The organism is Streptomyces sp. NPDC049837, from assembly GCF_040674455.1.
Classification (GTDB): Bacteria; Actinomycetota; Actinomycetes; order Streptomycetales; family Streptomycetaceae; genus Streptomyces.
In genome coordinates this window covers 229,443-285,122 of record NZ_JBFAMP010000007.1, presented here as the reverse complement: position 1 = coordinate 285,122, position 55,680 = coordinate 229,443, and the positions used below count along the sequence as shown (strand labels likewise).

Sequence of the window (55,680 nt, the reverse complement as noted above, 5' to 3'; positions counted from 1 at the left end):
GGTGCTTAAGGTGCTGGCCGGCCATGGCGCTGCCTCCCTGGGTTCATCGAGGATCGTAAGGGATCAGAGGAGGAACCCCGCGGGGAAGGGGTCGGCCGGGTCCAGGAAGTACTGGGCGGTGCCGGTGATCCAGGCGCGGCCGGTGATGGCGGGTACGACGGCGGGCAGGCCGCCGACCGTCGTCTCGCCGGTGAGCCGGCCGGTGAACCGCGTACCGATGAACGACTCGTTGAGGAAGTCGCGGCCGAGCGGCAGTTCACCACGCGCGTGGAGCTGGGCCATGCGGGCCGAGGTGCCGGTGCCGCACGGCGAGCGGTCGAACCAGCCCGGGTGGATGGCCATGGCGTGCCGGGAGTGGACGGCGTCCGAGCCGGGGGCGGCGAGGTAGACGTGCTTGACGCCGCTGATGGACGGGTCCTCGGGGTGGACGGGCGGTTCGGTGGCGTTGATGGCGTCCATGACGGCGAGCCCGGCGGCGAGCAGGTCGTCCTTGCGGGCCCGGTCGAAAGGGAGCCCGAGTGCGTTTAGTTCCACGAAGGCGTAGAAGTTGCCGCCGTACGCGAGGTCATAGGTGACCGTGCCGAGGCCGGGCACCTTGACCTCGCGGCCGAGGGCGACGCAGAAGGCGGGGACGTTGGTGAGGGTGACGGACGTGGCGGCGCCGTCCTCGACCCGGACGTCGACGCCGACCAGCCCCGCCGGGGTGTCGAGGCGGACGGTGGTGATGGGTTCCGTGACGGGCACCATGCCGGTATCGACCAGGACGGTGGCGACGCCGATCGTGCCGTGTCCGCACATCGGCAGCAGCCCGGAGACCTCGATGAACAGGACGCCGTAGTCGGCGTCGGGCCGGGTCGGCGGCTGGAGGACGGCGCCGCTCATGGCGGCGTGGCCGCGCGGCTCGTACATCAGCAGGGTGCGTACGTGGTCGAGGTGGTCGATGAAGTACCGGCGCCGCTCGGCCATGGTGGCGCCCGGGAGGGTGCCGACCCCGCCGGTGATGACGCGGGTCGGCATCCCTTCGGTGTGGGAGTCGACGGCGTGGTAGACGTGCCGGGTGCGCATGGCTAGGCGAGTCCTTCCGCGAGCGCCTTCTCGGTGGCGGCTCGGACGACGGCGGCGTGCGCGTCGGTGAGGGGCGTACGGGGCGGCCGGCACGGTCCGCCGTGGTATCCGGCGACGTCCATGGACTGCTTGATCGCCTGGACGAACTCGGGCTTGGAGTCCCAGCGCAGCAGCGGGTGCAGGGCCCGGTAGAGGGGCAGGGCGGTGTCCAGGTCCCGGGCGACGGCGGCCCGGTAGAGGGCGACGGAGGAGGCGGGCAGCGCGTTGGGGTAGCCGGCGATCCAGCCCACGGCGCCGGCCAGGGCCAGCTCCAGCAGCACGTCGTCGGCGCCGATCAGCAGGTCCAGGTCCGGGGCGAGTTCGGCGATCTCGTACGCGCGGCGGACGTCGCCGCTGAACTCCTTGACGGCGACGATGCTGCCGTCGCCGTGGAGCTGCGCCAGCACCTCCGGGGTCAGGTCGACCTTGGTGTCGAAGGGGTTGTTGTACGCGACGACCGGCAGGCCGGCCCCGGCCACCTCGGCGTAGTGGGCGCGGACGGAAGCGGTGTCGGCGCGGTAGGCGTTGGGCGGCAGCAGCAGCACGGAGCCGCAGCCCGCCTCCGCCGCCTGCTCGGCCCACCGGCGGGCCTCGGCGCTGCCGTAGGCGGCGACGCCGGGCATCACCCGGGCCCCGTCGCCCGCCGCCTCGACGGCGACGCGCACGACACGTGCCCGTTCCTCGTCGGTGAGCGTCTGGTACTCGCCGAGCGAGCCGTTGGGGACGACGCCGTCGCAGCCGTTCTCGATCAGCCGGGCGACGTGCTCGGCGTACGCGTCGTAGTCCACGGACAGGTCCGCGCACAGGGGCAGGGCGGTGGCGACCATGACGCCGTGCCAGGGATGGGGACGCTGGTTCATCATTCGGCTCCTGGTGGTTGTGCCGGTCGGCTGAGCGGTACGGGGCAGGCCGGCGGGCGCCGGCCGGTGGCGGGGGCCGCGTCGGGGCCCACGACTGCGTGCAGGAGCCAGGTGTCACCGCCGGGCGCGACGGTCCGGACGTGGGCGGCCGCCAGGTGGCGCACGCCGGTCAGCTTGCGTACGAGCGGGCGCACCGCGAGGGCGGCCTCGTCGGATGCGACGAGACCGCCCTTGGGCTCGTACTCGGTCTCCGGTGGGAGCGTTTCGGCGAGTTCGCGCCACAGTCGGGTGGGCAGCAGCGCGAGGTCGAGCCCCGGGCCCGCCTCCTTGTCGGAGGCGGGCGGGTTGCCTGGTCCGGCACCGGTGGTCATGGTGTCCGGCACATGACTCACATGTCTCGTGGGCACGGCAGTAACATTTCACATGTTACTGCCGCTGTACAGACCGCAGACCGGGTTCAAGCCCCGTCCCGGCAGACCCGGTTCAGGTCCGCAGCGGCCCCTCGCACACATAGTCCGAGGTCCCTGCCTGCCGGTCGGCCCAGATCTCCACCTCGCCGAACGAGCAGTTCATGTCGGACAGGTTGGTGGAGGTGGTGGCCGTCCGGTCGAGGAGGAAGGTGTCCACCGTCAGGGACATGTCCTTGAAGACCCGGTCCGCGCTGCCGGCGTCACCGAGCCGGGCGGTGATCCGGCCGGTGCACAGGAACCGCCGCATGCCGGGATCGCCGTTGTCGGTACACCTGGGGGTGGCCCCGGTCGCCGCCGCGAAGGACGAGCGCACGGCCTCGGCGGTGGCGTCCCGCAGCCGGTCGTTGGGCGTGTAGCGGGTGTTGGGCACGAACAGCTCGTCGACCTTGGCGATCTGCGCGTCCAGGAAGGCGTCGTACGCCCGCTGGACCGCCGCGTCCCGCCCCAGCCCGGTGCGCCAGGCGTCGAAGGCCGCCGGGTCGTTGGCGCGCAGGTGCCGGTACATCTCCCGCAGCAGGGTGGGCCGCTCGGTCCACAGGTACGTGAAGAAGGTGCCCGCGTAGGAGTAGAACCGGAAGCCGTCGCCCTCGTAGGTGGCGTGCAGCAGTTGGTCCACGGTCATGCGCGGACGGCCGTTCGCGGTGTCGGCGATGATGGACTTGACCAGGGACTTGCGGACGGCGACGCCGTCGTCGCGGGTGGCGCCGTCGAAGAACTCGGCCGTCCCCTCGTCCATCGCCGTGGTGCGGTCGCCCTGGTACCAGGGGCCCTCGCCGAAGTAACCGGGCACGGCGAACCGCCCGTTGAGGTAGTGCGTGTACTCGTGCCGGAACAGCTCCTCCAGGGTGAGCGAGGAGTCCTGCGGCACGCGGCGCTGGTACGTGTAGAAGGTCGCGCCGCGCTCGATATAGATGCCGCCGTTGTCGGTGTCCATGCCGGTCAGGAGCGGGTGGTAGTTCTCGTAGTCCGCGCGGGAGGCGTACAGCACGATGTTCAGGGTGGTGTTGGTGTCACCCTTGAGCGGCTCCTCCGTGCCGAGCACCCGGTGGAACTGCGCCTTGACCTGCTTGCTCGCGTAGTAGAGCTGGTCCACGGTCGCGCGGTCGAGGCCGGTGCGGACCTTGATGGCCGCGTTGTCGTAGCGGTACGCGTGCGGGAAGATCTCCCGCTCGATGTCCTCCTTGCAGACCGCGTACGGCTTGCAGGCCTCGTAGAAGTTGAGCCAGGAGGCCAGCCGTGCCCAGGGCGCGCTGCCCCGGCCGAAGTCGCGGACGACGGGGGCCAGGAGCGCCCCGAGGTCGGGCACGATCGAGGACGTCAGCGCCGCGATCTGCCCGAAGCGGCCGTACTCGGCGAGGGCGTCCCGCACGACCCACTCGTTGGGCGTGCCCTTGAGGTGGGTGTACGTGGAGAACTTCCGGAAGGCGTCGCGGTAGGCGGCGTTGCGCGCGACGAGCGTGTGGAAGGCGGTGTCCTTGTTGCCCGGGTAGACGCCGAGGTAGTTGACGGACAGCGCGGCGAGGGCGGCGCCGCCCCAGGCGGGGTCCTTGTAGGTGGTGGTGTGGTACCGGTCCATGGTGGCCAGCACCTTGCGGATCAGGTCGAGTTGGGAGTGGCGCAGCCCCTGGGCGCTGCCCGCGTAGAGCGCCTCGCGCAGGGACTCGGCGTTGGTGCGCGTGGCGTCGAAGGACCGGCGCGCCGTACCGAAGGCGTGGATGGCGCGCCGCATGGCCTCGGTGGTGGGCGCGTCGGTGACGTCGATCTCGTCGCGCGAGAAGTCGTGGTACGCCACCGCGTGCAGGTAGGTGAGCATCTCCAGCAGGTGGCTGCCGTTCTTGCCGTCATGGGCGGCGGCGAGGGCGGATATCCGGCGCGAGACGGCCTGGACGTGCCCGTCGGACATCACGCGGACCAGCCGGGCGTCCCAGGTCCAGATGAGGTCGCGCAGGCAGCCGTCGGCGGTGACGGCGGGGTCGGCGAGGAAGTCGGCGAACTGCTCGGCTCCCAGGCGGGTGACGTCGTCCAGGGTGCAGGGGACGGCGGTGGCCGCCGCCGCGTGCGCCGGGTTCTGCGGGCCGGGGACGCGGGAGCCGGTCCGCCCGCCGGGGGCGGGGGCGGGTTTCGGTGTGGACTTGGGTGCGGTGGCGAGGCGTTCGACCTCGTCGTGGGGGTGGTCGCCGGCGGCGGGACTCGCGTGCCGGACGCTCGCCGCTTGGGCGGTGGGTGCGTTCCAGGCCCCGGCACCGATCAGCGTCGCGGTGGCGAGGGCTGCGGCGAGGAGGGCTCTGCGTACGGGACTGCGGGTCGATCGTGTGGATCGCTGGGACACCTGCGGCTCCTGTGTCGGAGGTGGGGAGTGGTCCGTTCAGCGGTGCGCACGGCGGGCTGTCCGCCTGGATTGATGGGTGCATGCCACTACCGTGTGACGTGCAACATAGTAATGTGACATTGCACTGCACAACCCCTTGGGCGCCCCGGAATCGGAGGGCGCCCGGCCGTGCGGCTCAGTCCAGGACCGCGAACCCGTCCAGTTCCACCAGCGCCTGCTCGTCCCAGAGCCGCGTGGTCCCGATCACCGCCATCGCCGGATACTCACGGCCCGCCAGGCGGCGCCAGACGCGGCCCAGTTCGGGGGCGCGGGCGCGGTAGTCGGCGACATCCGTGGCGTAGACCGTGACGCGGGCGAGGTCGGCGGGGGTGCCGCCCGCCGCCTTGAGGGCGGCCAGCAGGTTGCCGAGCGCGGTCTCGAACTGCTCCGGGAGGGTCTCCCCCACCACCCGCCCGGCCCCGTCGAGCGCGGTCTGCCCGGCGAGGAAGACCAGGCGGGAGCCAGTGGCGGTGACGGCGTGGGAGAAGCCGGTGGGCGGCGACAGTTCGGCGGGGTTGAGGCGTTCGAGGCTCATGAGGCGTACAGCTCCTTCGCGATGATCGTGCGCTGGACCTCGGTGGCGCCCTCGTAGATGCGCGGCGCGCGCACCTCCCGGTACAGGTGCTCCAGCAGGTGGCCGCGTTGCAGGGCGCGGGCGCCGTGGAGCTGGACGGCGGCGTCGACGACGTACTGCGCGGTCTCGGTGGCCAGCAGCTTCGCCATCGCGGCCCGCTTGGGCACGTCGGCGGCGCCCTCGTCGTACGCCGCCGCGGCCGCGTAGACGAGCAGGCGGGCGGCCTCGGTGCGGGTGGCCATCTCGGCGACCTGGTGGGAAACGGCCTGAAGGTCCTTCAGTACGCCGCCGAAGGCCTCCCTTTGCGCCGTGTGGGCGAGCGTCGCGTCCAGGGCGGCCTGGGCCATGCCGACGGCGAAGGCGCCGACGCTGGGCCGGAAGAGGTTGAGGGTGGTCATGGCGACGCGGAAGCCCCGGTCCACCTCTCCGAGGACGTCGTCGGGGCCGACCGGTACGCCGTCGAAGAGCAGGCTGCCGATGGGGTGCGGGGACAGCATGTCGAGCGGGCTGCCGGTGAGACCGGGCCGGTCGGCGGGGACCAGGAAGGCGGTCACGCCCCGCGCACCGGCGCCCGGCGTGGTGCGGGCGAAGACGGTGTAGAAGTCGGCTTCGGGGGCGTTGGAGATCCACCGCTTCTCGCCGGTCAGGCGCCAGCCCCCGCCGTCGGGCACCGCCTCCAGGGCGAGCGCCGCCGCGTCCGACCCCGCTTCGGGCTCGCTGAGCGCGAAGGCGGCGACCGCCCGGCCGGCGCTCACCTCCGGGAGCCAGCGCGCCCGTTGGCCGGGCGTACCGGAGGCGGCGACCGGGTGGGCGCCGAGACCCTGGAGGGCGAGGGCGGTCTCCGCCTCCGTGCAGGCCTGGGCGAGGGATTCGCGCATCAGGCACAGCTCCAGGGCGCCCGCGCCGAAGAGGCGGCCGAGCAGGCCCAGTTCACCGAGCGCGGCGACGAGGGGGCGGTTGACGTGGCCCGGTTCGCCCTTCTCGGCGAGCGGGCGCAGGCGTTCGGCGGCCATGGCGCGCAGCTCGGCACACCAGGCGGTTTGGGCCGGATCGAGCGAGAATACGGGCATTCATGCCCCCTCAAAGACATCTATCGCGGGCCGTTGACTGTCGTCACATGAACGATACGCTCGATGAGCGTTCCCACCACGCCAAGGGGGCGAACCATGGAGCTCACGCCATCGGCCCATCGAGACACCTTCGCCCGGGACCACCTGCCGCCGCGCGAGCAGTGGCCGGAACTGGTCTTCGACCTCCCCGAGCTGCACTACCCCGACCGGCTCAACTGCGGGGCGGAACTGCTGGACCGCACGGTGGAACGGTTCGGTGCGGACCGGCCGGTCTTCCGGGACGGCACGGGCCAGGTCTGGACGTACGGCGAACTGCGCGGCCGCGTCGACCGGATCGCCCACGCGCTCACCCACGACCTGGGCGTGGTGCCCGGCAACCGGGTGCTGCTGCGCGGCCCCACCACGCCGTGGCTCGCGGCCTGCTGGCTGGCCGTGATGAAGGCGGGCGCGGTCGCCGTCACCGTACTGGCGCAACAGCGCGCCCACGAGCTGGCCGTCATGTGCGAGATGGCCGAGGTGTCCCACGCCCTGTGCGACGTCCGGGCGGTGGACGACCTGGTGAAGGCGGAGGTGCCGGGGCTGCGGATCACGGCGTACGGCGGTGACGCGCCCGACGACCTGCTGCGCCTCGCGGCCCGGCACCCGGGCGCGTACGACGCGGTCGGCACGGCGGCCGACGACGTGGCCCTGATCGCCTTCACGTCCGGGACGACCGGACGGCCCAAGGGGTGCATGCATTTCCACCGGGATGTGCTCGCCGTCGCGGACACGTTCTCCGCGCACGTGCTGCGGCCGGAGCCGGACGACCTGTTCGCGGGCAGTCCGCCGCTCGGGTTCACCTTCGGGCTGGGCGGGCTGGTGATCTTCCCGATGCGGGCGGGCGCCTCGGCGCTGCTGCTGGAGCAGGCCGGGCCCAGGCAGCTCCTGCCCGCCGTCGCCGAGCACCGGGTGACGGTGCTGTTCACCGCGCCGACCGCCTACCGGGTGATGCTGGACGACGTGGACGCCCACGACACCTCCTCGCTGCGGCGCTGCGTCTCGGCGGGCGAGAACCTGCCGGCGGCCACCTGGCGGGCCTGGCACGAGCGGACCGGGCTGCGGCTGATCAACGGCATCGGCGCGACCGAGCTGCTGCACATCTTCGTCTCGGCGGCCGACGACGCGATCCGCCCCGGCACGACAGGGGTGCCCGTTCCCGGGTGGCACGCGCGCGTGGTGGACGGTTCCGGCGAGCCGGTCCCGGACGGACAGGAGGGGTTCCTGGCCGTGCGCGGCCCGGTGGGCTGCCGTTACCTGGCCGATCCGCGCCAGAGCGAGTACGTCCGGCACGGCTGGAACCTCACGGGTGACACGTACGTCCGCGAGCCGGACGGCTACCTGCGCTATGTCGCCCGCGCGGACGACATGATCATCTCGGCCGGGTACAACATCGCCGGCCCCCAGGTCGAGGAGGCCCTGCTGGCGCACCCGGACGTGCTGGAGGCGGCCGTGGTGGGCCGTCCGGACGAGGTGCGCGGCCAGGTCGTGGTGGCGTACGCGGTGCTGCGCGACGGCCTGCCGCGCGACGACTCCACGGCCCAGGCGCTGCGCGCCTTCGTGAAGGACCGCCTCGCCCCCTACAAGTGCCCGCGCCGGATCGTGTTCCTGGACGCGCTCCCCCGTACGGCCACCGGGAAGCTGCAACGCTTCCGGCTGCGCGCCGAGCACACGCCCGGGACACGCCCGTAAAGTGATCACGTGGCCGAGCAGCACACTCCTCGTTCCCTGATCGTCTCCCTGTACGGCGCGTACGGGCGGACGCCCGACAACGCCCCGCTGCCGGTGGCCGAGCTCATCCGGCTGCTGGCGGTGCTGGGCGTGGACGCGCCGTCGGTGCGCTCCTCCGTCTCGCGGCTCAAGCGCCGGGGGCTGCTGGAGCCGTGCCGTACACCGGACGGGGCAGCCGGGTACGCCCTTTCGGAGGACGCCCGCCAGCTCCTGGACGACGGCGACCGGCGGATCTACGCGGCGGGCGAGCCGCACGAGGACGACGGCTGGGTCCTCGCCGTCTTCTCGGTGCCCGAGGTGGAGCGGCACAAGCGGCACCTGCTGCGCTCCCGCCTGGGCCGCCTCGGCTTCGGCACGGCGGCGCCCGGCGTGTGGATCGCGCCCGCCGCGCTGTACGAGGAGACCCGGCACACCCTCCAGCGGCTCCAGCTCGACCCGTACGTCGACCTCTTCCGCGGCGAGCACCTGGGCTTCGCGCCGACCGCCGAGGCGGTGGGCCGCTGGTGGGACCTGGCCGCGATCGCCAAGCTGTACGAGGAGTTCCTGGACCTGCACGAACCGGTGCTGCGGGCCTGGTCGACCCGCGAACCGTCCCCGGAGGAGGCGTACCGGGACTACCTGCTCGCCCTCGACTCCTGGCGCCGCCTCCCCTACGCCGACCCCGGCCTCCCGGCCGCCCTCCTCCCGGCCGGCTGGCCGGGCGGCCGTGCGGCGGCGGTCTTCGGCGGCCTGCACGGGCTGCTGCGGGACGCGGGCGAGGAGTTCGTCAGGGGCGGGGAGCCGGCGTCGTCAGGCTGAGGCGCGGCTTGGGCGCGTCCGTGCGGCCCGTGGGGGGTTTGCGGCTGCCCGCGCGGTACGGGAGCGGCCAGGGGGCGGCGGGGCCTTCGTAGCCCTGGTCGGCGGCGGCGTGCAGGGTCCAGTGGGGGTCGTAGAGGTGGGGGCGGGCGAGCGCGCACAGGTCGGCGCGGCCGGCCAGCAGCAGGGAGTTGACGTCGTCCCAGGACGAGATCGCGCCGACCGCGATGACGGGGACCTTGAGGGCGTTGCGGATCTTGTCGGCGTACGGGGTCTGGTACGAGCGGCCGTACTCGGGGCGCTCGTCGGGCACGACCTGGCCGGTGGAGACGTCGATGGCGTCGGCGCCGTGCTCGGCGAAGGCGCGGGCGATCTCGACGGCCTCCTCGGCGGTGGTACCCCCGGGCGCCCAGTCGGTGGCGGAGATGCGCACCGTCATGGGCCGCTCGCCGGGCCAGGCGGCCCGTACCGCGTCGAAGACCTCCAGCGGGAAGCGGAGCCGGCCGGCCAGGGAGCCGCCGTAGGCGTCGGTGCGGCGGTTGGTGAGCGGGGACAGGAACCCGGACAGCAGGTAGCCGTGGGCGCAGTGCAGTTCGAGCAGGTCGAAGCCCGCGCGGGCGGCGCGCCGGGCGGCCGCCGCGAACTGTTCCCTTATGTCGGTGAGCGCGGCCCGGTGCAGCTCGTGCGGCACCTGGTTGACGCCGGGGCGGTACGGGATCGGGGAGGCGGCGACCAGGGGCCAGTTGCCCGAGTCGAGGGGCTGGTCGATGCCCTCCCACATGAGCTTGGTGGAGCCCTTGCGCCCCGAGTGGCCGAGCTGGACGCCGATGGCGGTGCCGGGTGACTGGTGGTGGACGAAGTCGGTGACACGGCGCCAGGCGGCGGCCTGGCCGGGGGTCCAGAGCCCGGCGCAGCCCGGGGTGATCCGGCCCTCGGGGCTGACGCACACCATCTCGGTCATCACGAGCCCGGCGCCGCCGAGGGCGCGGGCGCCCAGGTGGACGAGGTGGAAGTCGCCGGGCACGCCGTCCACGGCCGAGTACATGTCCATGGGCGAGACGACGACCCGGTTGCGCAGGGTCAGGCCGCGCAGCCGGAACGGGGTGAACATCGGCGGGGTGCCGGGCGGACAGCCGAAGTCCCGTTCGACGGCGTCGGTGAAGCGCGGGTCGCGCAGCCGCAGGTTGTCGTGCGTGACCCGGCGGCTGCGGGTGAGGAGGTTGAAGGCGAACTGCCGGGGCGGCTGGTCCAGGTAGCCGGCGAGGTCCTCGAACCAGCGGAGGCTGGCGGCGGCCGCGCGCTGGGTGGACTCGACGACGGGGCGGCGTTCGGCCTCGTACGCCGCCAGCGCCCGGTCGAGGCCGGGCTGTTCCTCGACGCAGGCGGCGAGCGCGAGGGCGTCCTCGACGGCGAGTTTGGTGCCCGAGCCGATGGAGAAGTGCGCGGTGTGCGCGGCGTCGCCGAGGAGCACGATGTTGCCGTGCGACCAGCGGTCGCTGACGACGGTGCGGAAGGCGGTCCACGAGGAGTTGTTGGAGGCGAGCGGCCGGCCCTGGAGGGCGTCGGCGAAGATCTTGGCGCAGCGGGCGATGGACTCCTCATCGTCCAGCTCGTCGAACCCCGCCGCCCGCCACACCTCCTCGCGCATTTCGACGATCACGGTGGAGGCGTCCGCCGAGAACGGGTAGCCGTGGAGCTGCATCACCCCGTGCTCGGTCTCGGCGATCTCGAAGCGGAACGCGTCGAAGGCGAAGTCGGCGGCGAGCCAGATGTAGCGGCAGCGGTGGGTGGTGAGGTGGGGCGCGAACACGTCGGCGTGCGCCTCGCGGGTCCGGCTGTGTACGCCGTCGGCGGCGACGACCAGGTCGTACTCGCAGGCCAGCTCGGCGGCGGGCGGGGCTTCCGTGCGGAAGCGGAGCCGTACGCCCAGGTCGGCGCAGCGCTCGTGGAGGATCTCCAGGAGCCGGCGGCGGCCGAGCGCGGCGAACCCGTGGCCGCCGGAGGTCAGGACGCGGCCCCGGTGGACGATGTCGATGTCGTCCCAGCGGACGAACTCCGCCTGGAGGGCGGCGTAGACGGCGGGGTCGGCGTGCTCGATGCCGCCCAGGGTCTCGTCGGACAGGACGACCCCGAAACCGAAGGTGTCGTCGGGGGCGTTGCGCTCCCAGACGGTGATGTCACGGGACGGGTCGAGCCGCTTGAGCAGGGCCGCGGCGTACAGCCCGCCCGGCCCGCCGCCGATGACGGCTACGCGCATGGCCGGTCACCGCCCCTGCCACTTGGGCGGCCGCTTCTCGGTGAAGGCGGCGTGGAACTCGGCGTAGTCCTCGCCGTTCATGAGGAGCGCCTGGGTGGCGGCGTCCAGTTCGACGGAGGCGGCGAGCGGCATGTCGAGCTCGGCCGTCAGGAGCGCCTTGGTCTGGGCGTACGCGAGCGCGGGGCCGTCGGCGAGGTGCCGGGCGAGCTCGGCGGCGCGGGTGTCGGCGGCGCCCTCCTCGGTCAGCTCGCTGATCAGGCCGATGCGCTCGGCCTCGGGGGCTCGGACGGGGTCGCCGAGCATCAGCAGCCGGGTGGCGTGCCCGAGGCCGACGACACGCGGGAGGAGGTACGCGGCGCCCATGTCGCCGCCGGAGAGGCCGACCCTGGTGAAGAGGAACGCGAACCGGGCCGAGGGGTCGGCGATGCGGAAGTCGGCGGCGAGCGCGAGGACGGCACCGGCCCCTGCGGCGACCCCGTGGAGGGCGGCGATCACCGGGAAGGGCGCCTCGCGCAGCGCCCGCACGACCTGGCCCGTCATCCGGTTGAAGTCGAGGAGCTGGGCGGTGTCCATGGCGAGGGTGGCGCCGATGATGTCGTCGACGTCACCGCCGGAGCAGAAGCCCCGGCCTTCGCCCGCGAGGACGAGGGCGCGCACGGCACGCTCCCGGGACAGCTCGGCGAGCAGGTCGCGCAGGTCGGCGTAGGCGCCGAAGGTGAGCGCGTTCAGTTTGGCGGGCCGGGCGAGGGTGACGGTGGCGACGCCGTCGTCGATGGCGAGCCGCACGTGCCGCCACTCCTCGGTGCGGGGCGCGGAGCTGGAAAAGGGGCTCATGAGGGTGCGGCCTCCCTGGCGGTCTGCCTGCGTGTGCCTGCGACTGCGCGTGTGCCGCGTCTGCCTGCGCAGATGCGTGCCCTTCGAAGCTATCACTTGTACGTGACTTCCGTCACGTAGGCGCGATACGCTGAGCGGTGACCTTGTAACAGCTATCCGTGACCGACCAAGGTCCTGTATCAGTCGCGGCACAGGTCCCCTGTTGGGTGGGCGGGGGCCTCTGGTTCGGCTGAGCCCGCTTCGTAAGGTGGACGGCAGACCTCACAGGTCTCGTCCGGCTCCTGCATCCCTTCCTTCACTCTCGGCTCTTCCCTGCTCCCGAACAGACCCAGCTCCACCGACCGGAACCCGCTCCACCGAACGGAACCAGCTCCACCGAACGGACCCCCGCCTTGCCCGACATCTCCGGCCCCTCCTCCTGGCGCATCGCCCTGCCGCACACGACGGCCGCGGTGCCCATCGCGCGTGCCCTGATACGGACGGCGCTCGCGGATCTGGACGCGTCGGCGTACCGGGACACGGCCGAGCTGCTGACGGCCGAGCTCGTGGCGAACGCGGTGGAGCACACCTCCGGCAAGGGCCCGATCGAGCTGGTGGTGCGGCTGCTGCCGAGCGGCTGCCGGGTCGAGGTGCACGACCGCGACCCCGAGCCGCCCGGGGACCTGGTGCCGGAGCACGACACCCCGCCCGATCCCTGGCAGGAGCACGGGCGGGGCCTGCTGCTGATACGCACGCTCAGCGCGGCGTGCGGTCACCGGCTCACCGACGGCGGCAAGGCCGTCTGGTTCACGCTCCCGGGGCTGGGGGCCCCGTAGCCGCGCCGGCGCCGACCGGACGCCCGCACAAGCGAAGTGGGGTCCGGGCGTACGAGCCCGAACCCCACCATGTGTCCCGAACCATGTGTCCCGACGGTGAGCACCGCACCGCATACCGCTATTCCGTGCCCCCCGGACCGCTCAGCGTGGCGACCATCACGGCCTTGATCGTGTGCATCCGGTTCTCGGCCTCGTCGAAGACCACCGAGTGCTCCGACTCGAAGACCTCGTCGGTGACCTCCAGCTCGGTCAGACCGTGGCGCTCGTGGATCTCCCGGCCGACGGCGGTGCCCAGGTCGTGGAAGGCGGGCAGGCAGTGCAGGAACCTGACCCGCGGGTTCCCGGTCGCCCGCAGCACGTCCATGGTCACCGCGTACGGGGCGAGGGCGGCGATGCGCTCGTCCCAGACCTCCTGGGGCTCACCCATGGAGACCCACACGTCGGTGGCGACGAAGTCGGCGCCCCGGACGCCCTCGGTGATGTCCTCGGTGAGCGTGACGCGCGCGCCGCTGGTCTCGGCGAGCTCCCGGGCGCGGGCGACGACGTCCTCGGCCGGCCAGTACGCCTTCGGCGCCACGATCCGGACGTCCATGCCCAGCAGGGCGCCGGTGACCAGGTAGGAGTTGCCCATGTTGTAGCGGCCGTCGCCGAGGTAGGCGAAGGCGACGCTCTCCAGGGGCTTGTCGGTGTGCTCGGTCATCGTGAGCACGTCGGCGAGCATCTGGGTGGGGTGCCAGTCGTCGGTGAGGCCGTTGTAGACGGGGACGCCCGCGTGGGCGGCGAGCTCCTCGACGGTGGCCTGGGAGTCGCCCCGGAACTCGATCGCGTCGAACATCCGGCCGAGCACCCGGGCCGTGTCCTTGGCGGTCTCCTTCTTGCCGATGTGGGAGCCGGCCGGGTCGATGTAGGTGGTGGAGGCCCCCTGGTCGGCCGCCGCGACCTCGAACGCGCAGCGCGTCCGGGTCGACGACTTCTCGAAGATCAGCGCGATGTTCCTGCCGCGCAGCCGCTGGACCTCGGTCCCCGCCCTCTTCGCCGCTTTGAGTTCGGCGGCCAGATCGAGCAGGCTGCGGAACTCCTCGGCGGTGAAGTCCAGCTCCTTGAGGAAGTGGCGGCCGGTGAGGTCGGTGGCCATGGGGCGCTCCTGGGGTTCCGAAGACGGGGACCATGGAAGTCTATACGAGGCTTCACATTTCTATACGGTTGGCGGGGGTCTGCGGCGGCTCGGCCCGCCGCCTAGCCGGGGTCCGCGTCCCGTTCGACCGGGCAGCTCATGCAGCGCGGGCCTCCCCTGCCCCGGCCCAGCTCGCTGCCGGGGATCTCGATCACCTCGATGCCCTCCTTGCGCAGATGCGTGTTGGTGGTGACGTTGCGCTCGTACGCCACGACGACGCCCGGCTCCACCGCCAGGACGTTGCACCCGTCGTCCCACTGCTCGCGCTCCGCCGCGTGCACGTCCTGCGTGGCGGTCAGCACCCGGATCGCGGGCAGGTCCAGCGCGGCGGCGATCGCGCTGTGCATGTGCTGGGGCGGGTGGTCGGTGACCTTCAGCGCGCGGTGGCCGTCGCCCGGCTCGATCGTGTACGAGCGGAGCATGCCGAGCCCGGCGTACTGCGTGAACGTGTCGTGCGCGACCATCGTCATGACCGTGTCCAGGTGCATGAACGCCCGGCTCTTCGGCATGTCCAGCGCCACGATCGTCCGGGCGGAGCCGGCCGCGAACATCCCGCGCGCCAGCATCTCCACCGCCTGCGGGGTGGTGCGCTCGCTCATCCCTATCAGCACGGCGCCGTTGCCGATCACCAGGACGTCACCGCCCTCGATGGTGGACGGGTAGTCGTCCTGCCCCTCCGACCAGTGGTGGAAGGAGCCCGCGTCGGGGCCGGTGAAGAGCGGGTGGTGCTTGTAGATCGCCTCGAAGTGCACCGTCTCGCGCTGCCGGGCGGGCCAGCGCATGGCGTTGATGGAGACGCCGTCGTAGATCCAGGCCGACGTGTCCCGGGTGAAGAGGTGGTTCGGCAGCGGCGGCAGCAGGAAGTCGTCCAGGTCCATCACATGGAAGCGGACGGACGTCGGCTCGGCGTGACCGGCCAGGAAGTCACGTTTCGTCATCCCGCCGATCAGCGCCTCGACGAGCGCGCCGGTCTCCATGCCGTCGAAGACGGCCCTTATGTGGTCCGTGGCGAGCGGACCGTACTCCTTCTCGTCGAAGACCCGGTCCAGGACGAGCTTCCTCGCCGCCGGGATCTCCAGCGCCTCGCGCAGCAGGTCCCCGACGAGGTGCACTTCCACGCCCCGGTCACGCAGCACGTCGGCGAACCCGTCGTGCTCCTGCCGCGCCCGCCGCACCCACAACACGTCGTCGAACAGCAGCGCGTCCTTGTTGCTGGGTGTCAGCCGCTTCAGCTCCAGATCCGGCCGGTGCAGGATGACGCGGCGAAGCCGCCCGGTCTCGGAATCGACATGGAATCCCATGCCTCCATCCTCACCGCGCGGACCCCACTTCACCCAGCTTCCCCGGGAAACCGCCCCACAACCCGGAGCCCCGCCCGTCCGGCTCGGGCGGACGGGGCGGCCGGGACCTCAGAGGCGGGGGTCGACCGGCTCCGACTCCAGGGCCAGGACGGCGAAGACCGCCTCGTGGACGCGCCACAGGGGTTCGCCGTCGGCCAGCCGGGCCAGGGCCTCCAGACCGAGGGCGTACTCGCGCAGCGCGAGGGACCGCTTGTGGCCGAGGTGGCGCTCACGCAGCCGCGCCAGGTTCTCCGGGCGGGTGTACTCCGGGCCGTAGATGATCCGCAGGTACTCCCGGCCGCGCACCTTGATGCCCGGCTGGACCAGCCGCCCCTTCCCGTCGCGTACGAACGCCTGGAGCGGCTTGACGACCATGCCCTCGCCGCCCGCGCCGGTCAGCTCCAGCCACCAGTCGGTACCCGCGCGGACCGACGCCTCGTCCCCGGTGTCGACGACGAGCCGGTGCGTGACCTGGAGCAGGCCCGTCGGATCGTGCTCCACCAGCCGGTCGAGCCACGCGAGCTGCTCGTCGTGCGGGACGCCCGCCAGCGAGCGCCCCTGCCCGGCCAGGATCTGGAACGGCGCGAACCGCACCCCGTCCAGCCCCTCCGTGTCCCAGCAGTAGCGCCGGTACGCCTCGGTGAACGCCGCCGCGTCCGCCGCCCGCTCCCGCTGCTTGCCCAGCAGCCCGGCCACGTCGACGCCCCGGCCCGCCGCCGCCTCCAGTGCCGTGACCGCGCCCGGGAACACCGCGCCCGAGGCGGCGCCGACCGCCGCGTACTGGGAGCGCAGCAGCCCCGACGCCTTGAGCGACCACGGCATGAGCTCGCCGTCCAGCAGCAGCCAGTCAGTGCCCAGCTCGTCCCACAGCCCGGCGGCGCCGACGGCCGTGCGCAGCCGGTCCAGGACCTGCTCCGTCATGGCCTCGCCGTTGAAGAACGGCCGCCCGGTACGCGTGTACAGCGCACCCGTCGGGCCCTCCACCCCGAACCGTTCACGTGCCGCGTCCGCGTCGCGGCACACCAGCGCCACCGCCCGCGAGCCCATGTGCTTCTCCTCGCACACGACCCGCCCGACGCCGTCGGAGCGGTACTGCGCGAACGCCTCCGCCGGGTGCTCCAGGTAGCCGTCCTGCTTGGACGTGGCCGTGGGTGCCATCGTCGGCGGCAGGTACGCCAGCAGGCGGGGGTCGACGGCGAACCGGCTCATGACCTCCAGCGCGGCCGCCGCGTTCTCCTCGCGTACGCCGACGTTGCCCGCGTACCGGGTCTCCACGACCCGCCGCCCGTGCACGTCCGCCAGGTCCAGCGGCCGGCCCTGGTGGCCGCCGGGTGCCTCGGTGGCGAGCGGCTTGACCGGCTCGTACCAGACCTTCTCGGCCGGTACGTCGACCAGTTCGCGCTCCGGCCAGCGCAGCGCGGTCATCTTCCCGCCGAACACCGCGCCCGTGTCGAGGCAGATGGTGTTGTTGATCCATGAGGTGCTGGGCACGGGTGTGTGCCCGTACACCACCGCCGCGCGGCCCCGGTACTCCTCGGCCCACGGGTAGCGCACGGGCAGCCCGAACTCGTCGGTCTCGCCCGTGGTGTCGCCGTACAGCGCGTGCGAGCGCACCCGGCCGGACGTGCGGCCGTGGTACTTCTCCGGCAGCCCGGCGTGGCAGACGACGAGCCTGCCCTCGTCGAGGACGTAGTGGCTGATGAGTCCGTCGATGAACTTCCGCACGTCGGTGCGGAACTCCTCGCTCTCCCCCTCCAACTGCGCGATCGTCTCGGCGAGTCCGTGCGTCTGCTGGACCTTCCGGCCCTTGAGCCAGCGTCCCAGCTTGTTCTCGTGGTTGCCAGGCACGCAGAGCGCGTTGCCCGACGCCACCATGCCCATGACGCGGCGCAGCACGCCGGGGCTGTCCGGGCCCCGGTCGACGAGGTCCCCGACGAAGACGGCGGTACGCCCGTCCGGGTGGACGCCGTCCTCGTACCCGAGCTTGGCGAGCAGGGTCTCCAGCTCCGAGCTGCACCCGTGGATGTCACCGATGATGTCGAAGGGCCCGGTGAGGTGACGGAGGTCGTTGAACCGCTTCTCCAGGACGACCTCGGCGGCCTCCGCCTCCTCCACGCTCTTCAGGACGTGCACCTTGCGGAACCCCTCGCGCTCCAGGCCGCGCAGCGAACGGCGCAGCTCGCGGCGGTGGCGCTGGATGACGTGGCGCGGCAGGTGCGCGCGGTCGGGCCGGGCGGCGTTGCGCTCGGCGCAGACGTCCTCGGGCATGTCGAGGACGATGGCGATGGGCAGCACGTCGTGCTCGCGGGCCAGCCGCACCAACTGCCTGCGGCTCTCCTGCTGCACGCTGGTCGCGTCGACCACCGTCAGCCGGCCGGCGGCCAGGCGCTTGCCGACGATGTAGTGCAGGACGTCGAAGGCGTCGCCGCTCGCGCTCTGGTCGTTCTCGTCATCGGCGACGAGCCCACGGCAGAAGTCGGAGGAGACGACCTCGGTGGGCTTGAAGTGCTTGCGGGCGAAGGTCGACTTGCCGGAGCCGGTGGCGCCGATGAGCACGACGAGGGACAGGTCGGTGACCGGCAGCCTGCGGGTGTCGCCGGTGGTCGTGGTCTCGGTCATGCGGCCTTCTCCTCCTTCGTGGTCGTCGTCTTCGTCGTCACGCTGAACACGGCCATCTGCGTGGGCGGCCCGACCTCCGGGTCGTCCGGCCCCACGGGTACGAACTCCACGCCGTACCCGTACCGTCCGGCCACGCCCCGCGCCCAGGTGCGGAACTCCTCGCGCGTCCACTCGAACCGGTGGTCGCCGTGGCGGACGTGTCCGGCGGGCAGCGTCTCCCAGCGGACGTTGTACTCGACGTTCGGCGTCGTCACGATCACGGTCGCCGGGCGCGCCGACCCGAACACCGCGTACTCCAGGGCCGGCAGCCTCGGCAGGTCGAGGTGCTCGATGACCTCGCTGAGGACGGCGGCGTCGTAGCCCACCAGCCGCTTGTCGGTGTACGTGAGCGAGCTCTGGAGCAGTTGCACGCGCCCGGCCTGCCGCTCCCCCATGCGCTCCAGCCGCAGCCGGCGCGCGGCGACGGTCAGCGCCCTGACGGACACGTCGACGCCCACGATGTCAGTGAACCGCACGTCCTTGAGCAGCGCCTGCACGAGCTGGCCCTGGCCGCAGCCCAGGTCGAGCACCTTGCTCGCACCGGCCGCGCGCAGCGCCGTGAGGATCGCGGCGCGGCGCTGCTCGGCGAGCGGCACCGGCTTCTCGTCCGTGTCGGTCGTCTCGTCGACGGCGTTGTCGACGTCCTCGACGTCGAGGTCGTCGGCCTCGGCCAGCCGTACCAGTTCCAGCCGCTCCATCGCCTGCCGGGTCAGCCCCCCGCGGCGCGAGAGGTACCGGCTGGCGATCAGTTTGTGCTCCGGGTGGTCGGCCAGCCAGCCCTCGCCGGCCCTCAGCAGCTTGTCGACCTCGTCGGGCGCCACCCAGTAGTGCTTGGCGTCGTCGAGGACCGGCAGCAGGACGTACAGGTGCCGCAGCGCGTCCGCGAGACGCAGCTCGCCCTCCAGCACGAGCCGTACGTAACGGGAGGCGCCCCACTGCGGGAACCGCTCGTCCAGCGCCACCGGTTCGGCGTCGACCGACGTCCAGCCCAGCGGGCCGAACAGCGCCCGTACCAGGTCGGCTCCGCCGCGCGCCGGCAGGGCCGGGATCTCGATCCGCAGCGGCAGCGGCCGGTCCGCCCGCTCGGGCAGCGCGGTGCACACGCCGCGCAGCGCGCTCCGGAAGACGGTGCTCAGGGCGACGGCCAGCAGCGACGAGGCCGCGTACGGCCGGTCGTTGACGTACTGGGCGAGCGCCGAGTCGGGCGCGCCGCTCCGGCCCTTGCCCCGGCCGCGCCGGACCAGCGCGATGGGGTCCACCTCCAGGAGCAGCGCCGCCGTGCAGCGCTCGGCGGACGCCTCGGGGTAGAAGACGTGCGCCGTGCCGTGCGAGGTGGAGAACGCCTGCGCCTTGTCGGGATGCTTGTGCAGCAGGAATCCGAGGTCGGTGGCGGGGCGCTCTGGGGTACCGGTCGTACTGATCGTCAGGAACACGTGTCCGAGTATCGCCCCGGGGCGCACCGCCCGACCACGGGTTTTCCCATCCGTCCGGGGCGGCCTCAGCTCAACTGGGACATGACCTGGGAGGAGATCAGTTCCAGGTGATCGAGGTCGTGCAGGTCCAGTACCTGGAGGTAGATCCGGGTGGAGCCGAGCGCCCCGTACCGGCCGATCTTGTCGACGACTTCGGCGGGCGACCCCGCCAGGCCGTTCGCCTTCAGCTCCTCCACCTGCCGTCCGATGGCCGCGGCGCGGCGGGCCACCTCGGCGTCGTCCTTGCCCACGCAGACCACCAGCGCGTTGGAGTACACCAGGTCGTCCGCGCTGCGCCCGGCCTCCTCCGCGGCGGCCCGGACCCGGCCGAACTGCCGCTCGCTGTCCTCCAGGGAGGCGAACGGGATGTTGAACTCGTCGGCGTACCGCGCGGCCAGCCGTGGTGTGCGGGTCGCCCCGTGCCCGCCGATCAGGATGGGCACCTTGGCCTGGGCGGGCTTGGGCAGCGCGGGCGAGTCGGTGAGCTGGTAGTACCTCCCCTCGTACGAGAACGTGCTGCCGGTCTCCGTACCCCACAGGCCCGTGACGATCGCGAGCTGCTCCTCCAGGCGGGCGAACTTCTCCTTGGGGAACGGGATGCCGTACGCCTTGTGCTCCTGCTCGAACCAGCCCGCGCCGAGTCCGAGTTCGACCCGGCCGCCGGACATCTGGTCGACCTGCGCGACCTGGATGGCCAGCACGCCCGGAAGCCGGAACGTCCCCGCGGTCATCAGGGTGCCAAGCCGGATGCGCCTGGTCTCCCGGGCGAGGCCGGCCAGCGTGATCCAGGCGTCCGTCGGACCCGGCAGGCCGTCGACCGCTCCCATGTGCAGATAGTGGTCGGACCGGAAGAAGGCGTCGAACCCGAGGTCCTCGGTGGCCTTCGCGACGGTGAGCAGCGTGTCGTAACCGGCGCCCTGCTGGGGCTCGGTGAAGATTCGAAGATCCATGCCTCCATCCTGCTCCATCCCGCACCGTCGAACGACCGTCAACCTCCCCCTCCCTGCCGGGTGAACCTGATCGAACTGGCGCGCCCGGGCGTCCCCGCCAGTGACCCCCGGCCCGTACGCGTCGTTGGCTCGGGCGGAGCCGGACCGCCCGGCCCGCGCGCCGGCGGCGGATGTCGGTGCGTCGTTCTCTCTTGCCGCCCTCCCCCGTCGGGGAGGGCCTGGGCCGAGGAGGCCGCCATGTCCCAGGAAGCCGTGCCCGAGCAGGCCGCGCCGGAGCAGCCGAAGGGTCTGCTGCAGCAGATGGAGGAGCTGATGGCCGCGCTGACCGCCGACCTGTCGCAACTCGACGCCGACCTCCAGTCCTCGGCCGACCGCCTCCCGTCCCCCGACGCCACCCCTCCCGCCCCGGACACCGACCCCACCACCCCCTGACCCCACCGCTCCGGCCCGGCTCCCGGGCCCCGTCACCCGCCCCGGCCCCCGGGATGGCCGACCACCCGCGCGGGGGGCCGGGCCAGGCGGGGCCAAGCAAGGAACCGCAACCGGCCGGACTCGCCGGGCCCTCCCGCTCGTCATCCGCGCCGGGCCCGCCCGTTGCCGAGCCGGGATCACGGCGGGCGTGGCGAGGGTCAGGGCGCGCCCCGCCGAGATCGGCAGGGACCGGGCCGCACCACACCAGCGCGCCCGTCATCCGCGCCGGGGGCCGGCCGGGACCGGGCCCTCGCACGGGCGGGCCGTTCAGGGCGGGGTCGCCCAGGAGTCGGCGGGGTCGGGGGGTCTTGCGCGCTCGCGGACGGCGAGGCGGCGGAGCATGACGCGGACGCGGTCGCCCGCCTCGTCCGCGGCGTCGATCGCCTCGATGCACTGCCAGTACAGCCCCTCCTCGTCGGTGGCGCAGGCGACGCCGACGAGCGCGATGCCCACCTCGCCCAGCAGCGCGCCCAGGCCCAGTAACGCCGCCCGGACGTTCCCTATCCCCGAGAGCCGCAGTGCCCGTGCCAGATGGTCCGGGCCCGCCCCGCCACGGCTGCCTATCTCGCTCAGGCCCCGCGCCTCGACCCTCAGCTCGGGCGGGCCCGACAGCGCCAGGTGGCTGCCGATCGCCTGCGCGAGCATTTGGGCCTGCCAGGCTTCCGCCACGATGTCCAGCGCCACCCGGCTGTCCGCCAGGGCGCGCCGGCCGGTCGCGATGAGCCGCTCCGCTTCCATGTACGCCGCCCCCGTTCGTACGACTGTCCGCCCATATACTCACTACCCAGAGTGAAGGCGAACGGACCCAAAAGCCAGGGGAATTCGGAAATCTGTGGACAGGAAGCTCAGTGTGAATAAGTTGATCACTCCGTAGAGTGACGATCCGGCTCTCGCGCCGCCCTCGCGGAGCGCCCCGGCGGCCGTCCGACGGGGAACCGCACCTCGTTGCGGTCGATCTTCGCCGACAGCGCGGCCAGCGGATCGACGCCCAGCACCCCGCAGAACTGGAGCAGGTAGGCCAGTACGTCGGCCACCTCGTCCGCCACCCGGTGCGCCGTCTCGGGGTCGTCCATGACCCGGTCGGCCTCCTCGGGGGTCAACCACTGGAAGATCTCCAGCAGTTCGGCCGCCTCGACGCTCAGCGCCGCCGCCAGGTTCTTCGGCGTGTGGTACGGCTGCCACTCCCGCGAGGCCGCGAACTCGGCGAGCCGGCGCTGCAATCCCTGCACATCCAGTTCTGTCACGGGTTCAGGTCTACCACCGTCACTCCGGCGCGCCCGCGCGCGGCCCTCGCCCCCGCCTCGCCGACCGTCCCCACCAGCCGGATGTGCCCCTCGGCGCAGATCTGCGCGGCCAGCCCCGCCAGTTCGCGCGTCTGGCGCCGGTCCAGGGCGCGGTCGAAGCCGTCGGCGAGCACGGTGAGCGTCTGCATCGCGTGGGGCACCTCCGCCGCCGGGTCCATGGCCAGCACGCCCGGCCCGGTGAGCAGCACCAGCGCGAGCGCCAGGTAGCGCAGTTCGCCCTCGCCGAGCCGCCCGACCGGCATACCGCCCTCCGCGCCTCGGCCCAGCACGGCCCGTACCGTTCCGTCGGCGAGCTCCTCGACGCCCAGGTCGCGTACGGGTCCGGCGCAGCCCGCCCGGGCGACCGCGGCGAGCCGGGCGTGCCTGCGCGGGCAGCCGGTGCGCGTGCGGTGGAGCACCTCCGCGAGGTTGTCGCAGCCGCGCCGCAGCCGTCCCTCGCCGGCCGGCACGGGGACCCGCATCCGCTGTGGCTGCGGGTCGCACGGGAAGACCGACCGGAGCGCCACGACGACCTGCTCGGCGGCGGCGAGCACCCGGCGCTGCCCCTCGGTCTTGCCCGCCACCCGCAGCGGCAGCAGCGCCGTACCCAGCCGGTCCCCGGGGAGCGGGGCCCGGGTGACCGGCACCGAGCCGGCGGTGTGCCACTCGGCCTGCACGGTGCGGCGGCCCGGGTCGCGCAGCGCCGTCGTGAGCAGCGTCCGCCCGTCGCCGCCCGTCAGCCGCTCGCCCACCACCCGCAGTTCCGGTTCCGCCTGGACGGCCAGGTCCAGGCGCACGGGCCCGGCCGGGCCGTCCACGGTGCAGCCGATCCGGAAGCCGCGCCGCCCCTCCGCGTCCGCCTCCGCCCGCTCGGGCACGCATCCGACGGGATCGGGGAAGGCGGCGGTGAGCGTGGCGCCCGCGCCCAGCAGCGCGAGCGCTTCGTACGCTTCTAACGCGCTCGTTTTGCCGGTGCCGCTCGCCCCCGCGAAGAGCGTCACCGGCGCGAGCCGGAAGGCGGCGCCGCGGTGCGATTTGAAGGCGGACAGCCGCAGCTCCGTGACGGCTGGGCGGGCGGGCGCGGCGGAGGACGACGAGGAGGGCGTGGGGCGGGTTGCGTGCATGCTCGGACCGTATGAGGGGCCCGTCATGCTGAACCGTTCCGGCCGAACAGCCTTCCTACGAACGAGGGAACCGCCCTAGGAATGCGGAACCGCCGCCGCGGCGACGCCCTCGACCTCCGTACCGGCGGGTGCCAGGAGGAAGACGTTCCGGTCGACGCGGTGCATCCCGCTGCCGAGACCGAAGACGACGCCGCTGCTGAAGTCGAGGATCCGCTTGGCGACGTCCGTGTCCGCCGCGGTCAGGTCCAGCAGGACGGGGACCTGCGCGATCAGGTACTCCGCGACCTCGCGCGCGTCGGCGAAGACCTGCACCCGCAGTACGACCATGCGGCGCTGTTCGACGGCCTCGTAGTCCTGCGGGATCGTGCTGTGGTCGACCCTGGACGGCCATTCGTTGCGCCCCCGCAGCGGGACGACCTGGGCCAAGCCCTCCCACTGTTCGTCGGTGACGTCGTACCTCTCGTACCTACTCATACGCCTATCCTCGCCTCCCTCACCCGTTCGGCCCAACTGCGACACGAGGGCACCTGTACCGGCCGGAAAATGACGTGTCGTCCGAACGAGTGGGTGGCTGTCCCCAGGGCCATCGCGGTGGCCTGCCGGGTGGCCACGTATGGCGCGGCCGCGCAGCATTGACAGTGCAAAACAGCCCAGCTACTTTCGGCCCAGGCCGAAACTGTCCAGGTTTTGACAGGCCTTCCGGAGGCCCAGCATGAAGACAGGGTTCAAGCGCGCCACCGTTCCTCTCGCAATCCTCACCCTCACCGCGCTCACCGCGGCCGGGTGCAACAGCGGTGACAGCGGCTCGGGGTCGAACAAGGTCACCGTCTGGATGTACCCGGTGATCATGGATCCGAAGGCCAACGCCGCGTACTGGGACGGCATCGAGAAGGGCTTCGAAGCCGCTCACAAGGACCTCGACCTCACCATCGAGCAACTGCCCTGGGAGAACCGCGACCAGAAGCTCGCCACCGCCTTCGGCAGCGGCAAGGGCCCCGACGTGGTGCTGCTCGGCCCCGACCAGATCCCCCAGTTCCAGGCGAACGGCGCGGTTCAGCCCGTGGACCGGGCCATCGAGAAGGCCCGGGACGCCTTCCGGCCGGCCGCCCTCGAAGCCATGACGCAGGACGGCAAGGTCTACGCGGCGCCGATCTACCACACCGTCACCAGCACGCTCTACAACAAGAAGCTGCTGGACAAGGCGGGGATAAAGGAACCTCCTCACACCTGGGACGCCCTCAAGGCCGCCGCGCCGAAGCTGAAGCAGGCCGGGGTCGCCACTCTCGACTACTCCGCCAGCAACGAGGCCTCGCTGAACATGAGCTTCTACCCGCTGCTGTGGCAGGCGGGCGGCAAGGTGTTCGACGAGAGCGGCAAGAAGACCGCGTTCAACAGCCCCGAGGGCGTCGAGGCGCTCACCTTCCTCGTCGACCTGTACAAGGGCGGTGCCGTGCCCCGGTCCGCGCTGACCAACGCCAACCTCTTCACCGACCAGGCGCTCGGCAAGGAGCAGGTGGCGATGGGCTACACCAACACCCCGTCCGACGCCGTCCTCGCCGAGAAGACCTGGGGGAAGGGGAACGCGATCGTCGGCCCGGCGCTCACCGGGCCCAAGAAGCAGGTCTGCTTCGGCATGCCGGGTGGCCTCGGCATCAACGCCAGGACGAAGAACCTGGCCGGGGCCGAGAAGTTCATCGCCTATATGACCGAGCCCGCGCAGATCGCGTCCATGGGCAAGGCCGGCGGGTTCTTCTCCCCGCGCACGGACGTCACCGTCCCCAACGACAGCCCCTTCGCCAAGGAGTACGAGGCGGCCCTGGCCAATACGTTCCCCGGCGAGCCGCATCCCGCCGCCCGCCAGCTCATGGCGCTCATCACGCCGGAGATCCAGGCCGCGCTCACCGGCAAGAAGACACCTGAGCAGGCGCTGGCGGCAGCGGCCAAGGAGGGCGACGACCTGCTGGCACGGCAGCGTTGAGCAGAGTCGAGCCCCGCGAGGCCTCCCCCGACGAGCCCGAGCCCCCCGAGCCCGGCGCACCCGCGAGGCGGGACGCGGCCACGCGCCCCGCCTCCCCGGGCGCCACGCCCGTGGACGGCGATCCCGTGAAGGGCGAGCCCGGGGACGGCGAGCCCGTGGACGGCACGCCCTTGGCGTCCTCGTCCGCCGGGGCCGGGGCGGGCGACGACGATCCCGCGCCGGGCGGCGGGGGCTCCGGCCCCCGGGCGGCCGGGGCGGTGCCTGTGGCCGTCGCGGGCGCCCCGCCGGGCACGGTGGCCGCCGCAACGCCGGAGGCCGCTCCGGGCGCGGGCGCGGCGACCCTGCCGGGTGGCGGCCCGGGTGGCGCGCCGGACGGTGGCCTGCCGCGTGGCCCGGGTGGCCCGCGTGGCCTGGGGAAGCCCGGGCCCGGCAGGGCGCCGGGCAGTGGGACGCGGCGACCGAGTCCGGTGCGGCGGCGGGAGGCGTGGATCGGGCTGGCGTTCGTGGCGCCGATGCTCGTGCTGTTCCTGGTCTTCCGGTTCGGGCCGACCCTCGGTGCCGCGTTCCTGTCGCTCACCGACTACCGGCTCAGCGGCGAGTGGGACTTCATCGGCGCCGCCAACTACACCCGGCTCCTCCAGGACGACCTCTTCTGGGAGAGCCTCGGCGTCACCGCGGTCTACACCGCGCTGTACGTCCCGATGACCGTGCTGCTCGCGCTCGGCACGGCCGTGCTGCTGCACCGCACGCTCTGGCTGCGCGGCTTCTTCCGGGGGCTGTTCTTCCTCCCCTACGTGACGAGCATCGTGCTGGCCGCGGTCATCTGGAAGTGGATCTACGAGGTGGAGGACGGGCTGCTCAACGCGGCTCTCGGCGTCCTCGGCACCGGCCCGGTCGACTTCCTCGGTGACGAGTCCCTCGTCCTGCCCTCCATCGCGGCCGCCTCCGCCTGGAAGGGCTTCGGCTACTCGATGCTGATCCTGCTCGCCGGGCTCCAGTCCATCCCGCGTGAGGTCTCCGAGGCGGCCACCATCGACGGCGCGAGCGCCTGGCAGCGCTTCCGCTGGGTGACGCTCCCCCTGCTGCGGCCCGTGCTGTTCTTCGTCCTCGTCATCGAGGCCATCCAGGCCTTCCAGGTCTTCGACGCGATGTACGTCATGACCGCCGGCGGCCCCGTGCGGGCCAGCTACTCGCTCGTGTACTTCCTCTACGACTCGGGCTTCAAGTTCTTCGACTTCGGCTATGCGAGCGCGGTCGGCCTGGTCCTCTTCCTCGTCGTTCTCGTCTTCTCGCTCATTCAGCGCCGGCTCATCGGAAGGGAGGAGGACTGATGGCGCGGCTGAGGCTGCCGGTCCTGCTGGTCCTGGTCGCGTTCGTGACCGTCACCCCCTTCGTCGTCATGGTGCTGGTGGCGTTCGCGCCGCCCGGCGGCCGCACCCTGCCGGGCGCCTTCGACGTCACCCGCGCCACCCTCCACAACTTCACCGAGGTGCTCCAGAGCGCCGACATCACCCGCTGGGCGCTCAACTCGCTGATCTACTCGCTGGTGTCGGTGCTACTCATCCTGCTGTTCGCGTCGATGGCCGGGTACGCGTTCGCCAAGAAGCGCTTCCCGGGGCGCGAGGTGCTGTTCTGGTCGTTCCTGGCGACGCTGATGGTGCCGTTCCAGGCGACCCTCATTCCGTACTACATCCTCGTCTCCGAGATGGGCGGCGTGGACACGTACTGGGGCCTGATCGTGCCGACCCTCGCCAACTCGCAGGCCGTGTTCCTGATGCGGCAGTTCATCGTGCAGTTGCCCGACGAGCTGTTCGAAGCGGCGAAGATCGACGGCGCCTCGGAGTGGCGGGTCTTCACGACCGTCGTGCTGCCGCTGATCCGGCCGGTCCTCGCCACCCTCGGCGTGTTCGTCTTCCTCTGGCACTGGAACGACTTCCTGTGGCCGCTGGTCATCGGCCAGTCGGAGGCCATGCGTACGCTCACGGTCGGCCTCGCCACGCTGGAGGGCGAGAACGTGACCATCAACCAGATCATGGCCGGAGCCACCATCACCGTCATCCCCTGCCTGCTGGTCTTCGGCCTCCTCCAGCGGTACCTCACCGACTCCATCGCCACCAGCGGCCTCAAGTCATGACCTCGGTCATGACCCCGGTCGTGGACATCAACCGCACCCTCGGCCCCCTCCCCCACGACGACGTCCCCAGCCGGGACGAGCCCGGCCTCGTCGCCGAGCTGGAGCGGCTGCGCATCGACACGGCGTGCGTCGTCCACGCGTACGCCGTCCACGGCGACCCGCGCGACGGCAACGACGAGCTGCGCCACGTCACCGACCCACGGCTGCGCCCCGTACCCGTCCTCGTGCCCGGGCCGCTCGGCACCGGACCGTGGACGGGTGGCGCCCCGCTGGTGCGTCTGTGCCCCCGGCAGCACGGCTGGTCCGTCACCGGCCCGCACGCCCGGGAGCTGGCCGCCGAGCTGGCGGCGAGCGGCACCACCGTGCTGCTCGCTTGGGACGAGGTGACGGCCGACGAGGTGCACCGGCTCGCCGCCACCGCGCCCGCCCCGCGCATCGTCCTCACCGGCACCGGATACCGCGCACTGCGCCGGCTCGCCGAGCTGCTGGACGCCCACCCCTCGCTGTACGTCGACACCGCCACGCTCTGCGGCCACCGCCAGGTCGAGTGGATCGCCGAACGGTACGGCGCCCGCCGGGTGCTGTTCGGGACGGGTGCCCCGGTCACGGACGATGCCGGACCCCGCTACCTGCTGGACACCCTCGACCTGCCGGCGCACGACGCCACGCTCATCGCGGGCGGCAACGCCCTCCGGTTGCTGAGCGGCGAGCCATGAGCATGGCCACGAGCCCGGCCATGGACGTCATCGACGCGCACGGGCACATCGGGCGGTGGCCGGCGTTCGCCATTCCGGACGGTTCGGCCGAGAGCCTGGTCGCCATGATGGACCGCTGCGGTGTCGCCACCGCGTGCGTGTCGCACCTGCTGGCGGTGGGCCCCGACGCCCGCGCCGGCAATGCCCTGCTGATCGAGGCCCTCCAGACGCACCCCGGCCGGCTGCTCGGCTGGGCCGTGTACCAGCCGCACGACCCGCAGGCCCCCGAGCGGCTGCGCGACCTGCTGGAGGTGCCCGGCGTCATCGGCGTCAAGCTCCACCCCGAGACGCACGAGACGGCGCTCGACGACCCCGCGTACACGCCCGCGTTCGAGGCGGCCGCCGAGCACAGGCGACTCGTCCTCGCGCACAGCCAGCACGGCAGCCCCTGGTCCGACGCCCGCCACTTCGCGGCCGTCTCGCCCCGCCATCCCGGCGTACCGCTGCTGATGGGCCACGCGGGCCTGTTCCCGCACGGCTTCCGCCCCGCCGTGGAGGCCGCCGCGCGCTGCCCCGACCTGGTGCTGGAGACCTGCGGGTCGCGGATGACGGCGCGTCACCTCACCCGGATGGTCGCCGAGGCAGGGGCGGACCGGGTGGCGTTCGGGTCGGACGCCGTCTTCCTGGACCTGCGCACCGGACTGGGCCGGGTGCTGTTCGCCGACCTGCCGGAGGCGGACCGGGAGCAGGTCCTGCACGGCACGATGGACCGGCTGCTCAAGGGCGCCGCATGAGAGCGCCGGAGTGGCCCGCCTGGCCGCCGCCCCCGACCGACGAGCAGCGCCGGGCCCTGCTGCGGGTGCTGGACAGCGGCCGGTGGGGGGCCACGAGCGGCACGGCGACGGAGGAGTTCGCGGCGGCGTTCGCCCGGCACGTCCAAGCGGCGCACGGGGTGTGCACCGTCAACGGCACGGTCGCGCTGTTCCTGGCGCTGCGCGCGCTCGGCGTCGGCCCCGGCGACGAGGTGATCGTCCCCGCGTACACGTTCGTGGCGAGCGCGACGGCCGTGGTGCTGGCCGGTGCGGTCCCGGTCGCCGCCGACGTCACCGAGGACACCCTGCACCTCGACCCGGCGGCCGTACGGGCGCTCATCGGGCCGCGTACGAAGGCGGTCATGGCGGTGCATCTGGCGGGGGCGCCCGCCTGCACGGAGTCGCTGCGCGCGCTGGGGCTCCCGGTGGTGGAGGACGCGGCGCAGGCGCACGGGGCGGCGCGCCACGGCCGGCCGGCGGGCACGCTCGGGGACGTGGCCTGCTTCAGTTTCCAGTCGAGCAAGGCGATGACGGCCGGTGAGGGCGGCATCGTCGTGACCGGCGACCGCGCCCTGTACGAGCGCGTGTGGTCGCTGCACAACGTGGGCCGCAGCCCGGACGGCGGCTGGTACGACCACCCCGAGCTGGGCTGGAACCTGCGGATGACCGAGTTCCAGGCGGCGCTCCTGCACCCGCAGCTCGGCCTCCTCGACGGCTGGATCGACCGTCGTGCGCGCGCTGCCGCCGCGCTCGCCGAGGCCCTCGACGGCGTCCCGGGCCTGGATCTCGTCCCTCCGCCGCCCGGGACCACGCGCCACACCTGGCACCTGGCGATGCTGCGGTACGGCTCCAGGGCCTTCGGGGGCCGCTCCAAGGCGGAGTTCCTGGCCGCGATGGCCGCCGAGGGGGTGCCGCTGGACGCCGGTTACCGGTCGCTGAGCCGTATGCCGTACGTATCGAAGAGGGCTCCGTGCCCCGTCGCGGAGGCGGCGGAGGAGGGTGTGGTGTGGGTGCGGCAGCCGATGCTGATGGCGGGTGAGGCGGCGGTGGCGTACATCGCCGACGCGGCCCTGGCGGTCCGGCGCGCCTTCAGGAGGTGAGCGCGCCGAACGCCTCGATCGCGCGCAGCGCGTCCGCCTGCGGCATGCCGGGCGGCTGGATGCGGAGGATGATCCCGTCGGCGCCCATCTCCTCGTACCGCCCGATCCGTTCGGCGCACTCGGCGGCCGAGCCGATGACCGACCGGGCGGCGATGTCCTCCCACGGCTGGGCGTAGCGGGCGGCGTCGGCGGAGGTGCGCTTCCAGTCGCCGTAGGCGTCGTAGAGCCCACGCAGCGGACCCTCCAGGGCGGTGCGGGCCTCGGAGCTCGTGCGGGCGGCGTACCCCTCGCGGCAGACGATGACCTCGGCGCCCAGCGAGCGCGGGCCGCGCGGGCAGGAGCGGTAGAGGGCGATCTTCTTCGGCAGTTCCTCGTCGGTCTCGTTGAAGGACGTCGTCCAGCCGTCGCACGACCAGGCGGTGCGTTCCAGGGCGGCGGGCACACGGCCGCCGTTCCAGATGCGGGGCCGCGGGGTCTGGACGGGCCGGGGCGACAGGAAGGCGTCCTCGACGCGGTACCGGCGGCCCTCGTGGGTGACCTTGTCCTCGGTCCACAGCCGTGTGACCAGCTCCAGGCACTCCTCGAAGCGCGACACGCGCTCCTGGGGCCGGGTGCCGTACAGCGCGAACTCCTCGGGGCGGTAGCCGAGGACGAAACCGGCGGTGAGCCGGCCGCCGGAGAGGACGTCGATGTGGGCGAGGGTCTCGGCCAGCATGACGGGGTGGTGGACGGGCGCGATGAGGCCGGCGGTCGCGAGGCCGATCCGGTCGGTGTGGGCGGCGAGGTACGCGAGCGAGGTGATGGCCTCGTGGTAGCCGGGCCGGTGCAGGTGCCGTTCGCCGAGGACGGCCCAGGCGAACCCGGCCTGTTCGGCGAGGCGTACCTGTTCGACGGCGTCGGCGAGGCGTGGCCGGTCGGCCCGGTCGGCGTAGAGGTTGACGTACAGGCCGAGTCGCATGGGAGCGCCGCCCCTTCCGTTACGGACTTCCTTTACGGTCCGGACCGTAAAGGCTAGCGTGTCGACGACCACCGCGACAGACGGGAGCGCACGCATGTCGGCTTCTGAGGACCTGGTACGGCGGTTGCGCGGCACCGTCCTTCCGGCGGTCGCAACCCCGATGGACGCGGCCGGGGTTGTGGACCTCCGCGCGCTGCGCGGGTACGCGGAGCGGATCGCGGCCGAGCGGATCGGCGGGGTCGCGGTGTGGGCCCATACGGGGCGCGGGCTGTACCTGTCGGAGGAGGACCGGCGCCGGGTTCTCGCCGTGTGGCGGGAGGCCGTCGACAGGCCGCTGGTGGCGGGGGTGGGCGTGCCGCGCGCGGCCGGGGCGGTGGGCCTCGGTGACGCGGTGGACGCGACGGTGGCGATGGCGGTGGCGGCCGCGGAGGGCGGCGCGGACGCGGTGATGGTGTATCCGCTGGCGCAATTGGACGGCGACGACGACGCGGCGGTGGAGCTGCACGAGCGGGTGGCGGGGGCGAGCGGTCTGCCGGTGGTCGGGTTCTTCCTGCACGGGGAGGCGGGCGGGTACCCGTATCCGCCGGGGCTGGTGGAGCGGCTGCTGGGGCTGCCGTCGGCGGTGGGCATCAAGCTGGCCACGCTGGACCGGGCGATGGCCTGTCAGGACGCCATCCGGGCGGCACAGGGCAGCGGCGCGCTTGTCATCACGGGTGAGGACCGGATGTTCGGGCCGTCGCTGATGTGGGGCGCGGATTCGGCGCTGGTGGGGATCGCGGCGGCCCGGGTGCCGTTGACGGTGGCCGTCCTGGAGGCGTGGCGGGCGGGGGATCACGGGCGGTTCGTGCGGGCCTCGGCACGGCTGGACCGGTTCGCGGAGGCGACGTTCCTCGCGCCCATCGAGGGCTATGTGCAGCGGATGCTGTGGGCGGCGGTGTGGGAGGGCCTGATCCCGGAGGAGGCCGCGCACGACCCGTACGGGCCCGGTCTGCCCGCGTCGGAGCGGCGGGCCGTCGTCGACTGCCTGGAGGCCCTCGCCAAGGAGGACGTCCGGGAGCGGGACGACGAGCCCGCCGGCCGGTGAGTCCGCGTCAGTTCGCGAGGAGACCCTTGAGGATGGCCTCGTACTGGGCGGTGATCTCCGACGGGGTGCCCGACGGGCACAGCGGGTCGAGCCGCAGCCGGGCCAGGGCGCGGGTGGCGACGCCCCAGGCGTGCCAGGTGGCGCGTTCCCAGGCCAACTGCGGCGGGTTGTACCAGCCGTCGCCGAGTCCGCCGAGGACGAGCTCGGCCTCGCCCTCCAGGGTTTCGAGCGGCCCGAGCCGGTAGACGGAGCCGCCGAACACCGAGGCGTACACCTGGCCGAAGTGCACGCTGATCTCGCCGTAGCTGGGGAGCTTGCCGGTCCGGAGGACGGTCCGGGACTCGATGTCCATGGCGAACCAGTTGCCCGACTGCCGCTTGTAGACGCCGTACAGGATGCCGTTGTGCACTTCGATGTGCTGGAGGCTGGCGTTGCCCGCGACGGGGGTGACCTCCCACAGCACGGTGCGGCGGCGCAGGTCGTAGGCGACGACGGTGGCGTTGGGCCGGGTCGGGGGGATGCTGCCGCCGCCCCAGGTGTCACCGGCGAGGTAGGCGGTGCGGTGGCCGACCCGGTCGTCGAGGGCGACGGACATCACGCTCTGGTCGGTGATGACGTCCTTGTGGACGGTGAGCCGGCCGCGTGAGCGCTCCACCAGGGTGAGGGCGCCCTTGAGGCCGCCGGCCGGGGGCGCGCTCGCCACCAGCAGGAGGTCCTGTTCGGGTACGTACGCCATGTCGGTGGGGCGCTGCTGGTCGTTCTCGATGAAGCCCATCGAGCGGACCTTGCCGCGGCGCGGGTCGATCTCCAGGAACTCGGTGCTCGGGTACATCGCCGCGTACACCTTGCCGCCGATGGCCCGGAGGGTCTTGGGCTCGCCGGGGATCCTGATGCGTTTCGACGTGCCGTGCGAGGGCCGGTGGGTGGTCAGGGAGTAGTGGCCGCCGACGTGTACGGTCCCGCCGTTCTCGTACGCGATGGACTGGACGGGGTCGGGGCCGGACAGGCCGATGTCGATGAGTTCGACGAGCTCGGACTTCCGGGTGGGCAGGTCGAGCCACCACAGCCGGCCGCTGCCCACGGCGCCCAGCATCTTGCCGCCCGGGAGGGGTACGAGGGCGCGGTGTTCGTCGCCGGTGGCGGGCGCGGCGACCGCGACGAGCTTGTCGCCGTCGCGCCGGTAGACGGTGCCGGTGGGACGGCCGACGCAGTAGAGGGTGCCGTCGGGGGTCACCGCCATGGCGTCGGCGATGCGCTCGGGCGCGGGGATGGGGATCACGTGGGCGTCGCTGCCGTCGGGGGCCAGGTCGACGATGGACTTGCCGAAGGAGCCGAGGACCCGGCCGCCGTGTGCGAGGAGCGCGGAAGCTCCCCCGTGGGGGGTCGGGGTGATGCTCCGTTTGACGCCGGTGGTCCGGTCGTAGGCGACGATGTAGCCGCGCGGCAGGGTGCCGGCGTAGACGTACCGGTCGTCGGCGGTGATGGCGCGGACGTACTGTTCGCCGGCCATGGCGTTGCCGAGGTTGCGCAGTGTGCCGGTCTGCGGCTTGTACTCCCACACCTCGCCGCGCGGGCTGGTGCCCGCGTACACCGTGCCGTCGGGGGCGGTGGTGAGGCACCAGACGAAGCCGCCGGCCGGGCCGATGGTGCCGATGCGGGTGACGGTGCCGGTGGCCGGGTCGATGCGGTGGATGTCGGGGAAGGGGTAGGTGCCGATGTACACCTGGCCCCCGGAGACGGTGGCCGCCCAGCCGCCGTCGCCGCGGTCGAGCCGGAAGGTTCTGGCGAGTTTTCTCGTCGTCAGGTCGATCTCGCCGACGAGCGTCGGGTTCTGGCCGCGGGCGACGACGTAGGCGTGGTTGCCCAGGACGGTCGTGCCGACGATGGCCGCCGTCAGGGAAGCGACGCCGAACGTGGAGACCGGGGTGCCGTCACAGCGGTGCCCGGCCGTCGTGGTCGCGCTGTCCGTGGGTGTGGTCGTGGCCGCTGGTGTCGTGGCGGCGTGCGCCGCGCCCGGGGTGATGGTCTGTCCCGCCACTGCCGCCAGGCTGAACCCGGCTCCGGCGTTGAGCAGTCGCCTGCGTTCCATGCGTCCCTCTCCTGTTCCGGTGGTGGTTCGGATCGCCTCACACGACAGGCGGCAGGGCCGTGCCGACCTTCAGGCCGAACAGCTCCGCCGCGTTGCGCCACAGCACTCGTTCCAGCTCTTCCTCCGTGAACCGCGCGTCCCGGATCACGCCCAGGGACACGCAGGGGTCGATCAGTGTCGCGTCGGTGCCGAACAGCATCCGTTCGACGGGGACCCCGGCCTCGCGGGCGTACGCGATCCGGCCCGCGTCCGTGGCCGTGCGGCAGTGCTCCAGGTAGAGGCGGTCGCAGGCGGCCGCGGCGTGCGCCGCCTCGCGCCAGGCGTCGCCGCCCGCGTGGCCCATGATCACGCGCAGCCCCGGCCGGGCCTCGACGAGTTCGGGGAGCAGGGTGACCTCACGCCCCCAGGTGTGCAGCAGCAGCGGTACGCCGGCCTCGGCGACCACGTCGAAGGCCTCGGCCATCTCCCGGCAGCCGGGCAGCCTTCCCGGGTAGTGGGTGTGGATCTTCGCGCCGACGAACCGGCCGGTGTCCAGGCAGCGGGCGAGGTCGGCGGCGCTCTCCTCGATGCGGTTGGGGTTGACGACGGCGTACCCGTACAGCCTGGGCCGGGTCTCCAGCGCCTCGCGGAGGGCGGCGTTGCCGGAGACCGCGTCGTACACGACCGCTTCCGAGGCCGACACGATCTGGAGGTCGATGCCGTAGCGGTCCATCTGGGCGAGGTTCATGTCGGCGTCGCCGGTCGTCAGGTGGAACTGCCAGCGGCCCACGTGGGCGTGCACATCGATGATCGGCATCAGGCGAGCAGCTCCTCGACGTTCTTGGTGGCGATGGCGGCACGGTCGTCGGGCGAGATGTCGGCGTAGCGCAGCTTCAGCGTCTGCGGGGAGATGTCCATGAAGGGCGTGCGGGAGCCGAAGACGAGGTGGCGGGGGCCGACGGCGTCGATGGCCCGTTCGATGGAGTCGGGGCCGGACAGCATGCGGGTGGTGGCCTTGAAGCCGGGTTCGTCGCGGGCCATGAGCAGAAAGTCGGCCAGCAGGTAGGCGTGCAGGTCGAGGAAGATCACGTCGGCGCCGCGCTCCATCAGGGGCGGTCCGAACCGGCGCGGGTCGCCGTCGTGGAGCAGGACCATGCCACGGTCGATGGCCAGTTTCACCACGCGCCGGTAGCCGGGGAAGCCCGGTTCGGCGGCCTGTTCGAGGGTGAACAGCCGGAGGAAGCGCACCCCGGCGGCGGCCAGTTCGTCGAGCCGGTCCTCGGCGGTCAGCGCGTCGCGTACGTCGACCGTGCCGACGGGGAGGAGTTCCGGGCAGTCGGCGAGGTCGCGGAGCGTCTCGGCGTTGCCGGCCTCGTCGTCGAAGAGGGGGCCGCGCGTGGACAGCGCGAGGGCGCCGGCGACGGGGGAACGGCCCAGGTGTTCTCGCACGGAAGCCAGGCCGGTGTCGCGGTGGTGGCGGGGCCAGGGCCCGTACATGACGTCGACGTCCCAGCCGACGTGCTCCTCCGGGGCGGGCCGGAGCCATTCGTAGGTCTTGTGCGGTGACTCGCTCATGATGCGGCGACCTTTCCCAGCGCCTGCGCGATCCGGTCCACGTCGTCCTCGCTGTAGGCCTCGTTCCACGGCAGAACCAGCAACGTACGGTCGATGAGCCGCTCGGCGCGAGGACACAGGCCCGGCGGGTACCCGGACAGTGCCGGATTGGCGTACAGCGGCCGCTCCAGATAGCCGGGCAGGGCGGGGATGCCGAGCTCGCCCAGGGCGGTGGCCCAGCGCGTGTTGTCGTCGACGAGCAGCGGGACGACCCACCAGGCGTGGCCGGCGGTCCGCCGAGGCATCGTCACCCCGGGGATGGCGGTGACCGCTTCGGCGAGGCGGGCGGCGCTCGCGCGGCGGCGGGCGACGACGTCGGCGACGCGGGTGAGCTGGACGCGGGCGACGGCGGCGACGAGCTCGGTCATGCGGTAGTTCAGGCCCATGGTGCGGTGGATGCGGCCCTCGCTTCGGTCCCAGCCCTTGTCCATGAACAGCTTCATCCGGGTGGCGAGAGCCGGGTCGTCGGTGATGGTCAGGCCACCGTCGCCGGCCGTGATGTGCTTGTACTGCTGGAGGCTGAAGCAGGCGATGTCGCCCACCGTGCCGAGCAGCCGGCCGTCGCCGTCCTCGCCGAGCCAGGCCTGGGCGCAGTCCTCGATGAGGGGCAGACCGTGCCGGTCGCAGATCTCCCGCAGCCGTACGGTGTCGGCGGCGCCGCCGAAGAGGTGAACGGCGATGACGGCCTTGGTGCGCGGGGTGAGCGCCGCCTCGACGGCGTCGGGGTCGAGGTTCCCGTCGTCCTCGCGCACGTCGGCGAAGACGACCCGCCCGCCCTGGGCGAGCACCGGGGCGACCGTGCCGAAGTCGGAGATCGGTGTGGTGACGACCTCGTCGCCGGGGCCGACTCCGGCGGCGGCGACGGCGAGGTGCAGCGCGGCGGTGCCGGAGCTGCACGAGACGGCTTCGGCGCGCCCGTAGAGCCGGGCCATCTCGGTCTCCAGCGCCCGTGCCTCCTGGCCGAAAGCCCCGCACAGGATGCCCGAGTCGAGGACCCGGAGCACCGCCGCGCGTTCCTCCTCGCCGAACGTCCTTCCCCGGGGATCCAGAACAGTGGGCAGCGGCATTTCCCGTTGCGGCATCGGGGGATTATCCTCTCGGCAGCACGCGATTATGGCCTGGGCCGAAAGTAGAACTCCCGTCGACGGCCGTCAATCAGGCGTCACCGGGCAAGTCGCACAGGCCAGTCCACCCGTACGTCCCACCCGCACCTCCCACCCCTACGTCCCCCGGCAGAACGGAGACCGACCATGCCGCTCACGGTCGGCGTGATAGGTCCCGAGGACCTGGTCCACAAAGTGGTCGCGGTCGGTGGCCGGGCCGGATCGGCCCGGCTGCTGCCGCTGCCGTACCGTCACGAGGACGAGACCACCGAGGTGGTGGCCCACGCGCGGTCGCGGGCGGACGCGCTGCTGTTCACCGGGGTCGTGCCGCACGCGCTGGCCGAGGCGGCGGGCGCGCTGGACCGGCCGGCGATGTACGTGCCGTACAACGGCGCCACGCTGCTGCGGGCGCTGGTGGAGCTGCTGCGGCTCGGGCACGACGTGTCGCGGGTGTCCATCGACACGCTGCGCCGTGACGAGGTGCTGGAGACGATGACCGAGGCCAAGCTGCCCACGGACCGGGTGCGGGTGCTGCCGTACCGGCCGGGGCTGACCTCCGAGGACATCGTCGACTTCCACCTGGAGGCGCGGGACGCGAAGAAGACCCGGGTGGCCATCACCTGTCTCGGCTCGGCGTTCCACGTGCTGGAGCAGCACACGCACGCGGTACGCCTGGCCCCCTCCCGGCACTCGATACTGGCGACCCTTCAGGCGCTGGTCCTGGCCACGGCCGGGCAGCACAGCGGGGACGCACAGGTGGCACTCGGCATCGTCGACCTGCCGGCCACGGGCACGGGCGCGGACGCGGACGCGCGGCTTTCGGAGGACATACGGGTGCTCGGCGGCAGCCTGGCCGAGCTGCCGGACGGGCGGCGGCTGGTGGTGACGACGCGCGGGGTGCTGGAGACGGTGACGGAGCAGTTCACCCGCATCCCGTTCCTGGAGGGCCTTGCGGCCCGCCACGGCACGGCGCACCTGGGCTTCGGTCTGGGGCGTACGGCGGCGGAGGCGGAGGCGCTCGCCCGACGGGCCGTCAACCGGGCCCGCTCGGTGGGTGCGGCGGCCGGCGTGGTGTCGATGGCGGACGACGTCGACATCGTCATCACCCCGGACCCGTCGGTGGAAACCGACCTCGCCGGGCCGCCGGAGAGCCCGGCGCTGCTGGCCCGCCGGGTCGGCCTGCACCCGCAGACCCTGGACCGGCTGCGGGAGCTGGCCGCGAAGGAGGGCGACGCGGGCATCACCGCCCATCGTGTCGCCGAGCACCTGTCCGTGCAGCAGCGCACGGCCCGCCGCATCCTCAAGCGTCTGGAGCGCGCGGGCATCGCCGTACCGACCGGCAGCCGTCAGGAAGGGCAGACCGGCCGCCCGCCCATCGTCTACCGCGTCCACCTGTAGCCCGGCCCTTACTGATTACGGCCCGGGCCGAAACCCCCCACTTGGCAGCCGCCGCGGCGGGAGCGCCGTCCGGCGGAGACGAAGGAGCTCGCGCGTGAAAATCGCCTCGTTCCACACCCGTGTCGTCCGTGCCCGTTACCGCCGCCCGTTCGCCATCAGCAGCGGCACCAGTCCCGATCTCGTCAGTCTCCTCGTGGAGGTGCGGACGACCGACGGGGCGTCGGGTTTCGGCGAGGCTTCGCCGATGACCGCGTACACCGGCGAGACGTTGGCCGGGCTGACCGCCGCTGTCGAGGAGCACGTCGGGCCGGCGCTCGTCGGGCGTGACCCGCGCGACCTGGCGGGTGCCCATACCGCGATGGACGCGGCCATCCGGGGCCAGCACCTGGCCAAGGCGGCGCTGGACCTGGCGCTGCACGACCTGGCGGCGCGGGCCGCCGGGTGGCCGGCGCACCTGCTGCTGGGCGGCGGGCGGGTGGCCGGGCCGGTGCCCACGACGTGGGTGGTGGGGCTGGGCACGCTCGACGAGATGGCGGAGGAGGCGGCCCGGTACGCGGCGGCCGGGTTCCGGCACATCAAGCTCAAGGGCGGGGAGGACCCGGCGCTCGACGTGGAGCTGGTGGCCGCCGTGCGCAAGGCGGTACCGGAGCCGGTGGAGCTGTCGCTGGACGCCAACGAGGGGTACGCGCCGGGTGAGGCCGCCCGTACGGTGGCCAAGCTGGCGGACGCCGGGCTGGACCTGGTGGAGCAGCCGCTGCCGCGCTGGGACCTGGAGGGACTGGCGGCGCTGCGGGCGCGGGGCGGCGTGCGGGTCATGGCGGACGAGTCGGTGCAGTCGGCGCACGACGCGCTGGAGGTGGTGCGCCGGGGCGCCGCCGACGTCCTCAACATCAAGATCCTGAAGGTGGGCGGGCTGTACCGGGCGCGGCAGGTGGCGGCGCTGGCGGAGACGGCGGGCCTCGCGGTGAAGGTGGGCACGATGCCCGAGCTGGGGGTGGCGACGCTGGCGGCCGCGCACCTGTCGGCGGCCCTGCCACACGCCACGGTTCCGCCGGATCTGGTGGGCCCGCTGCTGGTGGAGGAGGAGCCGCTGGCACCTGCGGCGTTCGCGGGGACGCCGGGGACGGGGCTGGTGGACCTGCCGGTCACGCCGGGGCTCGGGCACGGGCTGGGTGGGTGACGGGGCGCACGGGCAGTACCCCCGGCTGACGGCGCGCCTCCCCATGCGTATACAAATAAACCGACAATAGGACGAAGAGCACGGGGGCGGATCAGCACGGTGACGCACACATCCACGGCGAGCACGGCAAGCGGGGCGTCGACGGCCACTGCGGAAAGGGCGCCCCGGGCACGGCTGGTCAGCGTGGACGTGGCCCGCGCCATCGCGGTCTTCGCCATGTTCGCCGCGCACATCGGCCCGCCCGCGAAACCGGAGGGAGCGGGCCACCTGCTGGTGGCGTTCGACGGTCGAGCGCCCGCCATCTTCACGCTCATCGCGGGGCTCTCCCTGACCCTCTCGCGCGGCGGCACCCGGCCCCGGCCGCAGCCGGCCGGCGCACTGCGCTCGACTCTCGTCCGGTGCGTGGTGCTCGCGGCGCTCGGACTGGCGCTGACGGAGCTGCGGTCGGGGATCGCCGTCATCCTCACGTTCTTCGCGCTGTACTTCCTGGCCGCCGAGCCGCTCGCCAGGCTGGGCACCCGCGCCCTGACCGCGGTCGCGGCGGCGTCGGTGGTCCTCGGCCCGGTGCTGTCGTACGTGCTGGGGCCGTACTTCGGCTACCGGGTCACCGGCCGCGGGCGCTACCCCGGCTTCGAGGCCGTCACGAGCTGGTCCGGGTTCACCGACGCCCTGGACACGCTGCTGCTGTCCGGCGCGTACCCGTGGCTGACGTACTTCCCGTACGTCGTCGTCGGCATGGCCCTGGGGCGCCTGGTGGACCTGCGCCGAACCGGCGCCGCCCGCCGCCTCATCGGCTGGGGAGCGCTCACCACCCTCGCCGGGCACGGCCTGTCCGCGCTGGCCCTGGGACCGGGCGGCGGGCGCGAGGCGCTGCTGCGGGCGATCGCCGGGAGCCACGCGTACGCGGTCAACGCCCCCGACCCCGTCCAGGCCGTGCTCGCCCGGCAGGCGGGCGCCATCCCGAGCACCTCGTGGGCCTGGCTGCTGGTCGACGGGCCCTACAGCCAGACCCCGTTCGAGACCGTCGCCAACATCGGCGCGAGCCTGCTGCTGCTGGGCCTCGCCGTCGCCGCCTGCCGCAGCGGGGCGGTCGAAACGCTGCTGCGCCCGCTGGCCGTCGTCGGCACGATGGGCCTTTCGGTGTACGCCGTCCACGTCATCGCCCGCGCCGAACTGCACCCGCACCACGGCTGGCCGGCGCTGGGCGCCTTCTGCGGGGTCTCGCTCGTGGCCTGTGCCGTCTGGGCGTTCGTCTTCCGCGGCACGCCGCTGCGGCGCGGGCCGCTGGAGTGGGCCCTGCACGCGATGATGCCGAAGGCCAAGGCGTCTTAAGCCCGCTGGGCACAGCCGCCGATCGCCTCGTCCACCACGGTGGACGGGGCGATTTTCGTTTTTCCCGTCCCGCGAACCCTGTATCCACCGCGCCTCGACCGGGATCTGAGCTGGCAGTGCTGGAACGAAGGACGGAGGAGCCGGTGGCGACACGCATGGCCGTGGGAGTGGATCTCGTGTCGGTGTCCCGGGTGGACCGGCTGCTGGCCGACAACCCCGCGGCGGAGCAGGACATCTTCACCCCGCGCGAGGTCGGCTACTGCGCCGGCAAGCGCAACCGCACGGCCCATCTGGCGGCCCGGTTCGCGGCCAAGGAAGCCGTGCTGAAGGCGCTGGGAACCGGTCTCGGGCCGGGGATGCGGTGGACGGACGTGGAGGTGGTGAACACGCCCCTCGGAGCGCCCCGGGTGCGGCTGAGCGGCGGGGCCGCCGAGCGGGCGGCCCACGTGGGCGCCTCCTCCGCCGAGATCTCGCTGTCGCACAGCGGGGACTACGCCATCGCCCACGCCGTGATGTTCCTCCGGACCGCCACCGGCCCGGACGACGCGTCCGCCGACGACGCCTCCACGGACCACGCCTCCACGGACGAAGGATGACGATGCGTTTCCACCTGATCGACCGAATCGACGCCTGGGAGGCGGGGCGCACGATCAGCGCCCGCAAGCTGACCTCCCTGCTGGAGGACCACTGGCGGGACGAGGGCGCCGGACCGCAGATGCCCGCGCCCCTGGTGCTGGAGGCACTGTGCCAGGCCGGCACCTGGCTGATCATCGCCACCACCGGGGTGCGGCGGCGCGCCGCGCTGCTGTCCGTGGACGGCATCTCCTTCCACGGGCCGGTGCGCCCCGGGGACGTACTGAAGCTGGAGGGAACGGTCGAGTCCCTGAGCGAGGGGACCGCCGTCCTGTCCGGAGTCGCCTCGGTGGACGGCCGGACCGTGATGGAGGCCGAGGCCGTGATGTGCGCGCTGCTGCCGGCGGAGGACCTGGAGGAGCCCGGGGACACCCGGCGCATGCTCGACCGGCTCCTGCGGGTTCCGGTGACGGGCGGCCGCCGATGAGGAGGGTCGCGATCACCGGGGTCGGCGCGGTCACGCCGCTGGGCACCAACGCGGCGGACACCTGGCGGGGCCTGGCCGAGGGCCGCAGCGGGGTGAGCCGGCTGGAGACCTTCGACGCCTCCACCTTCCCGGTCCGTATCGCCGGTCAGGTCAAGGGCTTCGACCCGGCGTCGGCGGGCACGGCCCGACAGCGGCGCCACCTGTCCCGGGCGGCGCAGTTCGCCCTCGCCGCCGCCCGCGAGGCGCTCGCGGACGCGGGCGGCGGCTGGGAGGAGCTCGACCCCTACGACCGGGGCGCGGCCGTGGCCGGTACGGTCGGCAGGCCTCGGTTGCAGGAACTGGTCGACATGTCCCACCAGTTGAGCGTCAGCGACTTCCACGACCTGTACCGGCAGGCACCCGGTGACGTGCTGCTGCGCAACCAGAACGTCGGGGTCACCGCCGTGGCCCGGGCGGGCGGCTGCCAGGGCCCGGTGATCAGCGTCAGCACCGCGTGCGCGGGCGCGGCGCACGCCATCGGCGAGGCGTACCGGCGCATCCAGGACGGCGAGTGCGCCCTGATGCTCGCGGGCGGGTTCGACGCCCTGACGACCTGGATGGACGTCCTGGGCTTCTCGCTGCTCGGCGCGGTCACCGACCGCTGGAACGACGAACCCGAGCGGGCCTCCCGCCCGTTCGACGCGGAGCGTTCCGGGTTCGTGCTGGGCGAGGGCGCGGTGATCGCCGTGCTGGAGGACTGGGACTCCGCGGTGGCCCGGGGCGCCCGTATCCACGCCGAACTGGTGGGCTACGGCTCGACGTTGAACGCGTACCGGATCACCGATTCGCCGCCGGACGGCGGGGGCGCCATCTCCGCGATGCGTGACGCGCTGGCGGAGTCGGGGCTCGGGGCGGACGGCATCGACTACATCGCCGCGCACGGGACGGGGACGCCGGGCAACGACGCGAGCGAGACGGTCGCCATCAAGGAGGTCTTCGGCCCGCACGCCCGCACGCTGTGCACCAGCTCGCCCAAGTCCATGACGGGCCACCTCACCTCGGCCGCCGCGGGCGTCAACCTCATCGCCGCGCTGGGCGCGATCCGCGAGGGGCTCGTGCCGCCGACCATCAACCTCGACCACCCCGATCCGAAGCTCGACCTCGACTACGTACCGAACACGGCGGTGCGCCGGCCGGTGCGCGCGGCCATGGTCAACGCGTTCGCGTTCGGTGGTACCAACGCCTGCTTCGTCGTCCGGTCCGCGTCCGCTTCCACTTCCACGGACGCCGCCGACGACGCCGCCGAGAGAAGGGCCGCATGACCGCACTCGACAAGATCCTGCACCTGACGCCGGGCAAGCGTGCCGTGGCCGTCCGCAATGTCACCGGCACCCTGCCGGTGTTCGACACCCACTTCCCCCGGTTCCCGGTGCTGCCCGGCGTCCTGATCCTCGACGACATCGTCAGGACGGCCCGGCTCGCCGCTCCCGGCGCGCCTTCCGGCACCGTCTGGGCGCTGGCGGACGTGCGGCGCGTGCGCTACCGGCACTTCGCCGAGCCCGGCGACCAACTGGAGATCACCGTGGACGTCACGGAGGCCACCGAGACCTCCGTCACCGCCAAGGCCAGTGTCCGTGTGGCGGGGCGGGACATCACCACCGTGCGGCAACTGCGGCTGGAGCCGTCCGGCGGCGGCCGGGGGGCGTCATGAGGCGGGTCGCCGTCACCGGCATCGGTGTCCTGACCGCCTTGGGCGAGGGCCGGGACGAGACGTGGAAGGGGCTGCTGGAGGGGCGCACCGGCATCGGCCCGATCCGTGCGTACGACGCGTCCTCGCTGCGTACGCGGATCGCCGCCGAGCTGCCGGACTTCCGCGCCACGCGCTACGCGCACCGCAGGTCGCTGCGGATGACGACCCGTAACGACCAGCTCGCCATCGCGGGCGCCGCGCTGGCCGTCGAGGACGCCGGGCTGGACCTGGACGGCGCGGGCCAGGACCCGGAGCGCGCGGCGGTGTTCGTGGGCGGCAACAAGGAGATCTCCAACCCCGAACACCTGCTGACCGGCAGCCTGGCGGCCCGCCGCGAGGACGGCACCGCGGACGTCCGGCAGCTCGGCGAGCGGGCGTCCTCGGCGTTCTACCCGCTGTACTTCGTGGAGGGCCTCCAGTCCGGGTCGCTGTTCCACCTCAGCCACGCCCATGGGTTCAAGGGGGCCAACTCCTACTTCCACGGCACCGCCGACGCCGGTGCGACGGCGATCGCGCGCGGCTTCCGGTCGATCCGCTCCGGCGAGTCGGACGTGGTGATCGCCGGGGGCTTCGACGACGCCTCGTCGTGGTGGGTGATGTCGAAGATGGACGGCCTGGGGGTGCTCACCACCGACAACGACCGGGGTGCCGGGGCCTTCCGCCCGTACGACCGGGAGCGCGGCGGGTCCGTGCTCGGCGAGGGCGCCGCCTTCCTCGTCCTGGAGGAGTGGGAGTCGGCGCGGCGCCGGGGGGCGCGGGTGTACGCGGAGATCCGCGGCGCCGGCACGACCCAGGACCCCGACCTGGTCTCCCCCAGCGAGGACGGCGGGCCGCTGGCGGCCGCCGTGCGGCGGGCGCTGCGCGAGGCGTCCGTGGCGGCGGACGAGGTCGACTACGTGGCCACGCACGGCTGTGCCACGCGGCTCGGGGACCTGACCGAGGCGCGGGCGCTGACCTCGGTGTTCGGCCGGGAGTCGGGCGTGGTGGCGAGCAGCGTCAAGCCGGCGACCGGGCATCTGGTCGCGGGGGCGGGCGCGTTGAACGCGGCCGTGTGCGCGATGGCGATCGACGGTTCCGCCGTGCCGCCGACGCTGCACCTGGAGCGGACCGATCCCGGCTGCGCGGGCATCGACTGGGTCCCGCGTCAGGCACGGGAGTTGCGGGTGCGCACCAGTGTGGCGCTGGCCCGCGGGCTGGAGGGCCAGCAGGTGGCGCTGGTGCTGAGCGCGCCGGCGGTTGCGGCGCAGAGGGGGGCATGATCATGGACAGGGAACGAGGAACGGCCGAGGGCGTGACCGTGGTGGGCGTCGGCGCGATCACCGCGCTGGGCCCGACGGCCGGGCACCTCTGGGAGGGCGCGCGCGAGGGCCGGGTCGCCATCGAACCGGTGCAGGCGCTGTCGATGGAGGGGCTCTCCACCAAGCTGGGCGGCGAGGTCACGGACCCGGTGGAGCCGAGGCGTGCGTACCGCAGGCCGGAGGGCTTCCGGGAGCGGGCGATCGACCTGGCCCTGGTGGCGGCCGAGGAGGCGATGGCGGCCCTGCCCGGGGGGCTGGTGGCGGCGGAACGGTTCGGCGTGGTGCTGGGCACGTGCAACGCCGGTCTGCTCTCGGGCCGGGAGTGGCTGCGGGCCGGGGAGGCCGGTCAGGCCCCGGCGCCCGAACTGGCGTCGCTGGTCACACCGCAGGCGCTGGCCGAGTCGGTGGGCGCGGCGTTCCGGTTGCGCGGCCCGGTGCTCGCGGTCAACACGGCGTGCGCGTCGGGTGCCAACGCGATCGGGCTCGCCGCCGACCTGCTGCGCCGGGGGCGGGTGGACGCGGTGCTGGCCGGTGGCAGCGACGCCTTCTCCGACGTCGTCTTCGCCGGCTTCCACGCCTTGCAGTCACTGTCGCCGGAGCCGGCGGCGCCCTACTGCGCGACGCGGCAGGGCCTGTCGCTGGGCGAGGGCAGCGGCATGGTGGTGCTGGTACGCGCCGGGTTCGCGCGGGAGCACGGGCTGACGGGGCTCGCCGACATCGCGGGCTACGGGCTGTCCGCCGACGGGTTCCACGCCACGGCACCGCACCCGGAGGGCAAGGGCGCCGCCCGGGCCATCGAGGCGGCGCTGCGGCACTCGGGCGTGGCCGCCGAACGGATCGGGTACGTCAACGGGCACGGTACGGGAACGCCGAAGAACGACCCGGCCGAGTCCCGGGCGATCACCCTGGCGCTGGGCGCGGAGCAGGCCGCCCGTACGTCGGTCTCCAGCACCAAGTCGATGGTCGGCCACCTGCTGGGCGCCGCCGGGGCCGCGGAGGCCATCGTGACGGCGTACGCGCTGGCCGAGCGGACGGCGCCGCCCACCGCGTCCTTCACCACGCCCGACCCGGACTGCCCGCTGGACTACGTCCCGGGCGTGGCACGGCCGCTGTCCACGGGCGCGGCCCTGTCCAACAACTTCGCCTTCGGCGGGGCCAACGCCGCGCTCGTGCTGACCCGGAGCGAGGACGGTCACCGTCCGCCGCTGCCGGACACCGACCGCGTGGTGGTCACCGGTATCGGGCTGCTCAGCCCGGCGGGCGGGTCGGCGGCCGAGGCGTGGTCGGCGTACGAGCGTGGCGAGAGCCCCGTCGAGTGGACGGGCGGGATGCCGCTGGGCCGGATCGACTTCGACCCCGAGCCGTACCTGACGAAGCGACAGCGACGGCGGATGGACCGGCTCGGGCAGCTCGGCGTGGCCGCCACCGTGAAGGCGCTGACGGACGCGGGCATCGCGCCGGGCAGCGCGGAGGCGGAAGCGGTCGGCATCGTCTTCGGCACCGGGACCGGGCCCATGGAGGCCATGGAGCGGTTCACCGTCCCGCTGCTCGCCGAGGGGCCGGCCGCCGCCGACCCGGCGGTGTTCCCCAACACGGTCTACAACCAGGCGGCCGGCCAGATCGCCATCCACCTGGGCCTGCGCGGCCCCACGTCCACCCTTTCGGTGGGCCACGCCACCGGCGCGGCCGCGCTCGCCTACACCGCCGACCTGCTGGCGGCCGGGCACGCCGACACCCTGGTGTGCACCGTCACGGACGCCCTCACCGAGCAGGTGGCCCGGGCGTACGCCACCGTGGGCGCCGCCTCGACCCGGGCGCCGGGCGAGCCGGCCGACAGCAGGTTCACCCTCGCCGAGGGCAGCGTGGCCGTCGTACTGGAACGGCGGTCCCACGCGGTGGCGCGCGGTGCCCGCATCCTGGGCGAGGTCCTGGGGCACGGCATGGCGTCGGACGCGAGCCGCGCCCGGCTGTGGGACCCGCGCGGCCGGGGCCTGGAGCGCGCGATGCGGGCGGCCCTGGACGACGCGGGCCTGGCCCCGGAGGGTCTCGGCGCGGTCTGGCTCGCCTCGGCCGGGCTGCGGGCGGCCGACGCCGCCGAGGCGGAGGCGGTACGGCGGCTGTTCGGCGCCTGCCCGGTGCCGCCCGCCCTGCACGCGCCGAAGACCGTGCTCGGTGAGCCCATGGGCACGGGCGGGGCGCTGAGCCTGGCGCTGGCCCTGCACCACGGCGGTGCCGGGGACCACGGCGGCTCCGGTGACCTCGGCGGTGCCGGGGACCGGCCGGTCCTGCTCAACAGCTCCTCCCTGGGCGGCAGTCACGTGTCGCTGGCGGTGCGCCGCGCCGCCGAGGAGGGCTCTCGTACATCCCACGTCACCCCGACAGGAGAGACCCGATGACGCTCGAAGGACAGGTAGCCCTGGTGACCGGCGGTTCCCGGGGCATCGGTGCCGCCGTGTGCCGCCGCCTGGCCGCCGACGGTGCCGCCGTCGCCATCAACTACCGCAGCTCGGAAGGGGCGGCCAAGGAGCTGGCCCACGAGATCGAGGCGGCCGGCGGCCGGGCCCTGGCCGTGCCCGGCGACGTCGCCGACGCGGCACAGGCGGAGCAGATGGTGCGCCTGGTCACCGAGGGCCTCGGAGGGCTGGACATCCTGGTCAACAACGCCGGGGTCGCCCAGGACGCGCTGATCTACAACATGGGCATGGACGACTGGCTGGACGTCATGCGGGTCAACTTCGGCGGGGTGTTCCACTGCACCAAGGCCGTCATGCCCCACTTCATGGCCAAGGGCAGCGGTGTCATCGTCAACGTCTCGTCGGTGATGGGCGAACGCGGCTGGATCGGCGAGTCCAACTACGCCGCCTCCAAGGGCGCCGTCAACGCCTTCACCCGCTGCTGCGCCATGGAGTCGGCGCGGTTCGGCATCCGGGTCAACGCCGTCCTGCCGGGCTTCGCGCCCACCGACCTGGTGGCGGGCCTGACGGAGGGCGAGACGGGCCGCTCGATCAAGAAGCAGATCCCCATGCGGCGGTTCGGGGAGGTCGGCCAGATCGCCGAGGTGGTGCGCTTCCTGAGCGGGCCCGAGTCCTCGTACATGACCGGCTCCCTGGTCAATGTGGACGGCGGCGCGATGACCGCGCTGGGGCTCGGCCGCCCGTGAGCGACCGCCCCGGCGCGGGGTGTATCCACGGCCCCGCCCGGCGGATCTCAACCATGACAGCGGGCCGGCGCCGCCCGCACTCCCCCACAGCACTTCCCTTTCAACCGGCTTCGTTTCAACCGGCTCTGTGCCCGGCTCAATCTGGAGGACATTTCATGGACCGCACCACCATCGTCGACGCCGTGAACGACGCCGTCATCGACGCCCTCGGCGTGGAGCAGGAGGAGGTCACGCCGGACGCCACCCTGCTGGACGACCTGGGGGCCGAGTCGATCGACCTGCTCGACATCCTCTTCCGCCTGGAGCGCTCGCTCGGCATCAAGATCCAGGCGGCGGAGCTGGCCGCGTACGTCCAGGGCGGCATCCCGGACGAGGAGTTCGGCGACGAGAACGAGATCGTGTCGGCCGTGGGCCTCGCCCAGCTCAAGAAGGTCATGCCGCAGATCGACGTCGACGCCCTGACCGGCACGCTGCGGGCGACGAAGGTCATGGGCCTGTTCACGGTGGACAACCTGGTCGCCCTCGTCGCGCACCGCGCGGGTCTCGGTGCCGCCGAGACCGCCGGCGCGGCCGCGTGAGGACGACGCCCGTGACCGCGATACACATCATCGGCACCGGTGGCTACCAGCCCGGTGAGCCCATCTCCACCGAGGAGATCGCGCGCCTCGTCGGCCCGCTGCCCGACGAGGTGCGCGAGGGCCTCTCCATCGAGCGCCGCTTCTGGATGATCGACCCCGCGACGGGCGAACACCGCGAGAACAACTCGGACATGGCCTACAAGGCGGCCGTGCGCGCCCTGGACTCGGCGGGGCTGGAGCCGGGCGACGTGGACCTGCTCGTCCTGGCCACCGGCACCCCGGACTTCCCGCTGCCGCCGCTGGTGAACCTGGTCCAGGAGCGGCTCGGCCTGGTGCGGTGCGCCACGCTGGAGCTGCGCTCCGGTGGGGCGGGCGTCGTCCAGGGCATGGACATCGCCCGGATGTACCTGGCGTCGGGCGTCTACCGGACTGCCCTGGTGATCGGCAGCGAGGCCATCTCGCCCGTGCTGGCACCGGTGTTCCTCGGCAAGGACCCGGACAAGATCCGGATGCGGGACCGTATGCCGGTGTACATGTTCGGCGACGGCGCCGGGGCGATCGTGCTGCGGGCCGAGGAGGGCGCCACGTCGGGCGGGCTGCTGGGCGCCTCGATGGAGGCGATCGGCGGGGACCGCAAGCCGGGCATCCACTCGGTGGGCGGCGGTACGCACGCGCCGATCCACGAGCAGCTCAAGGCCAAGCGGCTGGTCGACCTCAAGGTCGACGTGGTCGGGGCGGGCGACTTCACCCCGGTGATGGTCACCGAGGCGATCAGCAGCACGCTGCGGCGCAGCGGCGTGGCCGTCGACACCGTCGACCTGTGCCTGGTCCCGGAGGGGAACGTGGGCTGGATGCTGGACTCCCTCCAGGAGCTGGGCCTGGACACCGCCGACTGGAAGGCCCTGGACGGCAAGATCATCGACAGCCTCTCCACCATGGGCGCCGTCGGCTGCGCCGCGGTTCCGCTGTTCCTCGACGACGCCTGGCGCAGCGGCCGCGTCCGGCCGGGCGACCGGCTGATGCTGGTGGGCGTCGAGTCCACCAAGTGGATCTACGCCGGTGCGGTCGTGGACTGGACCGCGCCCACTCCGGCCAAGGGGTAAGGAGCCGGTCATGACGTCCCATCAGCCGGCTCCGGTCGCGGAAGTCGGTACCGGGCGGTTCCGGCAGGCCATGGGGCGCTTCCTCACCGGCGTCGCGGTGGTCACCTCGGCGGGCCCGCACGGACCGCACGGCACCACGGTCAGCTCGCTGGCCTCCGTCTCGCTCGACCCGCCCATGCTGCTGGTGTGCCTGAGCCGGCACTCGTACGGGGCCGAAGTGATCCGCGCCGCCGGGACGTTCACGGTGAACGTCCTGGGGCGGGACCAGTCGGAGCTGGCGGGCTGGTTCGCCACGCCGGGCAGGCCGCGCGGCGCCGCGGGCTTCGCGGGGGTCGCGCACCGGACGGGCAGCACGGGAGCGCCGGTGCTCGCCGGGGCGGTGTCGCACCTGGACTGCCGGGTGGCCCAGCGGGTACCGGCGGGCGATCACACCATCTTCATCGGCGAGGTGGCGGAGGTCGGCCTCGCCGACAGCGCGGACCCCCTCGCCTACCACCAAGGGCAGTTCCTGCACCTGCCGTGAGCTCCTCCGGGGCGCGCGAGGGGCCGGCGCGGAGTTCGCGCCGGCCCCTCGCGCCACCTCGGCGGCCCTCGACGACACCTCGACGACACCTCGACGATGACGATCCTTCAGGGGAGTGACCATGAACGACATCGCCTTTCTCTTTCCCGGCCAGGGCTCCCAGCGGCCCGGCATGGGCCGGGATCTGGTGGCGCGCCACCCGGAACTGCTCGACAGGTACTACCGGCCCGCCGACGACCTGCTGGGCTTCGAGCTGTCGAAACTCTGCTTCGAGGGCTCGGCCGAGGAGCTGCTGCCCACCGAGATCACCCAGCCCGCGGTGTTCCTCACCAGCATCGCCGTGCTGGACGTACTGCGCGGCCACGGCGTCACCCCGTCGGTCGCCGCGGGCCACAGCCTGGGCGAGTACACCGCGCTGGTCTGCGCCGGGGTGCTGGAATGGACGGACGCCCTGCGGCTGGTACGCAGGCGGGGCGAGCTGATGGCGCGGGTCAACGAGCGTACGCCCGGCGCCATGGCCGCCGTGATCGGCCTGTCGGCCGCCCAGGTGGAGGACCTCTGCGCACGGACGCGGGAGCGCACCGGCGCCGTGGTGGAGATCGCCAACTACAACGATCCGTCGCAGCAGGTGGTCTCCGGGGAGCGGGACGCGGTACGCGAGGTGGCCTCGGCCGCCAAGCTGCTCGGTGCCGAGCGGACCGTCACTCTGAACGTGGGGGCGCCCTTCCACTGCCGCCTGATGGCCGAGCTGGAGGAGGCGTTCACCGCCGAGCTGGACACGGTCGGCTTCCGGGACCCGAGGCTTCCGGTGATGGCCAACGTGACGGCGTCCGCCGTGCGTACCGGCGCGGAGGCCCGGGACTGCCTGCGCCGCCAGCTCGCCGGGGCGGTCCGCTGGGAGGAGACGCTGCGCGCCATCGCGGACCTCGGTGTGACGACCTTCGTCGAGGCCGGCCCCGGGCGCGTACTGGGCGGGTTCTGCCGCAACACGCTTCCCGACGCCGCGTGTCACCCCGCCGGTGAGGCGCGGCGCATCGACCGGTTCCTCAATTCCCGGCGGGGGCCGGGCAGTACACCGGCCGAATGACAATCTCCGCAGCCGCAGAAGAAAGCCGCGTCCCGCGAACGGGCCTACTCATCGGTATTGCCGTTCGCGGGACTTTCACTTACGCTGCGTCTAGTTAAGCGGCGAACTATGTGATGGGGGTGCGGAAAAAGTGGAAGAGAGCGACATGGAAGCCCTGACCAAGCTTGCCGATGCCGTCGGACAGCCTTCCCCCGCAGCGGTCGAGAAGGCCAAGGCACTCTTTCCGTTTATCGCCCAGGAATCCGAGCTGCGGGAAGCCGGGACGGACGACCGGGAACCGGTCGCCGTTTCGGAGTGCGGAAAGCCGGAATCACACGGCTGACCGAATCACATGCCGACCGGTCAACCGATCACACCGGCTGACCGGCTCGCACGGCTGCCCGGATCATTCGGCCGACGGGATCACACGGCCGAGGAGCGCAGCCCGGCGCTGCTCTCCAGGGCGTACGCCCGCAGTCCCATCTTCTTGATGGCTTCGAACAGCACCCTGGCCTGTTCCGAGCGGTCCGCCTCACGCTCCAGGGCCCGCTCCAGGTGCTTGAGGCAGCGGGCGCGGATCGGCCCGATGGAGCCGCGCGCCATGCCCAGCGTGGCGCTCACCTCGTCGTACGACATCGGCGGGTCGGCCACCAGCAGGCCCAGCAGCGCCTGGCATTTGGGCGAGAGCGAGCAGAAGGCGTGCAGTACCTCGTCACGCCGCTCCTTCGCGAGCGCCGACTCCTCCGGCTGGTTCGCCGACGGCTCGGGCCGGTCGAACACCTCGGGGTCCTCGATCGGTGTGCTGCGGCCGCCCTTCTGGATGTGCTTGAGGCTCTCGCGGCGGGCCGCCACCGAGATCCAGTGGGCGAGCTTCTCCGGGTCCCGCAGTTGCCCCAGGTGCTGGATGACCCTGAGCCAGGTGACCTGGCTGACGTCCTCGCAGTCCGCCGGGCCGAGCCGGTGGCCGCGCGCTATCGCCCATATCAGCGGGGTATAGCGGTCGACGATCCTGTTCCAGCTCTCCTGATTGCCGGCCAGGCACTCGTCGACAAGCCTATGCAAAGGTACAGCTTCCACGTACATCCCCCGATAGTTATGTGGAACGTGTGCTTCCTTGTTCTTCTCGCCTGCGGTGACTCCCCGTTCTGTCACCTTTGATCGCAAGGCCCCCTGAGAAGCGCTTGACGGTGGCTCAATAACCACTGTCCTGACTGCTACAGGTGTTAACTATACGGTGCTGCTCCGGCGTTGTGTCAACGGCCGAAATGGCTCCTTACAACTGCCTATGCCGGAGGTCCGGTTGCGCCGTCGCGCAACCGGACCTCCGGCGGTTTCGCATTTCTAGAAGGCGGCCGCGCCTCCGGATTCCGCCGTGGCTCGGCTGTAGGGACACCCGGCGGCCGGTTCCGGTTCCACCGCGGGCACCGGGGGCGCCGGCGGTGGCGGAACCTCGCCACGGGCCGTCACCGGCCGCAGCGTCATCCTCATGCCGTACTTGGCCCGCAGGGAGATGTCCGGCTGCATGACCACCGGATGGCCGGGGACCATGTCCAGGTGGAAGCGCTGGAGGATCGACGCCACCACGATCGTCAGCTCCATGGTGGCGAAGGCCAGCCCCACGCAGTTGCGCGGCCCGGCGACGTAGGGGACGTAGGCGTACCGGGGCCGTCCGGCCGAGCGCTCGCGCGTGAACCGCTCCGGGTCGAAGCCCTCGGGGTTGTCCCAGAAGGCCGGGTTGCGGTGCGTGATGTACGTGCTCAGCAGCAGGAAGGAGCCGGCCGGGATGTCGTAACCGCCGAGCACGTCGTCCTCCAGCGGCATGCGCGCCACCTGCCAGAGCGGCGGGTAGAGCCGCAGCGCCTCCTGGATGAACATCTTGAGGTACTTGAGCTGCGGCAGGTCCTCCTTGGCCGGTGGCCGGTCCCCCAGCACGGCGAGGACCTCCGCGCGGGCGCGTTCCGTCTCGGCGGGGTGGGTGGACAGCAGGTGGCAGATCCACGACAGGGTGGCCGCCACCGTCTCGTGCCCGGCGATGAACAGCGTCATCACCTGGTCGCGGAGCTGCTCGTCCGTCATCAGGTGACCCGTCTCCGGGTCCGGGGTGCGCATCAGCGTGGACAGCAGGTCCTCGTCGTCCACCGCCTCCGCGCCCTCCGCCGGGCGCCGGCGGCGTTCGGCGATCAGCCGGTACACCGTGTCGTCCAGCAGCTCGCGCGCCTGCCGGAAGCGGCGGTTGCGCGGGGTCGGCACCCGTTCCGGGATGTCGGCGACGGCGATGAGCTTGCTGTTGAGGTGCTCGAGCTGGGCCCCCACCGCCCGGCCCAGTTCGAGCGCGTCCCGGGACCAGTCGGCCCGGAACAGGCAGCGGGCCAGGATCTCCAGGGTGAGGCTCTGCATCTCGGTCCGGGCGTCGATCACCTCCCCGTACCGCGCGACCCGCTCCCACCGGTCCAGCATCCGCGCCGCGCTGTCCACCATGACGCCGGCGAACCGCTCCAGCGGCTCCTTGCGGAAGGTTGGCGCGACGGTGCGCCGCTGCGCCTGCCACACCTCGCCCTCCGTGGTGACCAGCCCCTGGCCGACCGAGACGCTCACCTTGCGGTTGAAGTCGTCGGGGTGGGGGTAGTTGGCGAAGTTGTCCACCAGGATGTGCTTGAGGTCGTCGGGGTGGGTGACCAGCACCACCGGCACCGGGCCACGGAAGCGCACCAGGTCGCCGTGGTCCCGCCACGCCTTGACGAACGTCCGCAGCGGGTCGCGGCGGAAGTCGAGCGCCGAGCCCAGCAGGGGCAGCCCGCGCGGCCCCGGCGGCTGCCGCCTCCCGGCGGCGCGACGGCCCCGCATCACCGGGCTCCTTCCGCCACGCCCTTGACGTGCTCCAGACGCATCGGCATGCCCCCGCGCGGGTAGAGGAAGACGTTCGACGTCGGCTCGCACACGTGACCGCCCGCCAGCGTCAGCCGGTACGCCTGGAGGATCCTGGCGATCACCAGGGGGGCCTCCAGGACGGCCACCGAGGAGCCGGGGCACAGCCGGGGACCGCGCGAGAAGGGGACGTACGCGTAGAGCGGCGCGCCACCGGTGGCGCTCTTCTCGAACCGTTCGGGCCTGAAGCCCTCCGGGTTCTCCCAGAACTTCGGGTGGCGGTGCATCAGGTAAGGGCTGATGAAGACCTGGGAGCCGGCCGGGATGTGGTAGCCGCCGATCTCGTCGTCCTCCAGCGGGCTGCGCGACATCGTCCACACGGACGGGTAGAGGCGCAGCACCTCCGAGTAGAAGGCCTTGAGGTAGCGCAGCTTGGGCAGGTCCGCCGCGACCGGCTCCCGGTCCCCGCACACCTCGGCGATCTCCGCCCGGGCCCGGCGCTCGGACTCCGGGTGCCGGGACATCAGGGAGAACGCCCACACCAGGGACAGCGCCGTGGTCTCGTAGCCGCCGAGGAACATGGTGACGACCTCGTCCCGCAACTGCTTGTCGGACATCCGCTCGCCGGTCTGCTCGTCCTGGGCGTGCAGGAAGCGGGTCAGCAGGTCGTCCGGGGCGTCCTTGTCCCGGCGCCGCTCCTCGATGAGCCCGTACACGAAGGAGTCCAGGGTGTCCCGGGCCCTCAGGAAGCGGGTGCGGGCCCGGCTGGGCAGCGACTGGGGCAGTTCGACGAACCGCTGGAGGCGCACATTGGTGTACGCGTTGCAGATCCGCACGGCGCGGGCCAGCTCCCCCGCCCGGTCGCTCACGTCGGTGCTGAACAGCGTCCGCATGACGATGGTGAGCGCGAGCCGGAACATCTCGGGGGTGATGTCGAAGGTCTCCTCGCGGGTGGCCTTCGGGCGCCAGTCCCGTACGAGGTCGTTGGTGGCGTCGACCATCGCGGGCGCGAAGCCGGAGATCCGCGACCCCTTGAAGGCGGGCTGGGCGAGCCTGCGCTGACGGAAGTGGAAGTCGCCGTTGCTGGTGAACAGGCCCTGGCCGACCCAGGGTTCGAACTTGCCGACCGACAGCGGGTCCTTCGGGTAGTTGGACTGCCGGACGTCGAGGACGTGCTTGATGTGGTCGGGGTGGACGATCAGGAACAGGGTGCGCTTGCCGGGCAGGCGGAAGCGGACGATGTCGCCGTACTCGCGCCAGGCCCGGGTGAAGGTGCCGACCAGGTCGCGGACGAGGTCGGGGCCGCAGCCGACCACCGGATAGCCCTGTGGGCCCGGGGCCTGGCGGACGCGGCCGCTCATGGTGAGACTCATGGTGGTGCCTCGCTCTGCTGGTGGCCGGCCGTCAGCGGTTGCGGATTTTGTGCCTGGCGACGTGGAGGATGTTGCCGAAGGTG

At 72.8% G+C, this 55,680-nt stretch carries 52 protein-coding genes and 1 pseudogene (2 of these 53 running past the window's edge); 26 read left to right on the top strand and 27 right to left on the bottom strand.

Annotation, left to right across the window (positions count from 1 at the left end; translation table 11 throughout):
- From AB0J57_RS21395 to AB0J57_RS21365, 7 genes and pseudogenes are all read right to left on the bottom strand, one after another.
- Positions 1–25: the beginning of a GntR family transcriptional regulator gene (locus AB0J57_RS21395; RefSeq protein ID WP_366129830.1), read on the bottom strand. It extends 644 nt beyond the left edge of the window; only the first 25 of its 669 coding nucleotides appear in the window; its start codon is at positions 23–25; the stop codon falls past the left edge of the window.
- Between the two features lie 38 nt (positions 26–63).
- A complete protein-coding gene (locus AB0J57_RS21390) occupies positions 64–1,065 on the bottom strand; it encodes a proline racemase family protein (RefSeq protein WP_366129829.1) in 1,002 nt (333 codons plus the stop codon).
- Between the two features lie 2 nt (positions 1,066–1,067).
- Positions 1,068–1,964 (bottom strand): dihydrodipicolinate synthase family protein, encoded by an 897-nt coding sequence (locus tag AB0J57_RS21385; protein WP_366129828.1) that lies wholly within the window; start codon positions 1,962–1,964, stop codon positions 1,068–1,070.
- A 197-nt stretch (positions 1,965–2,161) separates the two neighbouring features.
- A pseudogene (locus tag AB0J57_RS21380) lies at positions 2,162–2,332 on the bottom strand (FAD-dependent oxidoreductase); the annotation flags it as partial.
- A 115-nt stretch (positions 2,333–2,447) separates the two neighbouring features.
- Positions 2,448–4,763, bottom strand: coding sequence for a collagenase (locus AB0J57_RS21375; protein ID WP_366129827.1), 2,316 nt, complete (start codon positions 4,761–4,763; stop codon positions 2,448–2,450).
- A gap of 175 nt (positions 4,764–4,938) precedes the next feature.
- Positions 4,939–5,337 carry a RidA family protein gene (locus AB0J57_RS21370; protein ID WP_366129826.1) on the bottom strand — a complete coding sequence of 133 codons (399 nt, stop codon included), beginning with the start codon at positions 5,335–5,337 and terminating at the stop codon, positions 4,939–4,941.
- Complete coding sequence (locus AB0J57_RS21365; protein ID WP_366129825.1) at positions 5,334–6,446, bottom strand: acyl-CoA dehydrogenase; 1,113 nt, start codon at positions 6,444–6,446, stop codon at positions 5,334–5,336. Before AB0J57_RS21365 ends, AB0J57_RS21370 begins: the two co-directional genes overlap by 4 nt.
- Positions 6,447–6,542: 96 nt before the next feature.
- Between AB0J57_RS21365 and AB0J57_RS21360 the strand changes: the two genes are divergently transcribed.
- Positions 6,543–8,174 carry an AMP-binding protein gene (locus AB0J57_RS21360; protein ID WP_366129824.1) on the top strand — a complete coding sequence of 544 codons (1,632 nt, stop codon included), beginning with the start codon at positions 6,543–6,545 and terminating at the stop codon, positions 8,172–8,174.
- Between the two features lie 9 nt (positions 8,175–8,183).
- The gene (locus tag AB0J57_RS21355) at positions 8,184–9,011 is read left to right on the top strand and encodes a PaaX family transcriptional regulator C-terminal domain-containing protein (RefSeq protein WP_366129823.1); all 828 of its coding nucleotides are present in this window, start codon (positions 8,184–8,186) and stop codon (positions 9,009–9,011) included.
- On the opposite strand, the gene AB0J57_RS21350 is transcribed toward AB0J57_RS21355, so the two are convergent.
- Entirely contained in the window at positions 8,980–11,265 is a 2,286-nt protein-coding gene (locus AB0J57_RS21350) for a bifunctional salicylyl-CoA 5-hydroxylase/oxidoreductase (RefSeq protein ID WP_366129822.1), read from the bottom strand. The two genes, AB0J57_RS21355 and AB0J57_RS21350, sit on opposite strands and share 32 nt — an antisense overlap.
- Positions 11,266–11,271: 6 nt before the next feature.
- Positions 11,272–12,099 carry an enoyl-CoA hydratase family protein gene (locus AB0J57_RS21345; RefSeq protein ID WP_366129821.1) on the bottom strand — a complete coding sequence of 276 codons (828 nt, stop codon included), beginning with the start codon at positions 12,097–12,099 and terminating at the stop codon, positions 11,272–11,274.
- Positions 12,100–12,491: 392 nt separating this feature from the next.
- Between AB0J57_RS21345 and AB0J57_RS21340 the strand changes: the two genes are divergently transcribed.
- A complete protein-coding gene (locus AB0J57_RS21340; protein WP_366129820.1) occupies positions 12,492–12,914 on the top strand; it encodes an ATP-binding protein in 423 nt (140 codons plus the stop codon).
- 118 nt (positions 12,915–13,032) lie between these two features.
- Here AB0J57_RS21340 and argF read toward each other — a convergent pair whose 3' ends face one another.
- The 5 genes from argF to AB0J57_RS21315 form a co-directional block, all read right to left on the bottom strand.
- Entirely contained in the window at positions 13,033–14,049 is a 1,017-nt protein-coding gene (gene argF, locus AB0J57_RS21335) for an ornithine carbamoyltransferase (protein ID WP_366129819.1), read from the bottom strand.
- A 101-nt stretch (positions 14,050–14,150) separates the two neighbouring features.
- A complete protein-coding gene (locus AB0J57_RS21330) occupies positions 14,151–15,389 on the bottom strand; it encodes an arginine deiminase (protein WP_366129818.1) in 1,239 nt (412 codons plus the stop codon).
- A gap of 108 nt (positions 15,390–15,497) precedes the next feature.
- Positions 15,498–18,047: a polynucleotide kinase-phosphatase gene (locus AB0J57_RS21325; RefSeq protein WP_366129817.1), complete on the bottom strand. Its 2,550-nt coding sequence runs from the start codon at positions 18,045–18,047 to the stop codon at positions 15,498–15,500.
- Entirely contained in the window at positions 18,044–19,519 is a 1,476-nt protein-coding gene (locus tag AB0J57_RS21320; RefSeq protein WP_366129816.1) for a 3' terminal RNA ribose 2'-O-methyltransferase Hen1, read from the bottom strand. The genes AB0J57_RS21325 and AB0J57_RS21320 overlap by 4 nt, the downstream gene beginning before the upstream one ends.
- Before the next feature lie 65 nt (positions 19,520–19,584).
- On the bottom strand, positions 19,585–20,508 hold the full coding sequence (locus AB0J57_RS21315) for an LLM class F420-dependent oxidoreductase (protein WP_366129815.1): 924 nt from the start codon (positions 20,506–20,508) through the stop codon (positions 19,585–19,587).
- Positions 20,509–20,745: 237 nt separating this feature from the next.
- Here AB0J57_RS21315 and AB0J57_RS21310 point away from each other — a divergent pair, with 237 nt between their 5' ends.
- Entirely contained in the window at positions 20,746–20,940 is a 195-nt protein-coding gene (locus tag AB0J57_RS21310; protein WP_366129814.1) for a hypothetical protein, read from the top strand.
- A 306-nt stretch (positions 20,941–21,246) separates the two neighbouring features.
- On the opposite strand, the gene AB0J57_RS21305 is transcribed toward AB0J57_RS21310, so the two are convergent.
- The 4 genes from AB0J57_RS21305 to AB0J57_RS21290 all read right to left on the bottom strand — a co-directional run bounded on the left by AB0J57_RS21305 (position 21,247) and on the right by AB0J57_RS21290 (position 23,860).
- On the bottom strand, positions 21,247–21,717 hold the full coding sequence (locus AB0J57_RS21305; protein WP_366129813.1) for a DUF6099 family protein: 471 nt from the start codon (positions 21,715–21,717) through the stop codon (positions 21,247–21,249).
- A gap of 125 nt (positions 21,718–21,842) precedes the next feature.
- Positions 21,843–22,223: a nucleotide pyrophosphohydrolase gene (locus AB0J57_RS21300; RefSeq protein ID WP_366129812.1), complete on the bottom strand. Its 381-nt coding sequence runs from the start codon at positions 22,221–22,223 to the stop codon at positions 21,843–21,845.
- Complete coding sequence (locus tag AB0J57_RS21295) at positions 22,220–23,386, bottom strand: ATP-binding protein (RefSeq protein ID WP_366129811.1); 1,167 nt, start codon at positions 23,384–23,386, stop codon at positions 22,220–22,222. The genes AB0J57_RS21300 and AB0J57_RS21295 overlap by 4 nt, the downstream gene beginning before the upstream one ends.
- Before the next feature lie 75 nt (positions 23,387–23,461).
- Positions 23,462–23,860: a cell division protein SepF gene (locus tag AB0J57_RS21290; protein WP_366129810.1), complete on the bottom strand. Its 399-nt coding sequence runs from the start codon at positions 23,858–23,860 to the stop codon at positions 23,462–23,464.
- 238 nt (positions 23,861–24,098) lie between these two features.
- Here AB0J57_RS21290 and AB0J57_RS21285 point away from each other — a divergent pair, with 238 nt between their 5' ends.
- From AB0J57_RS21285 to AB0J57_RS21260, 6 genes are read left to right on the top strand one after another with little or no spacing between them, the layout of a single operon-like run.
- Positions 24,099–25,364, top strand: a complete 1,266-nt coding sequence (locus tag AB0J57_RS21285; RefSeq protein WP_366129809.1) for a sugar ABC transporter substrate-binding protein — start codon at positions 24,099–24,101, stop codon at positions 25,362–25,364.
- On the top strand, positions 25,361–26,695 hold the full coding sequence (locus AB0J57_RS21280; RefSeq protein ID WP_366129808.1) for a sugar ABC transporter permease: 1,335 nt from the start codon (positions 25,361–25,363) through the stop codon (positions 26,693–26,695). Before AB0J57_RS21285 ends, AB0J57_RS21280 begins: the two co-directional genes overlap by 4 nt.
- On the top strand, positions 26,695–27,498 hold the full coding sequence (locus AB0J57_RS21275; RefSeq protein WP_126889006.1) for a carbohydrate ABC transporter permease: 804 nt from the start codon (positions 26,695–26,697) through the stop codon (positions 27,496–27,498). The genes AB0J57_RS21280 and AB0J57_RS21275 overlap by 1 nt, the downstream gene beginning before the upstream one ends.
- Positions 27,495–28,214: an amidohydrolase family protein gene (locus AB0J57_RS21270; RefSeq protein ID WP_366129807.1), complete on the top strand. Its 720-nt coding sequence runs from the start codon at positions 27,495–27,497 to the stop codon at positions 28,212–28,214. Before AB0J57_RS21275 ends, AB0J57_RS21270 begins: the two co-directional genes overlap by 4 nt.
- Positions 28,211–28,987, top strand: coding sequence for an amidohydrolase family protein (locus AB0J57_RS21265; protein ID WP_366129806.1), 777 nt, complete (start codon positions 28,211–28,213; stop codon positions 28,985–28,987). Before AB0J57_RS21270 ends, AB0J57_RS21265 begins: the two co-directional genes overlap by 4 nt.
- Positions 28,984–30,105 carry a DegT/DnrJ/EryC1/StrS family aminotransferase gene (locus tag AB0J57_RS21260; protein WP_366129805.1) on the top strand — a complete coding sequence of 374 codons (1,122 nt, stop codon included), beginning with the start codon at positions 28,984–28,986 and terminating at the stop codon, positions 30,103–30,105. The genes AB0J57_RS21265 and AB0J57_RS21260 overlap by 4 nt, the downstream gene beginning before the upstream one ends.
- On the opposite strand, the gene AB0J57_RS21255 is transcribed toward AB0J57_RS21260, so the two are convergent.
- Positions 30,095–31,063 carry an LLM class flavin-dependent oxidoreductase gene (locus tag AB0J57_RS21255; protein WP_366129804.1) on the bottom strand — a complete coding sequence of 323 codons (969 nt, stop codon included), beginning with the start codon at positions 31,061–31,063 and terminating at the stop codon, positions 30,095–30,097. The two genes, AB0J57_RS21260 and AB0J57_RS21255, sit on opposite strands and share 11 nt — an antisense overlap.
- A gap of 94 nt (positions 31,064–31,157) precedes the next feature.
- On the opposite strand from AB0J57_RS21255, the gene AB0J57_RS21250 reads away from it, so the two are divergent.
- Positions 31,158–32,147: a dihydrodipicolinate synthase family protein gene (locus AB0J57_RS21250; protein ID WP_366129802.1), complete on the top strand. Its 990-nt coding sequence runs from the start codon at positions 31,158–31,160 to the stop codon at positions 32,145–32,147.
- A gap of 7 nt (positions 32,148–32,154) precedes the next feature.
- Here the strand turns inward: AB0J57_RS21250 and AB0J57_RS21245 are convergent, their stop codons facing one another.
- Genes AB0J57_RS21245 through AB0J57_RS21230 form a run of 4 tightly spaced genes read right to left on the bottom strand, consistent with a single transcriptional unit; the run spans position 32,155 to position 36,911 of the window.
- On the bottom strand, positions 32,155–34,236 hold the full coding sequence (locus AB0J57_RS21245; protein ID WP_366129801.1) for a hypothetical protein: 2,082 nt from the start codon (positions 34,234–34,236) through the stop codon (positions 32,155–32,157).
- A gap of 37 nt (positions 34,237–34,273) precedes the next feature.
- A complete protein-coding gene (locus tag AB0J57_RS21240; RefSeq protein WP_366129800.1) occupies positions 34,274–35,032 on the bottom strand; it encodes an amidohydrolase family protein in 759 nt (252 codons plus the stop codon).
- Positions 35,032–35,790: a hypothetical protein gene (locus AB0J57_RS21235; protein WP_366129799.1), complete on the bottom strand. Its 759-nt coding sequence runs from the start codon at positions 35,788–35,790 to the stop codon at positions 35,032–35,034. The genes AB0J57_RS21240 and AB0J57_RS21235 overlap by 1 nt, the downstream gene beginning before the upstream one ends.
- Positions 35,787–36,911, bottom strand: coding sequence for a DegT/DnrJ/EryC1/StrS family aminotransferase (locus tag AB0J57_RS21230; RefSeq protein ID WP_366129798.1), 1,125 nt, complete (start codon positions 36,909–36,911; stop codon positions 35,787–35,789). Before AB0J57_RS21230 ends, AB0J57_RS21235 begins: the two co-directional genes overlap by 4 nt.
- A 168-nt stretch (positions 36,912–37,079) precedes the next feature.
- Between AB0J57_RS21230 and AB0J57_RS21225 the strand changes: the two genes are divergently transcribed.
- The 15 genes from AB0J57_RS21225 (at position 37,080) to AB0J57_RS21155 (ending at position 51,702) form a co-directional block, all read left to right on the top strand.
- Complete coding sequence (locus AB0J57_RS21225; protein ID WP_366129797.1) at positions 37,080–38,330, top strand: hypothetical protein; 1,251 nt, start codon at positions 37,080–37,082, stop codon at positions 38,328–38,330.
- Between the two features lie 94 nt (positions 38,331–38,424).
- Positions 38,425–39,510, top strand: a complete 1,086-nt coding sequence (locus AB0J57_RS21220; RefSeq protein ID WP_366129796.1) for an enolase C-terminal domain-like protein — start codon at positions 38,425–38,427, stop codon at positions 39,508–39,510.
- Between the two features lie 99 nt (positions 39,511–39,609).
- Positions 39,610–40,842, top strand: a complete 1,233-nt coding sequence (locus AB0J57_RS21215; RefSeq protein ID WP_366129795.1) for a heparan-alpha-glucosaminide N-acetyltransferase domain-containing protein — start codon at positions 39,610–39,612, stop codon at positions 40,840–40,842.
- Positions 40,843–40,985: 143 nt separating this feature from the next.
- Positions 40,986–41,438, top strand: coding sequence for a holo-ACP synthase (gene acpS / locus AB0J57_RS21210; protein WP_366129794.1), 453 nt, complete (start codon positions 40,986–40,988; stop codon positions 41,436–41,438).
- Positions 41,435–41,902: a hotdog domain-containing protein gene (locus AB0J57_RS21205; RefSeq protein WP_366129793.1), complete on the top strand. Its 468-nt coding sequence runs from the start codon at positions 41,435–41,437 to the stop codon at positions 41,900–41,902. The genes acpS and AB0J57_RS21205 overlap by 4 nt, the downstream gene beginning before the upstream one ends.
- Positions 41,899–43,203, top strand: a complete 1,305-nt coding sequence (locus AB0J57_RS21200) for a beta-ketoacyl-[acyl-carrier-protein] synthase family protein (protein WP_366129792.1) — start codon at positions 41,899–41,901, stop codon at positions 43,201–43,203. The genes AB0J57_RS21205 and AB0J57_RS21200 overlap by 4 nt, the downstream gene beginning before the upstream one ends.
- Entirely contained in the window at positions 43,200–43,592 is a 393-nt protein-coding gene (locus tag AB0J57_RS21195) for a hydroxymyristoyl-ACP dehydratase (RefSeq protein WP_366129791.1), read from the top strand. The genes AB0J57_RS21200 and AB0J57_RS21195 overlap by 4 nt, the downstream gene beginning before the upstream one ends.
- Positions 43,589–44,890, top strand: a complete 1,302-nt coding sequence (locus AB0J57_RS21190; protein ID WP_366129790.1) for a beta-ketoacyl-[acyl-carrier-protein] synthase family protein — start codon at positions 43,589–43,591, stop codon at positions 44,888–44,890. The genes AB0J57_RS21195 and AB0J57_RS21190 overlap by 4 nt, the downstream gene beginning before the upstream one ends.
- Before the next feature lie 2 nt (positions 44,891–44,892).
- Positions 44,893–47,325, top strand: coding sequence for a beta-ketoacyl-[acyl-carrier-protein] synthase family protein (locus AB0J57_RS21185; protein WP_366129789.1), 2,433 nt, complete (start codon positions 44,893–44,895; stop codon positions 47,323–47,325).
- Positions 47,322–48,089, top strand: a complete 768-nt coding sequence (locus AB0J57_RS21180) for a 3-oxoacyl-ACP reductase family protein (protein WP_366129788.1) — start codon at positions 47,322–47,324, stop codon at positions 48,087–48,089. The genes AB0J57_RS21185 and AB0J57_RS21180 overlap by 4 nt, the downstream gene beginning before the upstream one ends.
- Before the next feature lie 155 nt (positions 48,090–48,244).
- Complete coding sequence (locus tag AB0J57_RS21175) at positions 48,245–48,667, top strand: acyl carrier protein (protein WP_366129787.1); 423 nt, start codon at positions 48,245–48,247, stop codon at positions 48,665–48,667.
- An 11-nt stretch (positions 48,668–48,678) separates the two neighbouring features.
- Complete coding sequence (locus AB0J57_RS21170; protein WP_366129786.1) at positions 48,679–49,770, top strand: 3-oxoacyl-ACP synthase III family protein; 1,092 nt, start codon at positions 48,679–48,681, stop codon at positions 49,768–49,770.
- 10 nt (positions 49,771–49,780) lie between these two features.
- On the top strand, positions 49,781–50,293 hold the full coding sequence (locus tag AB0J57_RS21165) for a flavin reductase family protein (protein WP_366129785.1): 513 nt from the start codon (positions 49,781–49,783) through the stop codon (positions 50,291–50,293).
- Positions 50,294–50,414: 121 nt separating this feature from the next.
- On the top strand, positions 50,415–51,380 hold the full coding sequence (gene fabD, locus AB0J57_RS21160; protein ID WP_366129784.1) for an ACP S-malonyltransferase: 966 nt from the start codon (positions 50,415–50,417) through the stop codon (positions 51,378–51,380).
- 145 nt (positions 51,381–51,525) lie between these two features.
- On the top strand, positions 51,526–51,702 hold the full coding sequence (locus tag AB0J57_RS21155; protein ID WP_366129783.1) for a hypothetical protein: 177 nt from the start codon (positions 51,526–51,528) through the stop codon (positions 51,700–51,702).
- 80 nt (positions 51,703–51,782) lie between these two features.
- Here AB0J57_RS21155 and AB0J57_RS21150 read toward each other — a convergent pair whose 3' ends face one another.
- The 4 genes from AB0J57_RS21150 to AB0J57_RS21135 all read right to left on the bottom strand — a co-directional run.
- Positions 51,783–52,421: a sigma-70 family RNA polymerase sigma factor gene (locus AB0J57_RS21150; RefSeq protein ID WP_366129782.1), complete on the bottom strand. Its 639-nt coding sequence runs from the start codon at positions 52,419–52,421 to the stop codon at positions 51,783–51,785.
- Positions 52,422–52,700: 279 nt separating this feature from the next.
- On the bottom strand, positions 52,701–54,203 hold the full coding sequence (locus tag AB0J57_RS21145) for a cytochrome P450 (RefSeq protein ID WP_366129781.1): 1,503 nt from the start codon (positions 54,201–54,203) through the stop codon (positions 52,701–52,703).
- Positions 54,203–55,597, bottom strand: a complete 1,395-nt coding sequence (locus AB0J57_RS21140) for a cytochrome P450 (protein WP_366129780.1) — start codon at positions 55,595–55,597, stop codon at positions 54,203–54,205. The genes AB0J57_RS21145 and AB0J57_RS21140 overlap by 1 nt, the downstream gene beginning before the upstream one ends.
- 31 nt (positions 55,598–55,628) lie before the next feature.
- Positions 55,629–55,680, bottom strand: the 3' end of a protein-coding gene (locus tag AB0J57_RS21135) for an ester cyclase (RefSeq protein WP_366129779.1). Its footprint extends 497 nt past the window's final position; the window shows 52 of its 549 coding nt (coding positions 498–549); the start codon falls outside the window, past its right edge; it ends in the stop codon at positions 55,629–55,631.

Excerpts from the sequence above, each read along its gene's own strand:
- AB0J57_RS21390 (WP_366129829.1), bottom strand. The coding sequence starts at position 1,065 with ATGCGCACCCGGCACGTCTACCACGCCGTCGACTCCCACACCGAAGGG.
- AB0J57_RS21385 (WP_366129828.1), bottom strand. The coding sequence starts at position 1,964 with ATGAACCAGCGTCCCCATCCCTGGCACGGCGTCATGGTCGCCACCGCC.
- AB0J57_RS21370 (WP_366129826.1), bottom strand. The coding sequence starts at position 5,337 with ATGAGCCTCGAACGCCTCAACCCCGCCGAACTGTCGCCGCCCACCGGC.
- AB0J57_RS21365 (WP_366129825.1), bottom strand. The coding sequence starts at position 6,446 with ATGCCCGTATTCTCGCTCGATCCGGCCCAAACCGCCTGGTGTGCCGAG.
- AB0J57_RS21360 (WP_366129824.1), top strand. The coding sequence starts at position 6,543 with ATGGAGCTCACGCCATCGGCCCATCGAGACACCTTCGCCCGGGACCAC.
- AB0J57_RS21350 (WP_366129822.1), bottom strand. The coding sequence starts at position 11,265 with ATGCGCGTAGCCGTCATCGGCGGCGGGCCGGGCGGGCTGTACGCCGCG.
- AB0J57_RS21345 (WP_366129821.1), bottom strand. The coding sequence starts at position 12,099 with ATGAGCCCCTTTTCCAGCTCCGCGCCCCGCACCGAGGAGTGGCGGCAC.
- argF (WP_366129819.1), bottom strand. The coding sequence starts at position 14,049 with ATGGCCACCGACCTCACCGGCCGCCACTTCCTCAAGGAGCTGGACTTC.
- AB0J57_RS21330 (WP_366129818.1), bottom strand. The coding sequence starts at position 15,389 with ATGGGATTCCATGTCGATTCCGAGACCGGGCGGCTTCGCCGCGTCATC.
- AB0J57_RS21325 (WP_366129817.1), bottom strand. The coding sequence starts at position 18,047 with ATGACCGAGACCACGACCACCGGCGACACCCGCAGGCTGCCGGTCACC.
- AB0J57_RS21315 (WP_366129815.1), bottom strand. The coding sequence starts at position 20,508 with ATGGATCTTCGAATCTTCACCGAGCCCCAGCAGGGCGCCGGTTACGAC.
- AB0J57_RS21310 (WP_366129814.1), top strand. The coding sequence starts at position 20,746 with ATGTCCCAGGAAGCCGTGCCCGAGCAGGCCGCGCCGGAGCAGCCGAAG.
- AB0J57_RS21305 (WP_366129813.1), bottom strand. The coding sequence starts at position 21,717 with ATGGAAGCGGAGCGGCTCATCGCGACCGGCCGGCGCGCCCTGGCGGAC.
- AB0J57_RS21295 (WP_366129811.1), bottom strand. The coding sequence starts at position 23,386 with ATGCACGCAACCCGCCCCACGCCCTCCTCGTCGTCCTCCGCCGCGCCC.
- AB0J57_RS21290 (WP_366129810.1), bottom strand. The coding sequence starts at position 23,860 with ATGAGTAGGTACGAGAGGTACGACGTCACCGACGAACAGTGGGAGGGC.
- AB0J57_RS21285 (WP_366129809.1), top strand. The coding sequence starts at position 24,099 with ATGAAGACAGGGTTCAAGCGCGCCACCGTTCCTCTCGCAATCCTCACC.
- AB0J57_RS21275 (WP_126889006.1), top strand. The coding sequence starts at position 26,695 with ATGGCGCGGCTGAGGCTGCCGGTCCTGCTGGTCCTGGTCGCGTTCGTG.
- AB0J57_RS21270 (WP_366129807.1), top strand. The coding sequence starts at position 27,495 with ATGACCTCGGTCATGACCCCGGTCGTGGACATCAACCGCACCCTCGGC.
- AB0J57_RS21265 (WP_366129806.1), top strand. The coding sequence starts at position 28,211 with ATGAGCATGGCCACGAGCCCGGCCATGGACGTCATCGACGCGCACGGG.
- AB0J57_RS21260 (WP_366129805.1), top strand. The coding sequence starts at position 28,984 with ATGAGAGCGCCGGAGTGGCCCGCCTGGCCGCCGCCCCCGACCGACGAG.
- AB0J57_RS21255 (WP_366129804.1), bottom strand. The coding sequence starts at position 31,063 with ATGCGACTCGGCCTGTACGTCAACCTCTACGCCGACCGGGCCGACCGG.
- AB0J57_RS21250 (WP_366129802.1), top strand. The coding sequence starts at position 31,158 with ATGTCGGCTTCTGAGGACCTGGTACGGCGGTTGCGCGGCACCGTCCTT.
- AB0J57_RS21245 (WP_366129801.1), bottom strand. The coding sequence starts at position 34,236 with ATGGAACGCAGGCGACTGCTCAACGCCGGAGCCGGGTTCAGCCTGGCG.
- AB0J57_RS21240 (WP_366129800.1), bottom strand. The coding sequence starts at position 35,032 with ATGCCGATCATCGATGTGCACGCCCACGTGGGCCGCTGGCAGTTCCAC.
- AB0J57_RS21235 (WP_366129799.1), bottom strand. The coding sequence starts at position 35,790 with ATGAGCGAGTCACCGCACAAGACCTACGAATGGCTCCGGCCCGCCCCG.
- AB0J57_RS21230 (WP_366129798.1), bottom strand. The coding sequence starts at position 36,911 with ATGCCGCAACGGGAAATGCCGCTGCCCACTGTTCTGGATCCCCGGGGA.
- AB0J57_RS21225 (WP_366129797.1), top strand. The coding sequence starts at position 37,080 with ATGCCGCTCACGGTCGGCGTGATAGGTCCCGAGGACCTGGTCCACAAA.
- AB0J57_RS21205 (WP_366129793.1), top strand. The coding sequence starts at position 41,435 with ATGACGATGCGTTTCCACCTGATCGACCGAATCGACGCCTGGGAGGCG.
- AB0J57_RS21200 (WP_366129792.1), top strand. The coding sequence starts at position 41,899 with ATGAGGAGGGTCGCGATCACCGGGGTCGGCGCGGTCACGCCGCTGGGC.
- AB0J57_RS21195 (WP_366129791.1), top strand. The coding sequence starts at position 43,200 with ATGACCGCACTCGACAAGATCCTGCACCTGACGCCGGGCAAGCGTGCC.
- AB0J57_RS21190 (WP_366129790.1), top strand. The coding sequence starts at position 43,589 with ATGAGGCGGGTCGCCGTCACCGGCATCGGTGTCCTGACCGCCTTGGGC.
- AB0J57_RS21185 (WP_366129789.1), top strand. The coding sequence starts at position 44,893 with ATGGACAGGGAACGAGGAACGGCCGAGGGCGTGACCGTGGTGGGCGTC.
- AB0J57_RS21180 (WP_366129788.1), top strand. The coding sequence starts at position 47,322 with ATGACGCTCGAAGGACAGGTAGCCCTGGTGACCGGCGGTTCCCGGGGC.
- AB0J57_RS21175 (WP_366129787.1), top strand. The coding sequence starts at position 48,245 with ATGGACCGCACCACCATCGTCGACGCCGTGAACGACGCCGTCATCGAC.
- AB0J57_RS21165 (WP_366129785.1), top strand. The coding sequence starts at position 49,781 with ATGACGTCCCATCAGCCGGCTCCGGTCGCGGAAGTCGGTACCGGGCGG.
- fabD (WP_366129784.1), top strand. The coding sequence starts at position 50,415 with ATGAACGACATCGCCTTTCTCTTTCCCGGCCAGGGCTCCCAGCGGCCC.
- AB0J57_RS21155 (WP_366129783.1), top strand. The coding sequence starts at position 51,526 with ATGGAAGCCCTGACCAAGCTTGCCGATGCCGTCGGACAGCCTTCCCCC.
- AB0J57_RS21145 (WP_366129781.1), bottom strand. The coding sequence starts at position 54,203 with ATGCGGGGCCGTCGCGCCGCCGGGAGGCGGCAGCCGCCGGGGCCGCGC.
- AB0J57_RS21140 (WP_366129780.1), bottom strand. The coding sequence starts at position 55,597 with ATGAGTCTCACCATGAGCGGCCGCGTCCGCCAGGCCCCGGGCCCACAG.